The following is a 57,671-nucleotide window of genomic DNA, read 5'->3' on the forward strand; positions in this document are numbered from 1 at the left end:
CTATCTGGCAGGAAACGCGTCGCGCGGTCGAGGCTATCGGCGGCGCCACCGACTTCCTCGAAAAGTACTTTGCGGTGAATGTCGTGTTCGAGCCGATGGTGGCGGACCTGTTCCGCAGCGGTTTCATCATGCAGGTCGCCGCTTCGCAGAACGACTTCCTGACGCCCACGGTCGTGTCCGCAGCGGAGGGGGACTACGAGCGCAATCTGGCCAATGCCGTTGAACTGTTTCACATGCTGGCCAACGATCCGAGGCACGGCGAGGCCAATCGGAAGCTGTTCGGCGAGTGGCTGGAGAAGCACGGTGCGCTTGCTGCTTCGGCCGCGAAGCACCTGCAGCCGATCTGGTCGATTCCGCATGTGAAGACGGCGCAGTTCAATGACTGCCTGAGCAGCTCGATCGAGCGGGCGGAGATGATCGCCAGAGAGATTGGCGTCCACTTTCCGCTGACACTCCAGGCCTGACGGGTTGCTTGCCCAGTTGATCTGACCGGGCAAGCTAACCGCACAACCCAACCGCGAAGAGGAGTACGCAATGTCAGTGCACAACGACAACATTTTCAAGTCGATGAAAGATGTTCGCTTCGAACAGACCATTTCCCATCAGTGCGGCGTCACGATGAACGACAGCGTCGAGGCTCGTGCTATCGCCGAATTGATGACCCATAAGCCCGGCATCACGGTGACCTATCTGCCCGCCATGATCCGGATCGATGGGCAGGGCAAGATCGAATTCAAAATGGGCGAGATCAGCGAAGCACTAGGCCGGGAGATGACCCCGCATCTGTTCGAGATATCCACCTCGACTCACTATGGGCGGATGGTGATGGTCGATGACGAGACCGTCGTGCTGTTCGGCAACATGGACGACGCGATGGCCTACGAGTGATCGTGCAGCCCGCTATCTGATGAGGCGTCCGGCCACTCTGACGGGTGGCCGCCTCTCGCAACAACCACGGAGACACATGCCATGTATCGAACCACGGACGGTGAAGACATTTTCATCATCGACGGACACGTCCATCTATGGGACGGCAGCAAGGCCAACTTGAAGAACGTGCATGGCCAGCAGTTCATCGATTGCTTTTACGCGTATCACTCGAACCTGAGTCCCAAGGAGTATTTGTGGCCGAAGGAGAAGTTCGACAACTACGGCCCGGAAGTCATGTATGACGACCTGTTTGTCAAAGGTTACGACGACATGGCAATCTGCCAGCCGACTTACCTGACGGACTTTTACAAGAACGGATTCAACACGACTGAGAAAAATTATGAGCTGAAGAAAAAGCATCCGCACCGTTTCATCGTCAACGGCGCGTTCGACCCGCGCGACGGCGAGGCCGGACTCGACTATCTGGACGAGCTGTCCGAGACGTATGGGATCAAGGGCGTCAAGCTCTACACGGCGGAGTGGCGCGGTGACAGCAAGGGCTACAAGCTGTCGGACCCGAGCGTGCAGAAGTACCTCGAGCGTTGCGAGAAGCTGGGCATCAAGAATATCCACGTCCATAAGGGGCCGACGATCCTGCCGCTGAATCGCGACGCTTTTGACGTTGCCGATGTCGACGATGTGGCGACCAGCTTCCAGAACCTGAACTTCATTGTTGAGCACTGCGGCCTGCCGCGTCTGGACGATTTCTGCTGGATCGCGACCCAGGAGACGAACGTCTACGGCGGTCTTGCGGTGGTGTTGCCGTTCATTCACACGCGTCCGGAGTACTTCGCGCATGTGATTTCGGAGCTGCTGTTCTGGATCGGCGAAGACAAGATCCTTTACGGCAGCGACTACGGTATCTGGTCGCCCAAGTGGCTGATCGAGAAGTTCATGGCTTTCGAATTGCCGGAGTCCGTCAGCAAGGAAACCGGCGTGCAACTGTCGCTGACGGCGAAAAAGAAGATTCTCGGGCTCAACGCGGCGCGGTTGTACGGTATTGACGTCGAGGCGCAGAAGAAGTTGCTGAAGGATGTCCGGCAACCGGCTGCGGTCGGGGCATGAATACCATGGCCGCCACGAGCGCGAAAGCTGCAACGGCCGCCGTCGATCGGGCCGCCGAGGTGTGGGCGCAACTCGCATCGGTCGCCGATCCCGAACTCGACGAATCGGTGACCGAGCTGGGTTTCGTCACCCGCGTGGAGGTGGACGCCGGCGGCGGCGTGCAGATTGGCTTCCGGCTGCCGACGTACTGGTGCGCCGCCAACTTCGCCTTCCTGATGGCCGACGACATGCGCATTGCTGTCGCGGGCTTACCGTGGGTGACGAAGGTGACGATCGGAGTCGGCGAACATATGTACGCCGACGAGATCAACCGCGGCGTGGCGGCCGGGCGGTCATTCCAGGACACCTTCGGCGCTGAGGCCAGCGGTGAACTCGAGGACATCCGCCGGACCTTCATGGTCAAGGCTTTTCAGCGGCGACAGGAAGCGCTCCTGACGTCGCTGCTCGAACGGGGCCTTGAACCTGCGCGGCTCGTGCGCATGAGCGTGGCGGAACTCGCTGGTTTGCCTGATGATTCCGCAAGCCGGCGACTCGTGGAACGCTACCTGGCGCGGCGCTTCGTCGTCAGAGGCTGTGCCATTGACGCTGCGCAGGCCGACGAAGCAGCTTTCGTCGACAGTCACGGTGCGTTGCTCGATGCGGACGGGCTTGGCGCCTACTTGCGCGCCTTACGGCGGGTCGGCGTCAATGCGGAATTCAACAGTGCGTTGTGTCGCGGCTTGCTGGCGGCGCGGTACGGCGAGGCGGACGCAGCCGCAGCCGCTCCGCAAGTCGAGATCAAGCCTGTGCATTTCGTGCCGCTCGGCGATTGGAAGAGCGCTGTCAGGCTCGCGTAATTCGGCAACACCGCGGAATCGGTTTGAAATGTAGCAATCCAGAATATTCCAACAGGAGGAGATGAATCATGCCGAATATCATGCTGCACGACGACGAGGCCCGCATGGCGCTCGGCCGCGGTGTCGCCAAACTGGCCAAAGCGGTAAGAGGCACGCTCGGGCCTCGCGGAATGAATGCGATCATCGACCGTCCGATTGGCACGCCGATCATCTCGCGCGATGGTGTGAGCATCGCCAACGAGATCGAGCTGGAAGATCCGTTCGAAAATATCGGCGCGCAGGTGGTGCGCGAAGTCTCGAAGCAGACCAATGAAGTCGCCGGCGACGGCACCACCACGGCCACCGTGCTGGCCGATGCATTGGTCCAGGAGGGTCTCACCAGTCTCGCGGACGGCGCCAACCCCGTTGAACTGGTTCAGGGGCTGGAGATCGCGGTAGACGAGGTGATCGCGGCGCTCAGGCGGGCAGCGACACCGTTGCGCGGGAGCGAAGAGGTGCGCGCCGTGGCGGTGGTCGCCGCCAATGACGAGGTCACCGGCGCGATGGTGGCCGAAGCGCTCGAGCGGGTGGGGCCGGATGGCATCGTCGATGTCGAGTACGGCACGACGGTCGAAACCCGTCTTGAAGTGGTGGATGGGATGGCGTTCGATCGCGGCTACCTCTCTCACCATATGGTCACGGACATCGAACGAATGCAGGTGGTGCTCGACAATCCGCTCATTCTGATGACCGATCAGCGGCTACAGTCGGCAGAGGAAGTGGCGGCGCTACAGGCGCTTGCCGCACACAGCAAACGCCCGCTGCTGATCATTGCGGAGGAGGTCGCCCCCGCCTGTGTCATGGCCCTGCTGGCGTGGCGGGACAATGGCGGGGTGCCGGTGGCGGCGATTCATCCGCCGGAGTACGGGCATTGGCGCAAGGCCATGCTCGAGGATATCGCTATCGTCACAGGCGGGCGGGTGATCGCCCGTGATCTGGGCGGCAAGCTCGAAACCACGGAACTGCGCGATCTTGGCAGCGCACGGCAGGTGCGCATCTCGTCTAACCAGACCATCATTACCGCTGGCGGCGGCGATCCGGCTGCTGTTGCCGCACGCCGTCAGCAGGTCGCGCGTCAGTATGAGATGGCCCCGGAGAATGTCGAACGCGACAAATTTCAGGTGCGCCTCGCCAAGCTGTCCGGCGGTACCGCGATGATCCTCGCCGGCGGCGCCACGCCGGTCGAACAGAAGCGCCGGCTTCACCTGATCGAGGATGCAATCAATGCGGCACGCGCGGCGATTGCCGAGGGCATCGTGCCAGGCGGCGGGATGGCGCTGCTGCGCGTGTCCGCGGAACTCGAAGGCGTGATTGCGCGGACCCACGGCAGTGTGCAACAGGGTGCCAGATTGCTGCAGCGCGTGCTGACGAAACCGCTCTATCACATCGCGACCAATTGCGGCCTTGACGGCGCGGCGATCGTGTCCGAGGCGGTGCGTGCGAAACCGGGCGTGGGTCTCGACGCCCGCACGGGCAAGTTCGTCAACCTGATGGAGGCGGGCATCATCGATCCGGTCAAGGTCAGTTATAGCGCGGTACGCAACGCTGCATCGGTCGCCGGTTTGATCCTGACCACCCAGACACTGGTTGCCAAAAAGCCGGACATGATCGATCCGACCGCTGGACCGGCGCTTGGCGCCGGCGCCGAATTGCTCGGCCGGAAATAGTGCCCCTACAACCGGTCTTCGGGTCGAGGACCGGCAAAAAAACGGCCGCTGTCGGCGTGTTTCGGGCGGCCATCAATAGACACGGAGACAACGATGGGTATTGGCGCGGCTCCCCGATTCAATGTCGTCGCGACGACGGCTCGGTACCTCGGTGCACGGTCCCCGATTCGCCTGCTCAAGCTCGCGTCAGGGTGGACAATCACACTCTGCGGTACATTGATTATTATGTCCGATATGGGCACGGCGGCCGCTCCGCTGTTGCGAGGCATAGTCGGTGCAATCAGCAGTGCGATGCCGTGAATGCCATGCCTGCCCGGTAAATCGGGCACTCCTGTCATTTTCGTGAGCAAGGAGCCACAGCTTGGACGATCGCGTTCGTAAGGCAGCCAGACCGGCGACGAGAACCGAGCGCACAACGCTTGCGGTAAGAGAGGTATTGGATGGCCGCCGCCGCGGCGCGCTGATGCTTCTGCCGTTTGCAGGACCGGCAGTGGTGGTCTCTGTTGCCTATATGGATCCGGGCAACTTTGCGACGAATATTCAGGCGGGCGCCAGATACGGTTACGCGTTGCTCTGGGTGGTGCTGTTGGCAAACCTTGTGGCGATGCTGTTTCAGGCGCTCTCGGCGAAGCTCGGCATCGTCACGGGGCGAAACCTCGCGGAGCTATGTCGCGAACGGTTTCCGAAACCCGTCTTGCTGATCATGTGGGGTGTAAGCGAAATTGCCGCGATGGCAACCGATCTGGCCGAATTTCTCGGCGGCGCGATCGGACTCTCGTTACTGTTTCATATGCCCTTGCTCGCCGGTATGGCGGTCACGGCGGTAGTGACTTACGGCCTGCTGTTGTTCGAGAGCGCCGGTTTCCGTCCTCTTGAACTGGCGATCGGAGCGCTCGTCGGCATCATTGGGTTGTCCTACCTTGCCGAATTGTTCATCACGCCGATCGCGTGGCCGAGTGTTCTGGCCCATACGTTTTCCCCTCAATTGCCCGACGCGAATGCGCTCACGATTGCGGTCGGAATCGTGGGTGCAACGGTGATGCCGCACGCGCTTTTCCTGCACTCCGGACTAACGCAACGGCGAGCACCCGCGAGAACGGAGCGCGAGCGGGAAAAGTTGCTGAAATTCTCGAATATCGAGGTCGTCATTGCATTGGCCATCGCCGGTCTCATCAATATGGCGATGGTAATCATGGCCGCAGGTGCATTTCATCACGGGCATCCCGAGGTGGCGGAGATCGAAACGGCCTATCACACGCTGGCGCCGCTATTAGGCATTGGGGCGGCAGGGATTTTTCTGTTGTCGCTGATCGCTTCGGGCATATCGAGTTCCGTGGTCGGCACGATGGCGGGTCAGATGATCATGCAAGGCTTCGTGGGTTTTCGCATTCCGTTATGGTTGCGCCGGGCCGTCACGATGGTGCCGAGTTTCGTCGTGGTGGCGCTTGGGGTCAATGCGACCCAGGCGCTCGTCCTCAGTCAGGTTGTATTAAGCCTCGCGTTGCCGCTGCCGATGGCCGCGTTGCTATGGTTCACCTGCCGCGAGGACGTGATGGGCATCTACAGAAATCGCGCGTTCATCGCGGTGATCGCCACACTGGCGGCATTCGTGGTCTTATTGTTCAATGTCGTGCTGATACTGCAAACGTTCGGCGTTGCGATTCCTGGCTTGCCAGCCTGAATGGATCGCGATGCAGGCATATACTAATCAGCGATCGCGTCGCTGGGTTTGACTGGCAGTCGAGCAAAAAAGCACGCCGCGACATATTTGCGAGTCACGCCGAAGCCAGCCGCAGAGCAGGTTCCGAGCTGACCCATCGCATAGGAGGAGAGTTGTGACGAGACAGCAGCTCAGCACCATGTCGGGTCTTGGCAATCAGGCCGCTCTGCGCCGGGTAGTGGCTAACGCGCAGCGTGCGAACGACCGTCACTCAGACCGGGTCACGATGCTCGCATGGGAGCGTTTTCTCGCGGGCGAGCCGTCCACGTCCGCGCCTTCGGCGCTGATCGACTCCTGGCGACGCAGTCTGCAATCCGGGGTCAATCCCACTGCGGGATCGGCACCGTTCGCGGTTCACGGCGACGCAGTCGAGGCGCTGCGCTGGCGGCACCGGGAGTTGCTGGCGGCGTCTGATCGTCTTTTCACGGTGACCGCAGATCTCTTTGCGGATTCGCATTCGATCCTGCTGCTCACCAATCAGGATGGTGTGATTCTCAAGGCCGCAGGAGACTTGCGTACCTTGGCGGCCGGCGAAAAAATTCATTTGACGATGGGTGGCGACTGGCGTGAAGGCCAGGCCGGCACCAACGGCATCGGCACCACGCTCGCCACCGGCCAGCCCAGCTATATCCACGGCTCCGAGCACTTCTGCGAAGGGATCAAGTCGTGGAGTTGCGCGGCGGCGCCGATTTGCGAACCTGGCACCGGCAAGATTCTCGGCGTGCTCGACATTTCCGGGCCGCCTTCCACCTATCAGATCAACAACCTCACCTTGGCGGTAACGGCCGCGCGTCAGATTGAAATGGTGCTGGCCGAACAGGCGGCTCGCGAGCATATGCGCCTGCTGGCGTTCTGTCTGCAGCGCCTGTCGTCATCCGATGCCACCGGGATGATCGCGATCGATCGGGCCGGGCGGCTTGTGCATACCACCGGCAGGGTGCCATTGCCGGTCAGCATCGGAGAACGCTTCCCCGGTATGGATGAGACTTCCGCGGTGGAGGACTGGGCGCAACATCTGCCCAAAGGTTTGCATGCCGACTGGCTCAATCCGGTTGTGGTCGATGGCAACACGATCGGTGCCATGCTCGTTGTTCCTGTGCGATCGCAGCCCATCAACGCCCGGATCGCCGAGCGCAGTGGCGAGGCCGATCCGCAGCGCAGCTGCTTCGCGCAGATCCAGGGACAAAGTGCAGCAATGCTGGCCGCCATCAACCGCGGTCGTCAGCTTGCCCGCAGGCGTGTTCCGGTTCTGATCGAGGGCGAAACCGGGGTCGGCAAGGAACTCTTCGCGCGCGCCATCCATGGCGAAGAAGGAGGAGGTGGGCCTTTCGTCGCGTACAACTGCGGAGCCGCGTCGAAAGAACTGATCGCCAGCGAGTTGTTCGGCCACGTGCGTGGTGCCTTTACGGGCGCGACTGCCGAAGGGCGGCCCGGCCGATTCGAACTGGCTCACGGCGGCACGCTATGTCTCGACGAAATCGGAGAGATGCCGCTCGAACTTCAACCGGTCCTGTTGCGCGCCCTGGAGGAGGGCGTCATTTACCGGCTAGGGGACACTCAGCCGCGGCGCGTCGACGTGCGCCTGCTGGCAATGACCAATCGCAATCTGCGCGAAGAGGTCGACTCGGGACACTTCCGACGTGATCTCTACTACCGCATCAGCGTGACGCGTATCCGCATTCCGCCGCTGCGCGAACGGGACATCGATATCGATCTCCTCGTCGCGTTTTTCAACCGGCGACTCGCGCAACGCCACGCGGTGCCCGAGCGGCGACTAAGCGACGACATCATGACGGTGCTACGCGCTTATTCATGGCCCGGTAATGTCAGGGAGATGCGCAACGTCATCGAAAATCTGCTCCTGACGTCCAACGAAGAGGCGGTGACGCTCGACGAGCTGCCTGCTGAACTGCTCGACGAAACCGGTACCGCCGGCGTTGTACTGCCTGCGCACAAGCAATCGGGCAGTCTGGAGGAAACGGAGCGCTTGGCCATCGTCCGGGCAGTGCAGGATGCGCATGGCAATCTCGCCCAGGCGGCCCGCTCATTGGGTGTCTCGCGCAGCACGCTATATCGCAAGCTGGAACTCTATCAACTGGACGCCATTGCCAAACCGGCTGGCGAATGAGCGCTTGCCGCAGACCTGCTGCCGATTGAATTGCCCCGGAATTGCCGCGGGAATCGTGGAGGCGGGTTGGTTTAAGTTGATAGCGGCACAGCAGCGCCAGCTCGTGCGCAACACATAACTTTTATCTATCGGGCCTTTTGATTAATTTGATGCCGGCAACGCTGAATAATCGTCCGCGGTGAGCCGTTATACACGGATGCTCTCGGGATCCACCGCGCGCAATCGCAGGAAACGCAAAAATAATGAAAAACATGACGATTGTTCGCTGGCTCGCTATGACACTCGGTGGCGCGTTGCTCGCGCTGGCGGTGGTTAGCGGCTACGGATTAATGCAACTTCGCGCGTCCTATCAGCGTATCGAAGGGCTGGAGACGCGCACGGTGCCGAGCCTGAAATCGATATCGGCCGCGCTTGATAACGTTGCCGCAATGCGGCTTGCCGTTTACCGCTATGTGGTCGACGGCGTCGACGATGCCAGCCGCTCGGGCATGAAACGGGAAATTGCCGAATCAGACCGTCAGTTTGACGACGTGATTGCTCGCGCGTTGGCTCACGAAGTCTCCGACGACGCCGATCGAAAACTGTTCGAAGCGGATCGTACCCGCATGACCGCGTATCGCGACGCCCGTCAAGCGTTCTTCGAGAAGATGCAGGTGGGCGAGCGCGATGGCGCCCTCGCAATGCTTCACGACGGCGGCGCCGTTCATAACGCTGCGCTGGCGCTGAACGATGGGTTGCACGAGCATCTGAGCGAGGACATCGCTCGCGGTAACCTCGTGCGCGAAGAAAACGCGAATGCGTACCGATTTGCATTCGGCCTGATGCTCGCCGTTGCAGGCGCGGCACTCGTGGTGACCGGGGTGCTGGGGAGCCGCCTCTATGCGCTTATCAGCCTGGGTATGCGTCAGATGCAGGAAACGCTTCAGCGGGTCAGCCAGTCACTGGATCTTTCGCAGCGCGCAAGCGTTGTGCGAATGGACGAGATCGGTCACACGGCAACGGCATTGAACAGCCTGCTTGAGCAGATGGCCGGCGTTGTCGCCGAGGTGCGTTCATCGAGCGATGCGGTCGGTGTGGCGTCGAAACAGATTGCCGCCGGCAACCTCGATTTGTCTTCGCGTACCGAACAGCAGGCCGCGTCGCTGCAACAAACGGCCAGCAATCTCGGCGAGCTCACGGCAACAGTGCAGCAAAACGCCGACGCCGCGCGGCAGGCCAACGCGCTTGCTATCAGCACGACGCGAATTTCTGATGAAGGAAATAGGGCGGTTGAACGGATGGTCGACACGATGAATGAAATCGCGTCGAGCTCCTCACGGATCGCGGAAATCATATCGATGATCGAAGGAGTCGCCTTCCAGACCAACATTCTCGCGCTGAATGCGGCGGTTGAGGCGGCGCGTGCGGGCGAACAAGGGCGGGGCTTCGCGGTTGTCGCGGCGGAGGTGCGCAGTCTTGCGCAACGTTCTTCGTCTGCAGCGAAGGAGATTAAGGATCTAATCGAGCAATCAGTAGCAACGATTCAAGCGGGCTCGCAACAGGCGCAAGAGGCGGGGCGCGCTACCGCAGAGGTGCAGCAGGCGATACGCCGGGTCGCAGGCATAGTCGAGGAGATCGCTGCGGCGTCGGATTTGCAGGGTCATGGCATCGAGGAAGTTAACGTTGCCATCGGTCAGATCGATCAGGTTACACAGCAGAATGCGGCGCTGGTCGAAGAGGCGGCGGCCGCTGCGCAATCGCTCGACGAACAGGCGACGCGCCTCGACGAGACTGTTTCCATCTTTAGAGTAAGCTCCCAAGTGTAATTTTGGCGTGTGCCATCCTGGCACCCACTGCCGATCCGGACGATGGCGGACGTGTTACGAATGCTCTTCGAGCTGGCGCCTGGTCGCGGATGAAGAAATGATGGCCGAAGCTGACAACAGGGCCGAGAGCGCAAACCCGCTTATTGCAGCACTTGGGATCAGCGAAAGAAAAAATGCCGACATGTCGCCGACATTGGTGCCCCACCATCTGATGGCGGCGACAGCCACCCAGTAGCTTGTGGCACCGAACTTCATTAGGCGTGCTCTCGCAATCAAGATCAGAAGCAGTACTAGCGTTGCGATTGACGCGGATATCGGGACGCCAATCCTGACTGAATTGAAGGAGTGGCCAATTGCGTCCGCAGTTACTGTTCCAAGGGTTCCCGCGATCAGCATGGTCAGCCAATAAAAGCCGTCTGTTTGCAATGCGCCCTTTGTTTGTTCGAGTGTCGATCGACGTCGTAGCATCACAATTCCGATGAAGATGACCACCAAGGTGGTAACAACGTCGAAGTAGGTGAGATGCGCATGGTCTATCGAATAGTCCGCAATATTGGTTGCTGCCGCTCGCACAAGGAGTATGGCGATCCAGTAAAAGGCTTCGCTGCCTTTGGCGCTTGCACGCTCAACAAGCACCAATATTGCAAACATAAGCGCTAGCACGATCAGGCCTTTGGCCGGTGCCAGCTTGAGGACGTCGGGAATGATGTCACCCAGGTTCGTTCCGCAGATGCTCGCAAGCATGATCGCCGCCCAGTATCTGGCGCTGACGTTTGGAGTGACCTTCAAACGCATAGAGATTTCCTGTTGATTGTTTGAGGAAGCGGCGACGATTTCGGCCGGCACGGGACCCGGTCAACCTTCAGTCCGCATCAAGTCGAAGCAGCATTGGCCTAAGGTCGTCGGACTGACTAATAGAACACGCTTAGGCGAGACGCGGCCAGCGGGCCGCGTTCAGCAATCCCATACTTGCCCAGCAGGACTTACCCAACACTGACAAAGTAAAAAGATTTTTCTACGGTCGAGTAGCCTTCCCGATGTCGCGATGTCGCGATCATGCACTCGAAGCTGGCCGGGACGAGATGCTTTCGTACCAGCGCCTAAACGATTGGTGAGATTCGGGAATTGGCATTTTCAGAGCATTTGCCGCGAAATCGACGGTAACGAGGGTCGTAATGTCTGCAGCTGAGAATTCGTCACCAGCGACAAACGGGGCACTATCGAGTCGTGCATTGAAATCTGCGAAGAAGTTCGACACGCGCTGCTTGCTACGCTCTACCAATGCAGGAATCTGCTCGTAATCGTGCGGCCCCGACAATGCTCGTCCCTTCAATCCGGGCAGAGCATTTCGGACCGCTTCCATGACCGGGGCGAAGCCATCCAGCTCCGCGCGTCGCTCCCACATGGTGACGAGTGCCTTGTCCTTGGATGTCGTACCAAGAAGCGGCTTGTGTGGATAGGCTTCCTCAAGATAGCGCCAGATAGCAAGCACTTCCGTGATAACTGTTCCATCGGCGAGTTGCAGCGCAGGAACCTGCATTCGTGGATTCACGGCCTTGAAGGCGTCTGAAAATTGCTCCCTGCTACCAAGATCAATCGCTCTTCGTGCAATTTCAATACCCTTCTCGGCGATAAAGACACGAACACGGCGAGCATTTGGTGAACCTTTGGATTCGTACAGGAGGGGCGTTTCGATTGGCATTTTGTTAATCCATTGTGACTGCGCGCGGTTGGAAGAAGGGAGCAGGCTTAAGGATCAGATTTTCCATATCGACAAGTGTGTCTTCCTCTAGGGCGACGCGCCGGTATGCTTGCCAGTCCGGATCTGCTTCCATGGCGTCGCGGCGTTGCTCGCGATCCGCCAAACTATCGTATTGCCAGAGATGAACAACCCGGCTAAGCGGTCCGATATGGGTCACAAAGAAACCATAGGGTTCACCAAGATATTTTCGCTGAAGCGGCAACGCCAGGCGCTCGTAGGTCTCCAGAAATCGGGCGAGCCGGTTCGGCTTGATGGTGTAAGTACGGTGATCGAAGATCATTCTCTAGTTCCAGGTGCTCTGGCCAATGTCACGCTCGGGTCGCTCTCGAGTTTCTGATCCAGGTGCGTCGGCCTCGCTGGCTGCGAGCTTACGAAAGCCGGCGCATCTGGTCTCCTTGGTCAATCTTTGGCCTCGTATATAGGGTAATCGGCGTATCCTTTTTTCCCACCGTAGTAAAACGTGTCGCGGTCGTAGGGATTGAGGAGGAGATCGCGCTTCATCCGCTCCGGAAGATCCGGATTTGCGAGGAAGTGCCTGCCGAACGCGACAAGGTCCGCGTCGGCCGCTCTGATGATTGCTTCAGCACCGGTTGCGTCAAACCCACCAGCGGCGATCACCGGACCACCGAATAGAGGTCGGAGTTGCCCGGCCGCCACGGGGCTCTGCGAATCGTCTGAGACGTTTCCCGTGACCCGCGGTTCGATGACATGAAGATAAGCCAAACCGTATGCCGATAGCGCTCGGGCAACGTAGGGGAAAGTCACTGCTGGCGAGCTGTCGCCCATGCCACCGAACTTATTGCTTGGTCCAATGCGAACACCGACGCGATCAGCGCCCCAGACGCTTGCCACGGCGTCGACAACTTCGAGGAGGAAGCGGGCGCGATTCTCTACAGAGCCACCGTATGCATCTGTACGTAAGTTGGAGTTGTCCTGAAGAAACTGGTCGATGAGATAGCCATTCGCGGCGTGTAGTTCCACACCGTCGAAACCGGCCTCCTTCGCTCGTCGGGCCGCTTGGCGATAGTCGTCAACAAGTCCCGGTATTTCGGAGAGTTCGATTGCTCTCGGGGCAGACGCGGCACTGGGGCCACTCGCTAGAAGCGCCCGAACTTCGGCATTGGTTACGGACGGCGCAATCGGCGCCTGGCCGTTTGGCTGAAGGTCGACATGCGATTGTCGCCCGACGTGCCAAAGTTGCAGGAAGATCCGTCCACCCTTCGCGTGCACTGCGTCGACAATTCTCTGCCATCCTGCCACCTGTTCGTCGGTATAGATTCCAGGTGATCCATAACCCCCATTCCCGGCTGGCGTGATGAAAGCAGCCTCCGCTATCAGAAGCCCTCCTTGAGATGCACGCTGTTCGTAGTATGTGACCATCAGGTCGCCCGGCACGTTACCGGGGACGCCCGCCCGCATTCTCGTGAGCGGCGCAAGCACCACACGGTGCGACAGTTCGATTGCGCCGATGCGGATCGGTGAGAAAAGCTTTGACATACAGGTTCCTGTAAATAACGTGGACAGCGGCGCTTTCCAGGCGCGTCAAAATCGAATCGACTATCTTCAACTCGCCGTCTTGCCGCCGTTTACTCTGATGATTTGTCCGGTGATAAAGGCTGCCTTGTCTGATGCGACAAAGACGACGGCATCGGCGATTTCCTCAGGCGTGGCGCCGCGTTTGAGCGGTACCGCGGAGTAGAACGCCGCGCGCTTGTCGGTTGAGCCAGTGAGGCGGTCCAGCATTGCTGTCTCGGTCGGTCCAGGCGCCACCGCATTCACGCGGACACCGTAAGCAGCGGCCTCGATCGCCGCGGACTTCGTGATCCCTTCGACAGCGTGCTTACTGCCCGCGTAGAGCGAGAGATTGGCGCCGCCGCGCTCTCCGAGCGTCGATGAGATGTTGATGACGTTCCCGCTGCCCTGCGGCTGCATGACGCGTAAAGCGTGTTTCAGTCCCCACAGCGTTCCCAGCACGTTGGTGTCGAACAAGGCTGTGTAGGCGTCGGCAGATACATCGGTAACGGGGCCTGGCTTGCCCTCGACACCCGCATTGTTGACGACGACGTCGAGCCGGCCGAAGCGCGTCATCGCCTTGTCCACCAGGGCACTCACGTCGTCTTCGCGACGTACGTCAGCAATAACGAACTCGGCCTCGGCACCGAGGCGGCGCAATTCCTCTTCCAACGTTTTGCCCTCGGCCGCCCTGCGACCAGAAACCACCACCCGTGCGCCGTCGTTCGCAAAAGCGAACGCCGCGGCTCGGCCGATTCCCGTCAGGGCGCCGGTAATTAAAACAACACGATTCGTCACGTTAAGTCCTTGGAGGTATGGGTTAGCCGTTGCTGCTCGGGTTCGCATGGCGTCACCCGGCTAAATTCGCGATCAATTCCGGGTTGAAACTCAAATTAGGCTTAAGCGTAGAATGTTTCGGCGGCCCGGAATAAGACTTTGTATATCTGGAGCCATATTCGGCAGGCATGGGGAGAGAGCAATGGAGCTTCGACATCTTCGCTACTTTGTCGCTGTTGCGGAGACGGGTAGCTTCACGACGGCGGCCGAACAGCGGCTGCATACGGCCCAGCCCTCCCTCAGCCGTCAGATCCGCGATCTTGAAGAGGAGGTGGGCGTTGATTTGCTGATACGCGGCGCCCGCGGAGTTGAATTGACAGCGGCAGGTCAGGCGTTCCTCGAGCACGCTCGTGGAACGTTAGCGCAAGCGCAATCCGCCATTGAAGCGGCTCGACGGGCGGCGCATCGTTTAAAGCCCGTATTCGCGCTTGGATTCCTTACTGGGCAGGAGATCGAGTGGTTGCCGGAGGCGATGCGGGTTCTCCGCGACGAACTCCCAAAAATTGAGGTTACGGTCTCCAGCCAATACTCGCCGTCGCTTCGCGATGCCCTGGTGAAAGGCGAGCTCGACCTCGCATTCATGCGGCCGGAGCCGAACGTGCCGGACCTGGAGTACCGGCTTGTTGTCAAGGAGCCATTGGTGGTGGTTTTGCCAAGTGATCACCCTCTCGCGGCTTGCGAAAAGATCGCTCTTCAGCAGTTCGTTGGCGAGACGTTCATCACCGTTTCGCACACTGCCCCTACTGTGCGGACCGTCATCGACGAGTTTGTCCTGCAATCAGGTCTGGACATTCGTGCAAGCTACGAAGTGGATAACCTCGCGATGGCGGTGTCAATGGTGGCATCGACACGCGGTCTCGCGTTGCTTCCGTGTTACGCGAGGAATTTCCTTCCCGCGTCGGTGACAAGCCGTCCACTTGATGTTAAACCGCCGACTATCGACCTGGTCATCGGCTATAGCAAGGCCAACACTTCGCCGATATTGAGTTTGTTTCTTTCCAGAATCGACCATCTACTCGCCCGCTGCAGATCGATAGCGGCCGAAAAACAAGCATCCGTAGCGTAGCTGCCACGAAGCAGCGACGCTCGGTCATACGCATTTTCGTTTGGTCTTGTAGTGGTGGCGATGACGGCTTCAGTTCCTCCTCTTCCAGCAAAAAGGATTTCGAGTCTCTCCATTTGCGGGATCTTTAACGGAGAGCCAACTGCGTTAGCTCATCAACTCTCCGTTGCGTCCGCTCGGACGTTGAGCTTCTTCAAATCCATACACCGAACGTGCCCACGGTTTCAGGCATTCATCCCACCATCAACCGTAAGATTCGTCCCAGTAACGTACGAGGCCTCCGGCCCGGCAACGAACGCTACCATTGCGGCAATCTCCTCAGCGCGACCATAGCGATCGAGCGCTGTGGCGGCCTTCTGCGGCACCGCCCAGTCGCCTGAGGCGGGATTCAGGTCTGTATCGATCGGTCCTGGCTGGACGTTGTTGACCGTAATCCCCCGGCCTCCCAACTCTCTGGACAGCGCCTGGGTGAACATCCTGACGGCCGCTTTCGTGGCTGCGTAGGGCACGAGCCCTGGCGCAATAGCACGCTCGCCCACCGCCGAACCGATCATGATGATGCGGCCACCATCATTCAGACGCTTCAGCGCAGCCTTGGTGGTAGCGAATACGCCGCGGATGTTGATGTCGATTACTCTATCCATCTCCTCCAGCGTCGTGTCTTCGAACGGTTTCGGAATGGCCGTGCCGGCATTGTTCACCAGCACATCCAGCCGGCCGAAGGTCGCAAAAGTTTTTTCGACCGCGGCTTCGACAGCTTTGACGTCAGCAGCGTCCGCCTGGATTGCAATAGCCTTTCCGCCATTGAGTTCGATCTCTTTGACCACTGCCGACGCCGCGCTTGCGTTCTTCGAGTATGTAAAGGCCACACTCGCTCCATCCGCGGCCAGACGTTTTGCGATTGCCGCACCGATGCCGCGTGAGCCACCGGTAACGAGTGCCACTTTTTTGGCTAATTCAGACATTTGATTTCCCAGGGTATGCGTGAGCGATTCACCGCGTCACAGAATCAGAAAATAGATTTGCAGTACAAACGTTCGATCTATGGTGCTGCAACGATTGTAGGTTTCCGTGACGGGTGCGACAAAGACCTTATAAGCAAGGGCGGCATGCGTTTTGGGCATAGCAGGGGAGGACATGCTTGCATGCTCCTCGTTCCGATTTCTTGCTTGACAAAGTAACAGACCTGTCCGTAATATAAAAATTAGTTACAGGTCAGTAACTTTATTGTGAGCAGGTCATGGATCAGTTGAACAAGCAGCGCTATCTGGAAGATTTTGCAGTGGGGCAGACGTTCGGCTCTGGGCGGCTGCGCATCGACAAGGAGCGGGTGCTCGCGTTCGCTGCCGAGTTCGATCCGCAGCCCTTCCATCTCGATGAGGCGGCGGCGCGCCACTCGATTTTCGGTGGTCTGGCCGCCAGCGGTTGGCACACCGCCGCCGTGACGATGCGGTTGATGATCGAGACCGAACTCAAGCCGGCTGGCGGCTTCATTGGCGCCGGCCTCGACGAGTGCCGCTGGCCCCGGCCCGTGCGCCCCGGTGACGAGTTGCGGGTCGAGTGCGAGGTGATCGAGGTGCGACCGTCAAAGTCTCGTCCGGAGCAGGGCCTGATCAAGCTCCGAACGACCACGCTGAACCAGGACGACGAGCCCGTGCTCGTGCATGTCGTGAACATGGTCGTGCCGCGCCGGACACACCATTCGTCTTGATACCGGAAGGCGGGATATTCATGGACATCGGTTTCATTGGCTTAGGCATCATGGGACAGCCCATGGCGCTCAATCTGGCCCGCGCAGGAACACAACTCATTGTCTGGAATCGCTCTGCTGACAGATGCGAATCTTTGCGAGCCGCGGGCGCAACCGTCGCGACGAGTCCTGCCGAAATATTTAAACGAAGCCGCGTGGTATTCCTGATGCTGGTCGATGGCGACGCAATCGACGCTGTCCTCGGTCGCGGTACATCGCAGTTCGGCGCGAACGTTGCGCACCACGCGATCGTCCATATGGGGACGACCTCGCCCGACTACTCGCGCGGACTCGACACCGACATTCGCAAAGCCGGCGGCAGCTACGTGGAAGCGCCCGTCTCGGGCTCGCGCAAGCCCGCCGAAGCGGGGCAGCTCCTGGCGATGCTGGCAGGCGAAGACGCGGCCATCGAAAGCGTCCGCCTTCTGCTCGAGCCAATGTGCCAGCAGACGATGATGTGCGGCCCGGTTCCGAACGGGCTTCTCATGAAGCTCGCGGTCAACCTGTTTCTAATGACCACGGTCACCGGCCTTGCGGAAGCGGCGCATTTTGCGGAACGATATGGCCTCGACATGCAGCAGTTCCGCACTATCGTCGACGCTGGTCAGATGGCGAGCGGCATCTCGCGCGTAAAAATACACAAGCTGGTGACACGCGATTTCGAAGAAGTGCAGGCGTCGATCGTCAATGTGCTGGAGAACAATCGCTTGATTGCGGATGCAGCCAGAGCAGGCGGAGTCGCGTCACCGCTATTGGATGTCTGCTACGCGCTATTCGGCGAGACCCTGGCGTTGGGGCACGGGCAATCCGACATGGCGGCCGTCGTCCACGCATTCGAGGCAAGAACCGATTCCAGCAAGTAATCGCGTTCGACTAGGCCAACAGCTTCGTGGCGGCATCAATGAGGTCGCCCTTCAGATTGCCCGACTCCGCTATCGAACCAGTGACATACGCGCCGTTGATGACCAGCGCTATCTGAGACGCGGTGCGGTTGGGATCACTAACGCCCAGCTTGGCGACGATCGCTGCGAGCCTCGCCTGCATTTCCTCTTTGTTGTCTCGAGCGATAACCCGGCCAGGATGCTTGTCGTCAGGAAACTCTGCCATCAGATTAAGAAAGGGGCAGCCACGAAAGGCGGGGTGCGCAATCCGTTTCGCGATTCCAGATAGCAGTGCCTCCAACAAAGCGCGCGGGTCATCGGCGTGCTTCTTTTCAACGTCATCCCACCACGCCCAGAACAACCGATCTTTCTCGGCGGCGAAAGCGCAGATCAAAGCGTCCTTGGAGTCGAATACCCGATAGAGGCTCGTCTTCGACACCCCGGATTGCTCGACGACCGTGTCGACGCCGATGGCACGTATGCCCTCGCGGTAAAACAGATCGCTTGCCGTCGCGAGGATCTTCTCTCGCGCGCTCACTTCGCCCTTGGGCGGGGCTCCCCGCCGGGGTCGGGCTCCTGCCTTCATATCCGCAAACTCCTTTGATTCAGATTTTCTGATTGACAAAGTAACAGATGGGTACCTAGTATGAAAGTTACAGGTCTGTTACTTTATAGGATATACCCATGCGTGTGATCGAAGCGGAAACCTTTTCGGGCTATGACGGGTTGCGGCAGATTGAATTGCCCAAGCCGCAACCGGCGAAGGGCAGGGTGCTGGTTCGTGTGACGGCTGCCGGTGTCACTCCCCTCGACTACACGCTCCTGTCGGGTGGACACCCTCGAGCCAAGGCGCCGCTTGTGCTCGGCAATGAGGGCGCCGGTGTCATCGAGGACGCAGGCGACTCCGGGTTCGCGGCGGGAAGCCGCGTGATGTTCACCGGGCCCTACGGCGTTGGCGAGAACGGTACATGGCAGGAATGGCTGCTGGTGAGACCGGAACATCTGGCGCTGTCTGACGCGATCGGCGACGTCGTCGCGGCCAGCATTCCGGTGGCTTATCTGACCGCACAGATCAGCCTCACAGACGCCGGGTTCAAGCCGGGCATGACAGTGCTGGCGCCGGGAATCGGCGGGTCGGTCGGCAACGCGACCTATCAGCTCGCACGGGCGCAGGGCGCCGGCAAGGTGATCTCCACGGCTGGCAGCGCGGCGAAAGCCGCAAGAGCGCGCGAGCTTGGCTTGGAGGACGTGATTGACCTCACCGAGGAAGGTCTCGCTGACGGCGTTCGTCGAATAACGGCCGGCAAGGGCGTCGATATTGTCATCGAGAGCATTGGCGGCGCTGTGACGAGTGAGGCGTTGAGCAGCCTGGGGCACGGCGGTGTCCTGATCACGTTGGGCTACTCCGCTGGCCGCAAAACCACGATCGATGTCACGGACCTCATCTGGAAGCGCGCGCGGATGGCCGGCTTCTCGCTGTTCGCCCAGTCACCGGCCGCGATCGCCGCTGCGTGGCAGCACATCATTCCGTTAGTCGTAAGCGGATCAGTCAAGCCGATCGTCGAGCGGGTCTACCCGCTCGCTGAAGCGCGTGAAGCCTTGCGTCACCTGATAGAGGATCGGCCGTTTGGCAAAGTCATTTTGACGATGTGACCGACATGACGTCCGGTGATTTTTTGGCAACTGGCCGTCAGCCCAGAGGTGCCAACCGGTATTCGCAATCAACGGAGTAGTTGCTATGGATAAGTTGCAGGGAAAGGTGGCTGTCATCACCGGCGGCTCGTCAGGCATAGGCCTCGCCGCCGCGAAGCTCTTTGTCGCCGAGGGCGCCTACGTCTTCATTACCGGCCGTCGCCAGAGGGAGCTTGACGAAGCCGTGAGGGCCATCGGGGGCAATGTGACCGGCATCCGTGGAGACGTCGCCAATCTGGATGATCTTGATCGTCTTTATAAGAGCGTCAACGCGACAGGGCGAAGAATCGACATCGTCTTCGCCAACGCTGGCATCGCTGAGTTCGCCACGTTGGACGATATTACTGAAGCGCATTTCGACAAACTGTTCAATACCAACGTGAAGGGCGTGCTCTTCACCGTCCAAAAGGCTCTGCCGCTCTTGAACAACGGTGCATCGATCATTCTCACGGGCTCCGTCGCGAGCGCCAAGGGGACGCATGCCTTCTGGGTATACGGCGCGACCAAGGCCGCTATCCGCAATTTCGTACGAGGATGGACTGTGGAGTTGAAGGACCGTGGCATCCGTTCAAACGTACTGAGTCCGGGGCCAATTGATACGCCGATCATTGGTCAGCAGCCTGCGGACGCTATTGCGAGGATTTTATCTACCATCCCGATGGGACGCATGGGGCAAGCCGACGAAGTTGCCAAAGCGGCTTTGTTTCTCGCTTCAGACGATTCGAGTTTCGTCACGGGCATCGAACTCTTCGTCGACGGGGGGAGAGCGCAGATCTGAGCGTCGTTTGTTAGCGGAACGCAAGGGAACTATGGGCAACAAAAACCCCCGTGAAGCGCTAAGGCTTAACGGGGTGCTTTGTTTCTCTTGAAGAGGGGGCGCCAGGAAAGGACTCGAATGGTTGGCGTAAGTATGTGAAGAGCCGACTGCTTCGCCAACTGCACCTCCGAGAGCCGACTTCCCGGCGGGAGCACGCCTTCCACGATCGCTTCCCGCTCAGCAGGCACCGCCAGGGCGTCGCTGAGCGAGTCGCTGGATGCATCGACCGTGCGCATCCGCGCGTGATATTTGCGGCCGATGGCATCGAGCACTTGGTCCAGCCCTTCGACGGTTTCTCCCGCCGGCGTGCCTTTCGTTGCAGCGGCCATTGACATTCTGTTATTCGGTGAATACCCTGTATACAATAACTATAAAATAATCATATAGCAGGAGACAACTTGGATAACACATCTTTGCCGCACCCGGTCTCGATCGACCGGGCCGGCTCGGTTCTGACTTTCACACTCAATCATGCCGGCACCGGCGATGCAGTCATCGGGTCGCGGTCGGCGCAATGGCATGGTGAAGCGACCATGCTGGCAGCGCGCGTCTTGCGCATTCCGTATTCGGCGACGCATCTTGCACACATGGCGAACGCGCCGCCAACAACCCAGAACCTATTCACCGCGAAGTCTCGCGCCTGATCAAGTTAAAGCGCTGTCGCTGTGAATGCCGCGGCGGTTGATATGCGTGCGCGGGCGGTTCTCCGCGCCATTGCTTATATCACCAAGTGGGCGATGCCCCGTGCCGGTCGCCCGGAGAGCGAGCGATCCGGCTTGCCGCATTGTTGCGTCGCCGCATTAGCGAGAGCTGCCTATGCCACGCGGTGGCGTTAATCCCAGGCTGGAAGTACGCGATCGGCCAGTGCGCAACTGGCTCTGCCAGCACGTGCATGCTCAGCAATGGTTGAAGAGATATGCAGGAGTCGTGCTGCTCATTGTTGCGGGCATCTACTGGTCCTATCAATATGCCGAGCAACTCGGCATCGAGACTATTCGCCGAGCGGCGGTCCATCGCATCGATATCTACGACACTGCACTAAAGAGCGAATTGGCACGCTATGCCTACTTGCCGTCGCTCGTGAACCTCAATCCCGAAGTGGTGCAACTGTTGCTCGAGCCTAACGATGCCGCGCTCACCGGGCGGGTCGACCAATATTTAGCCGCGGTCAATCGGGGGGCGCACTCGGATACGCTGTACATCATGGATGTACAGGGCAACACGCTGGCGTCGAGTAACTGGGACCAGCCCTACAGTTTCGTCGGAATTAACTACGGCTACAGACCTTATTTTCAGGAAGCGCTCTCGACGGGCAGTGGCACGTTCTACGGCTTAGGGGCCGCAAGCAAGGAAGCTGGCTACTTCTATGCCGAGCGAATCTACGCCAGCGGAAAAGTCGTTGGAATCGCGACCGTCAAGATCAACCTCAGCAAGATCGAGCAAATTTGGCAACGTGCGGGCGATACGGCAACGATCAGCGATATTCACGGCGTTATTTTTCTATCGACTCAGGACCGCTGGAGATTCAAGTCACTCGGCGTCTTATCGGCGCAGGCGCGCGCGGCGATCATTGCCAACCATCAATATGATGCGCCGGGCGCACTGGAACCGGTCGGCTTGATCATGCAAGAGCCGGCAGGGGACACGGCCAATATAGCCAGATTCGCGCCTAAGGCCAATTTGGGCCCGCATGCCCCGGCTTTTCTAACATCCCGTTTTTTGCTGTTGAGCCGCGCGGTGCCTGATACAAGCTGGACGATAAGCACGCTGTCGGACATCACGCCCGCAGAAGTATCAGCAGTGAACGTCGCCCTTGGGGTCGGGTTGGGGATGACGTTGGTGATGGTTTTCATTTTGTATCTTTTGCAGCGGCGGCGGATCGTCGCGCAGGAACTTGCGGCCAAGGAAAACCTGCGCCACATGAATGAGGAACTTGAACGCAAGGTAGCGCGCCGAACCGACGCGTTGAATCGAATGAACAAGACGTTGGAGCTTGAGATTTCGGAGCGCCGGCGCGCAGAAACCGTACTCAAATCGACATTGCAGGAGTTGGTCCAGGCCGGAAAAATGGCAGCGCTCGGGCAGATGTCCGCAAGCATCACACATGAACTGAACCAGCCTTTGGCGGCGCTACGGACGTTGTCTTCGAATGCGTTGATGTTCATGCAGCGGTTTGAATTCGACGAGGCGTGTCAAAACCTGCGAGTCATTTGCGACATGACCGAACGCATGGGAAAAATCACCAGCCAGCTCAAACGCTTTGCGCGCAAATCGCCCACTTACCTCGAACGGGTCCTGATCGGCTCAGCCATTTCCAACGCCATCTTCCTGCTTGATGCCCGGATTCGCAGCGGCAATGTCGAGTTAGTGCGCGAAGAGCCGGAAGAAAGTGTATACGCGATCGCGGAACCTAACCGTCTTGAGCAGGTATTTATCAATCTGATTAGTAATGCACTGGATGCGATGGCCGAAATCGGCATCGACGGCCTGGCTCGAGCGCGCGTGCTGACAATTATCGTCTGTGACGAAGCGGATCACGTTTCGATTGGCGTGCGCGATACCGGCACGGGCATATCGGACGAGGTTCGAAATCACTTGTTCGAGCCGTTTTTTACGACTAAAGACAAGGGCGAAGGGTTGGGATTGGGTTTGACGATTTCGATCGGCATCATCCAGGAGTTCGGAGGCACCCTGGTCGCCAAAAACAGACCAGACGGCACTGAATTCACCGTCAGGCTAAAACGGGCCACACTGTGAGAAGACAATGTCTAATAATCTAAAAGTGCTATTTGTGGAAGATGACGCGGCGGTGCGCCTTGGCGGCACGCAAGCACTTCGTTTGAGCGGCCTGGAGGTCCAGTCCTTCGAGCGGGCCGAACATGCCCTGCGTTATATAGAGTTTGGCTTCCCCGGCATTCTGGTTAGCGATCTCCGGTTGCCTGGCATGAGCGGCCTCGCATTATTGGAGCATACGGTTGGAACTGACGCATCGCTGCCGGTCATCCTCGTGACTGGTCACGGTGACATCCCGATGGCGGTCGACGCGATGCGCCGCGGTGCTTATGATTTTGTCGAGAAACCGTACTCGTCGGAACAACTCGTCGACGTATCGCAGCGCGCGCTCGAAAAACGTCGCCTGACGCTTGAACTCGCAACCGTTCGTCAGGCACTTGCGCATCGGGACAATATAGAAGCAAGGATTCTCGGACGTTCTCCAGCGATCGAACGCCTGCGCCGAATGATCCTGGAACTGGCCGACGCCGACGCAAATGCACTGATCCTCGGCGAAACGGGAACGGGCAAGGAGTTGGTCGCCCGTTCACTGCATGATTACGGGCATCGAAAGGCGAAGAATTTCGCGGCGATCAATTGTGCGGGTATTCCCGAGCTATTGTTCGAAAGTGAAGTGTTCGGCCATGAGGCTGGTTCCTTCACCGGCGCGATCAAGCGGCGTATCGGGAAGATTGAGTATGCCCGGGGAGGCACGCTGTTTCTCGACGAGATTGAAACAATGCAGATGTCGCTGCAAGTAAAACTGTTGCGCTTGCTGCAGGAGAAAAAGTTCGAGCGTGTCGGCTCCAACGATCTGCTTGAGATGGATTGCCGGATCGTCGCGGGATCCAAGGCGGATCTGTTGGCGCTGTCTTCAACAAACCACTTTCGCGATGACTTGTATTACCGGCTAGGCGTCATGGTGCTTGAGATTCCTCCGCTGCGGGAACGCCGCGAGGATATCCCCCTCCTGTTCGAGCACTTTGTCGTACGGGCTGCGGCTGAATACAACAGGCCGATACCGGAAATCTCGCCAGCGCAAAGGCACGATCTGATGTCGAGACCATGGGGGGGAAACGTAAGGGAACTACGTAACGTCGCTGAGCGCTTTACGTTAGGTATGCCGACGCGAGTAGACCCAGCCAGCAGCGACGACAATACCGGGAAACCCTCGCTTGAGACCAAACTTAATCTGTTCGAGCGCCAATTGATCGAAGAGGCGTTGCGCGGATGTTCGGGCCGCGCAGCTGTCGCGTGCGAGCGTTTGGGCGTACCCAAAAAAACTCTGTACGACAAGATGCGTCGCTTGGGCATCAGTACCGAGGAGTTCAAATGAAACGGCCTGGATCAGGGGCAGGAAGACCTTGACCATATTTCCAGCCATCAAATGGCCGTTTTTCTGGTTTTCCGCAATCAGGCCGAATGAACAAACGGCAAACGCACCTTAAATCAATCGCTTAGTGGTCGCACAGACTGGCACGCTGTTTGCGTAATTGTTGATGACAATTACAGTGACAACGGAGGCCCTTGAATGACTGCGTGACTGCGCGTGAGAGCGTATCGACGTAGCCGAATCCCTTGCTTTCCACTGCTTGAATCGCTTGGTCTGCCGATCCGTTTCACCGGGCGCCGCAGCGTCTTGCGTTGGCATTCCTCACAAATTAAATCGGTCTACTAACTGACTGGATTTATGGATTCTTATACCCATAATATCTTGGAGATTTTATGAGACGTCTCGCAATTTCGTGTTTTACCCTGACCATGCTGTCCACGGCTTCTATCGCCCAAGCCCAAAGCAGTGTCACGCTTTACGGCGAGATTGATGACGCCTTGGCGTACTACAACAATGTGGGTCACGCCTCCCTGGTTACGATGCAGGGTGCTGACCTGGCCACCAACCAGTGGGGCATTAAAGGCAAGGAGGACCTGGGTGGCGGTTTTCAGGCGATTTTCAACCTGGAAAACGGCTTTGACATCAACACCGGCAAGTTGAGGCAGGGTGGCCGCGAGTTTGGAAAGAACGCATGGGTGGGTCTGTCGAGCACTACCCTGGGCACGATCACGATCGGTCGTCAGCTGGATCCGACGGTTGATCTGGTTCAACCCTTTACGGCCGACGGTTATGGTCCCGCGTTTACGACCCCGGGAGATGCCGACAACAACGACAATACCTTCCGGGTTGACAATTCAATCAAGTACACGAGCCCGACTTATGGCGGCCTGCAGTATGAATTGATGTACGGTTTGGGCGGCGTGGCGGGCAACATATCTTCGCAGGAACTTTCCTCGGCTGCTGCGTCGTACACCAACGGCGGCCTGGGACTAGCCGTCGGTTATATCTTCACCAAGAACGACGGTCCCGGCGGTTTGGGCACGGCCGATCAGACTCAGAACAACTCCGTCACGCCGCTCTTTGGCAGCGTCGCGTTTGTAGGCTCACGGCTGATCACCCACGTTGCAGCTCAGTATGCTATCGGTCTGTTTACCGTTAACGTGCGATACAGCAATGCGCAGTGGAAACCCTATACAAGCTTCGCGGCATTCAACCGTACCGAAACCTTCAATACCGGAGCCACATCTCTCGACTACCAGGTGACGTCAGCGCTTGCGGTGAACGTCGGCTACACCTATACGAGATCAAGCGGCGCTTCTTCGGCTACGTACAACACTGTTGCGGCAGGCACGGAATACTCCTTGTCCAAGCGTACGACCGTCTACGCAATCGGCGGTTACTCGCATGCACACGGCACCACCTTCAGCGCAGACGGCAATAGCGTCGTGGCCGCTGGCGGTTCGGTGGGTGACCTCGAATCCAGCTCAAGCACGCCAAATCAGGTCGCTTTTATGATGGGCATTACCCACAAGTTCTGACGACGCATGCAGAAGCCACGAGCGTTTTGATAGTCACTGCCGCGGCGTCTCAGACGAAACGCTTGTCTTAAAAAATTATCCGACTGGCAAATGGAACCTGAGATTCACGAACACCTTGCAGGCAACGCGCGAAGGAAGCGGGTTCTTTCGATGCCGCCGCAAGGCACCACTCGTGCAAAAAAATCGGCTGTTAAATCTGAAGCAAGTAATGGCAGTAACACAAAAAGGATCGAGACGATGTCATACAAGCTAAAGTCGCTCGCGCTGCTCGGCAGCGTGTTTTCTTGTGTCCTGACCGGCCATGTCGGCGCCGCTGAACTCAAGATGATTTCCAAAGTGCAGGTTCCGGGCGCACCCCTGGATTCGTTCGACATCAGTTATGTCGACCAGAAGACAAATCGGTATTACCTGGCCGACCGAAGCAACAAGGCCGTTGATATTGTTGACGGAGCCACAGACAAGGTAGTTGGCCAGATCCCCGGTTTTGTCGGCTTCGACAAGGACAACGATACGGCAGGGCCTAACGGCGTCCTGGTCATTGGCAAAGAAGCCTGGGCCGGCGATGGGGATAGCTCGGTCAAGGTCATCGACCTCAAGTCCCAGACAATCGTCGATACGATCAAGACGGGCGGGAAAAACCGCGCTGACGAGATGGCATACGATCCCAGGCACCATATCTTTATCGTCACCAACGATGCGGATGATCCTCCTTTCGTGACGTTGATCTCGACCAGGCCGGGACATAAGATCCTCAAAAAGATCGTCTTCAATGACGCGACCGACGGAATCGAGCAGCCGATCTATTACGCACCGAAAAGCATCTTCCTGATGACGGTTCCAGAGATCAAGGGCGACAAGTCAACGGGCGGAATCGCCATGATCGATCCGCTCAAGGGCGAAGTCACGAATGTCATGAAGGTTTCCGACTGCACACCTGCCGGGCTGGCACGCGGGCCGGGAAAGAATCTGGTGATCGGTTGCAACGCCGGCGGCAAGAAATCGACGCTCAAGCCGGTTACGCTGATCGTCAACGGAGATAGCGGGGCAGTTGTCGCCTCGGTCCTCGATATGGGCGCAGCTGACGAAGTGGCTTATAGCGCCAAAAACGGGCAGTACTACATTAGCGGCCGGCAGATGCCGAATGGTCCGGTTCTGGGCGTGATCGACGCCAGGACCAACACGCTCTTGCAGAGCATCCCGACGGGCGGTAATGCCCACTCGGTTGCCGCGAGCGACGTGAATGGACACGTGTTTGTACCGCTTCCTAAGACAGGTGGTCCGTGCGGTGGTTGCATCGGCGTCTACAGTATTCAATGAGGCTAATCGTGAGGACAGTTCTCGTGAAAGTCAAAACGGGATTTTTAATCGGCGTGCTGCTCGCGGGGGTTCAGCCGGCTCACGCAGCGGATCTGGTAGTTTTTTCGGCGGCCGCGCTGAAGGGCGCTCTTGAGAAACTGCCAGAGCAATACTTGGCGGCGAGTGGCGACCATGTCCGATTGATCTATGGCACCGCAGGCCAGGTACACGATCGGGCAGTGTCGGGCGAAGCTTTCGATCTCGTCATTGTTCCTCCCACGCCGCTCGCCAATCTGGTCGAGCGTCATCTGGTGCAGGAGGGGTCGGAAAAAGACCTCGCTCGCGTGCGACTCGGTATGGCGGTCAAGACCGGCACCGGTGTGCCCTCGATCGGAGATGACCAGGCGTTCGCGCAGGTCTTGCTCGACGCTCCATCGATCGGTATGGCCGACCCGGCAACCGGAGCGACGTCGGGCATCTATCTCGCCAAACTGATTGACCGCCTTGGGATCGGTGACCGGGTAGACGCCAAGATCAAGTACTACGCCGAAGGACAAACGGCTATGGAGGCCATGGCGCGGGGCGAAGTATCCGTCGGACTGGGGCAGATCAGCGAAATCAAGCCCGTTCATGGCGTCACACTCGTCGGGCCTATTCCAGAGGACCTGCAGCTCAAGACGACCTACGCAGTGGGTATCGGCGCCAACAGCGGGTCACCGGCGTTGGCAAAAAAGCTGCTCTCTTATATCACCGGACCGGCAGTGCAGGCGTCATTGAAAGCGAATGGATTCGACGCTGTTTCACAGGCGAACTAGCTGGAAGCTGACCGCGTTGGCCCTACGTTGCCGGGCTTGCCACGCACTGCTATTCAGTTCTACTACTCCAAAGGAACGATCTTGGACAAATCGCGTCGCACTCTCCTTAAAATAGGCACGGGGTTCGCCCTCAGTTCGGCGGTAACCACTTGGGCTGGAGCGACTCCTGCAGCAATCAAGGTTCCCGCGGACTCGGGACTGGCTGGCGATGCGTTGCGGCTGGTGACCTATCAACATGCTGCCGCAGAAGCGCCGCGCCTTGGAGTGGTGACGGCGCAGGGCATGGTAATCGACCTTGGCGCGACTGCTCGTGAGTTGGGTATGACGCTGGCCTTCGACCCGGCGAGCATGGTCTCGTTGATAGCCGCCGGGCCCGATGCCGTCGCGCAGGCGCGTCGATGCGCGGCCTCCGGGCGAGCGCATGCGTCACTTGACGGCGTGCGGCTACTCGCGCCGATCCCGGTGCCTGCCCGCAACGTCTACGCTGTCGGCTGGAACTATCTGGAGCATTTTGGCGAGAGTCTGACCGCGAAGCAGGCAGCTCTGCCGAAGCACCCGGTGTTCTTTACCAAGGGCACGCATACCATCAACGGTCCCTTTGACCCCATCCCCTTTAATCCATCGGTGTCCGTGAAGATCGATTGGGAGGGCGAATTGGCGGTCATTATTGGCAAGCGTGGCCATAACATCGCGGAAGCCGACGCGATGCAGTATGTGTTCGGCTATGCCGTAATCAACGACACGACTGCGCGTGACATGCAGGTCGATCATGGCGGCCAATGGTTCAAGGGCAAGAGCCTGGACGGTCACGGCCCGATTGGCCCCTGGATCATTCCCGCCAGCGACATCGACTACACCAACCTGCAACTGACGACGCGCGTGAACGGTGTGGTGAAGCAGCAAATCAATACCAGCCAGATGTATTTCAAGGTGCCGCGCATCATCGAAGAGCTGTCTCTGGGTCTGACGCTCGAGCCCGGCGACATCATTGCAACGGGGACACCATCAGGCATCGGCGCCGCTCGTAACCCGCCGGAGTTCCTCAAACCTGGCGATGTGATGGAAACCGAAATCGATCGGATCGGCATGATCCGAAATGTGATTCGTCAGGTCACTACCTAGCGGCAGGTGTCGCGCGGGAATAGGGCGAAGCCACTCCCGGGGAAATTGACCTGAGCGGCAGCCTGATCGACGGGCCGGCGTTGGCGTGATGGATCGGAGCGCTGTGTGTCCTGCTCTGTGAGTGTGTCGGTTCGACTTGGCAGTTGATTGCTCATTCCATCAATCGGCAATACCAGAGAACCTTCAATATTGTTGGACAGTCATGGGAAATCAGAATGAATGATATGAACAATGTGACCGAAAAGCAGAACGCCTTGCAGCGACGTCGTTTTTTGCAAGGCGCAGCAGTGACGTTGATCACGACGACTGTGATGCCGGTAAGCGCCAGCGCTGCCACCATGCAGATCATTGCCGAAGATCACTGGGCGCAAAAAGGCGCGGTGAAACTATACCTGTACCGCAAGCGTCTCGCAGACGGCGCAAACGCAGATGCGAGCCCGAAGCCGGTATTGTTCCTGGTGCATGGCTCGTCGTTCTCGGGGCGGGGCGGTTTCGACCTGCAGGTCCCCGGATTGCCGAACTACTCGTTCATGGACGAGTTCGCAAGATACGGCTTTGACGTCTGGACCATGGATCACGAGAATTATGGCCGCTCCTCCAAGACCGAATCGAACTCAGATATCAGATCTGGCGTCGATGATTTGAAAGCCGCGCTGCCGGTTGTCGAGCAAGTTACCGGACAGAAGAAGGTCATGTTCTACGGCCAGTCGTCTGGCTCGATCCGTCTCGGTGTCTTTGCAATGGAAGAGCCGGAGCGGGTCGACCGCATGGTGCTCGATGCGTTCACCTATACCGGCGAGGGCGCGCCCGAGATCATGAAGCGGCGTGCGAACATTGCGAAGCTTACGGCCAGCAACTTCCGGCCGACCTCGCAAGCGAGCTTCGACGCCATTTTTTCGCGCGATGATCCGTCGACAGTCGACCCGGCAATACCGAAAGCCTTGGGTGACTACGAGCTGAAGTTGGTGAAGCGGACGCCGAACGGAACCTATGTCGACATGGCGATCCACATGCCGATGGTCGACCCCAAAAAGCTTCAGTGTTCCGTTTGCATGACGAGAGCCGAACACGATGGCAACGCGACGGATGCTGAATTACTCGATTTCTTCTCGCAACTGCCGAACAAAGACAAACAGTTCTGTGAGATCAAGGGCGTCGCCCACGTTGCGGTGCTTGGCATCAACCGCCACCGTATCTGGCACGCCATGCATGCCTTCTACACGATGCCGCCGCAACGTACCGCCACAAACGGGTGACTTGCACCGTCTGACGGCCGGGCGGTTACCAGGATTGACGCATTTCAATCAATCGCCGATGCCTTAAAGGAGGAGACTGCCGCGGAGAGCGTACGTGTGTGGTCGAGCATCAATGCTGGTTCCACATCGGCACGACTACTAAATCGAGTGCGCGAAAGCTGCGAGACGGGCGCTTCGATTCCGTGCATACGCAAAAATCGTTGATGTCAGTGGAACGCAAGGGATCTGTAGAAAACAAAAAACCCCGTAAGACTTTGATCTTACGGGGTTTCTCGGACTTCTTCGGCTTGAGTTGGGACTAAGCCGGAACAACTGTTGGTGCCCAGGAGAGGACTCGAACCTCCACGGTGTTGCCACCGCTAGGACCTGAACCTAGTGCGTCTACCAATTCCGCCACCTGGGCACGTCTTCAACCTAGACCGCTATTTTAGCGCGCTGATGCAGCGTGTCAATCCCTACATCCAAACTGACTATCGCTTCATCGACCGCCCGGTTGTGTCGTGCAGCGAAGCGAAACTTCACTGCTCAATCACCGCCAACTCACGTTGACGCAACCGTCTTGCCAACCACATGATCCGACCGAAAAACCGGAATCGGACCACATAGCCTCACACAAAAAGTAAAGCCGCCGATGCGAAACATCAGGCGGCTTTACTTTTGAATCTGGTGCCCAAGAGAGGACTCGAACCTCCACAGTGTTGCCACCGCTAGGACCTGAACCTAGTGCGTCTACCAATTTCGCCACCTGGGCAGGTGATGAACAGCAAAGAACGCCATTATAGCGACAGATTCAGGGCTGTCAAGCGTTTCTCAAAAGTCGCTTAAACATCGCCGCAGCGAGCCTGCGTGCGCCTCACAGCGACTATTGACGGGCCGCTTGGCGCACAAGACGGGTGTTAGAATGCCTCGCAGTAGTTCGTTGGCACGGTGCACACGCCCGTCGGACTCAGACTTGAACGAGCCGGACCCGAGCAGTCATTCCAGTGCAATCGCAAGTGCAACTTAAGCGCAAACCCAAGCGCCTCTTAAGCCCAGCCACATCGCCGACCGACGTCCATGCAACGAGAAAAAATCATCGACAAGCCCTTGAGCAAATTCCCGTATCCGATCCCGAGCCGCGAAGAAATCCTGGGCGTCCTGCGCACGAGTGAAGCGCCGCTTGCCGCGAACGACATCGCCGAAGCCCTGTCGATCAAGCGCCAGGAGCGCGAAGGATTTTTCAAGCGCTTAGGCGCCATGGAGCGCGACGGCCAGATTCGGCTCGATCAGCGCAATCTCTATCAGCTGACCCATCCGTCGAACTTCGTCGCGGGCCGCGTCCAGGGCCATCGTGACGGCTACGGTTTTCTCATTCGCGACGACGGTCAGGACGATCTGTTCCTGCCCACCGGCGAAATGCAGAAGGTCATGCACAACGATCGCGTGCTCGCGCGCATTGTCGGCTATGACCGCCGCGGCAGGCCGGAAGGGCATATCGTCGAAGTCACGGACCGCGCCAACAAGCGCGTGATCGGGCGCCTGCTCAACGAGAACGGGGCGCTGATCGTCGCGCCTGAAGACAAGCGCATCGGCCATGACATCCTGATCGCGCAAAACACCAAGAAGGCCAAGGTCGGCCAGGTGGTGGTGGTCGAGCTCACCGATTTCCCGAGCCGTCACTCGCAGCCGCTCGGCCGCGTGGTGGAAGTGCTCGGCGATATCGACGACCCCGGCATGGAAATCGAAATCGCGGTGCGCAAGTACGGCGTGCCGCACGAATTCAGCCAGTCGGCGCTCGACGAAGCCGCGCGGCTCCCCGACGAAGTCCGGCCGGTCGACGCGCGTCATCGCATCGATCTGCGCGACGTGCCGCTCGTGACAATCGACGGTGAAGATGCCCGCGACTTCGACGACGCGGTGTATTGCGAGCCGGTTCAGGTCGGCCGCGGCGAAGGCTTCCGCCTGATCGTCGCGATCGCGGACGTCTCGCACTATGTGCATCCGAAGAGCGGTCTCGACGCCGACGCGCTGGAACGCAGCACCTCGGTGTACTTCCCGCGCCGCGTGATTCCGATGCTGCCGGAAAAGCTGTCGAACGGTTTGTGCTCGCTGAACCCGAACGTCGACCGTTGCGTGCTGGTGTGCGACATGATCGTCACCGCGCGTGGCGAAGTGAAGGCGTATCAGTTCTATCCGGGCGTGATGCACTCGGCGGCGCGGCTGACCTATACGGAAGTGGCCGCGGTGCTGAAAAACACCAAGGGCCCGGAGGCCGCGCGTCGCGCCGCCTTGCTGCCGCAACTGCAGAATCTGTATGGCGTCTACAAGTCGCTGTTCGCCGCGCGCCAGAAGCGCGGTGCGATCGACTTCGATACGACCGAGACGTACATCGTCTGCAATGCGCAGGGCAAGATCGAACAGATCATTCCGCGCACCCGCAACGACGCACACAAGCTAATCGAGGAATGCATGCTGGCGGCGAACGTCTGCGCGGCCGACTTCCTCAAGCGCAACAAGCACCCGGGTCTGTTCCGCGTGCACGCCGGGCCGACCGCCGAGAAGCTTGAGAATCTGCGCACCTTCCTGCGCGGCATGGGCCTTTCGCTCGCTGGCGGCGACAAGCCGCACGCCAGCGATTACGCCGCGCTGATGGCGCAGATCCGCGAACGGCCGGACGCACAGATGTTGCAGACCATGCTGCTGCGTTCGATGCAACAGGCTGTCTACAGTCCGGACAACATCGGTCACTTCGGTCTCGCGTACGAGGCGTATGCGCACTTCACGAGCCCGATTCGCCGCTATCCCGACCTGCTCACGCACCGCGCGATCTACGCGATTCTGCAAGGCCGCAAGTATCAGCCGGAGCCGCCGCAAGGCGTCGAGTTGAACACGGCGCTGTCGCCGCGCGCCCGCGCGATGCAGCAGGCCGACGAGGAAAAACACGGCGTTCGCAACAAGTCGAAAGACGTGGCGATCTGGGAAGAACTCGGTCTGCATTGCTCGGCGAACGAACGCCGCGCGGATGAGGCATCGCGCGATGTGGAAGCCTGGCTCAAGTGCTACTTCATGCGTGACAAGCTCGGTGAAGAGTACGGCGGCATGGTGAACGGCGTGACGTCGTTCGGCATTTTCGTGCAACTCGATTCGCTCTTTATCGAAGGCCTCGTGCACGTCACCGAACTGGGCTCGGACTACTTCCAGTACGACGAGATCAAGAACGAGTTGCGCGGCGAGCGTACCGGTATTCGTTATCGCCTGTCGGATCGGGTGCGGGTGCAGGTGAGCCGCGTCGATCTCGATGCGCGCAAGATCGACTTCCGCCTCGTGCGCGATACGCCGATCAAGCCGCCGGCAAGTCGTCCGGCTCTCGCCGACAAGACATCCGGCGAAAGCGGCGGCGCGCGCGTACGCTCGTTGCCGCCGGTGGATAGCGGTGCAGGTGGCGCGGCAGCGCCGGGTGGCCGGCGCAAGAAGGCAGCGCCGGCGCAAACCGCAGCCGTCAAGGAAGCGCGCGCGGCACGCGGTGCAGCGAAGAAACACGGCGGCGCGCCGGCCAAGTCGGCTTCGAAACCGCAGGCCCGCAAGAAGCGCTGAAGTCGTTTGACGGCTTGAACCGCGCGCATCGGGTACGTAGAAACGTACCGGTTGCGCGCGGTCTTCGTTTCATCGCAATCAAGTCAGGTAGCGAGACACGCTACTCAGGCAGCACAGTAAGCAGGTTCGCATTCATCACAGCAGCGCGCTGTCAGGGCGCGCTCAATCAAAGGTTTGTCAGTCATGTCACGTCTCAAGGTTCTATACGGTTTCCACGCAGTGACCGCACGTATGCGGCACGATGCGTCGACGGTCGAAGAGGTTTACTACGACGCCACGCGCAAAGACCGTCGCATGACCGAGTTCCTGCACGCGGCGAAAGAAGCCGGCGTGCGCTTGATCGCCGCCGACGAAACGCGTCTGTGGGGCCTCTCGCATACCGAGCGGCACCAGGGCGTGGTGGCGCGTGCGGGCGATATGCCGCTTGCGCAGAATCTGGCCGAACTGCTCGACGGCATCAACGGTTCGCCGTTGATTCTCGTGCTGGACGGCGTGACCGATCCGCACAACCTCGGCGCCTGCCTGCGCGTGGCCGATGCGGCCGGCGCGCACGCGGTGATCGCGCCGCGTGACCGCGCAGTGGGTTTGAACGCGACCGCTGCGAAGGTGGCGAGCGGCGCGGCCGACACCGTGCCGTACATCACCGTCACGAATCTGGCGCGCGCGCTGCGTGAGTTGAAGGACGCGGGCGTGTGGGTGGTCGGTACCGCCGGCGAGGCCACCAAGAGCCTCTACGAGACCGAACTCGACGGTCCGGTCGCACTGGTGATGGGCGCCGAAGGCGAGGGCATGCGCCGCCTCACGCGCGATACCTGCGATGTGGTCATGCAGATTCCGATGGCGGGCACGGTCGAAAGCCTGAACGTGTCCGTGGCGAGCGGTGTTTGTCTGTTCGAAGCGGTGCGTCAGCGCTCGGTGAAGAAGTAAACTCCGGTAAACTTGTCGTTTTTACTGCTCGCCTGCATTCCCCATGACCCAAGACGAACTCAAGCAACTGGTCGGCCAGGCCGCCGCTGACTATGTGAACGCCAACGTGCCGGAAGGCTCCGTGATCGGCGTCGGCACCGGCTCCACCGCGAACTGTTTCATCGACGCGCTGGCCGCCAGCAAGACCCGCTATCGTGGCGCGGTGTCGAGCTCGCTCGCCACTACCGCACGTTTGCAATCGCACGGCTTCAAGGTGCTCGATCTGAACGAGATCGAAACGTTGCCGGTGTATGTCGACGGCGCCGACGAGATCGACCGCAGCGGCGCGATGATCAAGGGCGGCGGCGGCGCGCTGACGCGCGAAAAGATCGTCGCGTCGGTGTCGGACGTATTCGTCTGCATCGCCGATGCGAGCAAGCTGGTCGACACGCTCGGTAACTTCCCGCTGCCGATCGAAGTCGTGCCGATGGCGCGTACCGCGATCGGCCGCCGCGTGACGGCGCTCGGCGGCGTGCCGGTCCTGCGCGTGACGAAGGACGGTGCACCGTTTATCACGGACAACGGCAACGAGATCCTCGACATCAAAGGTCTGAAGATCGCCGATCCGCGTGCACTCGAAGCACAGATCAATGCATGGCCGGGCGTCGTGACCGTTGGCCTGTTCGCAGAACGCGGAGCGAATCTGTGTCTGCTCGGCACTGATACAGGCGTAGAGGCGATTCGCTACGCCCTCAGTTAACGCTGCGTATTCAAGGCATCGCACGGCGTCGAGCGCGGTGCGATGCCTTGTCTTATGTCTCCGGCGGCTGTTGCTGCCTCGGTGCCGTGATCCGGCTCCCCCCTCCGAGCGTTCGGGCTCACTACATATTCGCCTGGTGGCGCGAGCGCGCAACCCCAATGTCTCCGCCGCCTGGCGCTGCCTACCTTCCCGGTCGTCGGCCCGTGCTCTCTTGTGCGCGCAGGCCCCCCGATCCGTTTGTTGCCCCCGTTATTTGACGTTCTGGTTGCGGCCCACATGCTGCGCTGGTTTCGCTCGACTGTGACCATGGCGTGCTATCCGGGGCTGCGAACAGTGTCAGACCTTGGCGGCTGATCGACGAGCACGCACTTTTGGCCGTTTCTCGATTGCGGAGTGTGGCCGCGCGCACGCACTGCTGACGACACTCCTTTTAAACTCGGTTTCGTGGAGTTGGACTGCTGCGCGTAGGGCGACATCGTGAAAGTGACGATTGCCGCCGACTGGCTCATGGCGTCAGCAGAAGCAGAAGGCGTGCGCAAACAGATAGTCGAGAAATATCGAAATGCCGATCCATCCGATCGGCTCGACATCTTCAAGCACTGTGCGCCGATCACGCCAAACGGGTTGGATTGATAAAAGTGATTTTGAATTGTTAAAAATTCGTCTTACTAAATAAATTGAGAGATGAGCAATAGCAATTGCCGTTACTTGCGGAGATGGAGTTATGACAGAGCGGCACGGCATCACTGCGGGGGAGTCGCGTTACGGCATGGCTGGATTACCCAACACCGAAAGAATACGATCTTCTCAAAAGGAGAATTCAAAGAATATGAATGCCGATCGCCTTTTGGGCCAGGTCCCTGACATCGCAGAAGCTTGGGCTGCGTTGCAGAGCAAGGTGTCTATCAAACCCATTCGTACCGAGCAGGAATACGAGGAGATGACGCAACTCGCGAATGCCCTGACGAAATATCCCCAGGGTGACACGGGCAATCCGCTGGTGGATCTGCTCGGCGTTCTGTCCGCTCTGATCGACTGCTGGGAAACTCGTCATGTGGTTCTCCCCAGTGCAGAACCACGTGAAGTGCTACGCCACCTGCTGGAAACGCATGGTCTCAAGCAAAAGGACCTGGCGGATATCGCCTCGCCAACGGTGGTCAGCGATATTCTCGCGGGGCGCCGTGCGATTAGCAAGAAAGTGGCAAAGGCGCTAGCTGTGCGTTTTCGAACGGACGTCGGCGCATTTCTATGAGATCTCGCTAAATATAGAGAATCGACGGTGCGAAGTGGGAAATGTGTTTTCGCTATATATAAACAATATTAATTCGCATGACTAATAAAAATAATACTAAGGGATAGTTTACCCGCATCGCCTTTTTTTGGGCGAGCGCCAGGCTTCTGCCACGGCGCTTTGGATTTAAGTCGCCCGCCGGCTTTCATGATGTTACTCATCCAAAATGCGAACTTCGTCTAAACAACCTGATTGGTGTGATGCCGCACGGAATGTATCCGGTCGAGGGCGTAGCGTATTGCTGTGGACTGAAGTACTGCTTATCAAGTGGATAAGACCGTGACGTGAAGCGACACGAAATGCACATCGGACCAAGGTGCAGACTCCCTCCGCGCTGGGCGCGCGTAGACGAGTCGAAACCCTGGGCAGGCTGCCGTTCGCGATCGACACGGTGGCGGTCGAAGAGATATATCGGCGCGGACGACAGAGTGCGTCCCGCCGCTAGCGATGCGGGAGGCGAGATTTCCGTTGCTGGTCCTACGGCCGGTTCGACGGAAATCAGGCAGCCGTGGGCGGCGATGAGTCGGGAGTGATCGTCGCGGGGAACGTTAAGGTCTGGGGTAACAGAAATGTCAGTACTAGTCCATCGATTGACCGACATCGCACTGATCGTACTGGGTGCGTTTGGCGCGCTGCACCTGAACTTGCCGCAAGTGGGTCATCCACACGAGCTTGATCCGTCGCTCGTCGCGTTCGTTGCTGCCCTTGCTCTGTCCGTGTTTCCGGCTTGCGGAACCTACCCTGCGCGGCGTACGCGGGCGGTGTTCGGCCTTGCGAGCCGCACTGCATTCGCGTGGCTCGCTGTCCAGCTCTGCGGCCTTGGGTTGCTCTATGCAATTCATCGTGAGAACCAGTTGCCGTTGCAGTGGTTCCTCTATTGGACGCTCACGACCGGCATATCCCTGCTCGGCTCGCATACGCTCATCTTCGGCGAATTCAAACTTGCCCGTTTCGCGGGACTTCGGCTCGCCGGCACTTCGGGCTTCGATGCCGAAATCGATACGACGCCCCGCGAATATGGCCTGGACAGCGCTGGAGCCGTACGAAAGGTCGTCAAGCGCAGCTTTGACGTCGTGGTCAGTGCGTTGTTGATAGTCGCGCTGCTGCCGGTCCTCGTTTTGCTCGCGGCGGTCGTGTTGAGCGATGGAGGCCCGGCCGTGTTCGGACACGTCCGTGTGGGGCATAAAGGGAAGAAATTTCGTTGCCTAAAGTTCCGTTCGATGGTTGTGAACGCAGACCAGGTGCTCAAGACCTTGATTGAAAACGATCCGCAGGCGCGTGCCGAGTGGGAACGTGATTTCAAGCTCAAGAACGACGTGCGGGTCACCCGTATCGGCCGGTTTCTACGCCGTACCAGTCTGGATGAGTTGCCGCAGTTATGGAACGTGATGCGCGGCGATATGAGCCTGGTCGGACCGCGCCCTATCATCGACCAGGAACTGGAGCGCTATGGAACAAACGTCATGTACTACCTGATGGCCAAACCCGGCATAACAGGCCTGTGGCAGGTCAGCGGCCGCAGTACGACGGACTACGCGACGCGGGTGTCCCTGGATGTCGCCTATGTGAAGAACTGGTCGTTGCTCCGGGACGTCGCCATTCTTTTTAGGACTTTCAAGGTGGTCTTCAAGGGGAGTGGCGCGTACTGAATCGGAGGTGACGGGTTGATCGAAGGCTATAAGGCCGGGCGGCGTGGGGCGGCTGGGTATCGCCAGCAAAAAGTAAGAAAAAATTCTACATAGTGATGTGCGCGTTGCAACGGGGGCATCAGGTTGGACGCGCGACAGAGGGAGTAGCGATGATGTTACGCAACAAGTTGGGTTCGGAAAGGACCACGAACGCGCAAGAGTCAAATGTATTGGTTGAAGAGCGAGCAGACCCGGTGCACGATTCATTCAGGCGAACTCGTGCTGCAAGCTGCCGACAACAGGTCAGGACTGCGGTCACCGGCGCTGCGCTGGCGGTATGCCTGGCAGGGTGTGCATGGTCACCTGGGATGTCATTCAGTCCCCCATCCGGAACGTCTGGTCCGGGACAAGCGGAGGGGGGCAGCGGTCTCGCCAGCAGCAGCGTGCGCGCGACGGCAGACGCTCACCCGGGTAAGGGTGTGGATGCGGTCCCCACGGGCAGCCTGATCGAAATCACCGACGATCTGGTTGAAAAGGAACGCGCCGAACGCTCGAAGGCGGTGCCTGACGAAGTCACGCAATTGTTCGCGAAGCCAGCGCCATACACGTTAGGGGCCGGCGACATATTAAGCATTGTCGTATGGGATCACCCTGAGCTGAATATGCCGGGCTCCTCGCCGTCCGCCGGACCTGAAGCGAACAGCGCAGGTTCGATGACCTCGGGCTATACAGTCGACTCGGGTGGCATGATCCAGTATGCCTATATCGGTCCACTCAAGGTGGCAGCGCTCACCGAAATGGAGGCGCGTGATCTGCTGGCCCAAAAACTCAGCCGTTACGTGCGCCAACCTCAGGTGACGTTGCGGATTGAGACTTATCGGAGCAAGCGGATCTATCTGGACGGCGCAATCAGGAATCCCGGCGTGCAGGTTCTCAACGACATGCCGATGACCTTGCCCGAAGCCATCAATCGTGCCGGAGGATTTACGCCTACCGCGGACAGGTCGATGGTCGCAATTACGCGTGGCGACAAGACCGTGAATGTTGATATCCCCGGCATGATTGCAAAGGGCGTGAACCCCGACAACATCGAACTGCGCAGAGGCGATATGGTGCGCGTCTTCGCGCAGACCGACACGAAAGTGTACGTTTTTGGCGAAGTCCAACGTCCGGGGAGTTTGACGTTCAACAACGGCCGAATGAGTTTGAACGAAGCGCTAGGTGACGCCGGCGGCATCAGTCAAACCTCGGGAGATGCGTCGCAGGTCTTTGTCGTGCGCGGGCGCGACGTGGGTAAGCCGGTGGTCTTTCACCTGAATGCCGGGTCTCCGGCTGCGATGGCAACTGCGGATGGCTTTGAGCTAAAGCCAAATGACGTGGTGTTTGTCGATGCATCTGCACTTGTCAGGTGGAGCCGCGTGATCGGTTTGATTGTGCCAAGTACACAGGCGGCAGCTGCTGGCCGGGCCATCGGTTACTAATGAACCAAAAATCTGTTTGGCCTGGCGGCAGTGCATCCGGCAGAGCGATGGCGAAAGCAGGCGTTGCCGGAACGTTTGGGAATAGGGGAGAAGGCACATGAATTACCATGACCCGTCAATTAATACCATAGATGTAGTCCCCGAACAGGCGGACCATCTTGGTGTCTTTCTGGACGTCCTGTATCAGAACCGCGGCATGATCGCGCTGATCACCGCGTGCTTTCTTTTTATGGGTGCGGCTTATGCACTGCTCGCGGCGCCGGTGTATCAGGCCGATATTCTGATCCAGGTTCAGGAGAATCCGAATGCTGCCAAGGACGCCTTGGGTGACGTGAAGTCGATGTTCGCTGTCAAGACGGCTGCTTCGGCCGAGATCGAGGTGTTGCGCTCCAGACTGGTGATCGCGGGAGCCGTGACCAGTGCGCAACTCAGCCTCAGCGCGACGCCGCGGTATTTTCCGGTAGTCGGCCGGTGGATTGCTGGCCACCTGAGTGATCTGGCCCACTCCGGCATGGGCGGCTATGCATGGGGTTATGAGCGGATCAGCGTTTCGAAATTCGATGTGCCCGATGCACTGCAAGGCGTGACATTTATCCTGACACTGCACAAGAACGGCAACTATTTGCTGAAGTACAAAAGCATCGAGTTGCCCGGGCGCGTCGGTGAACTGTTGCACGCTGAAACGGCCGAAGGGCCAGTTGATCTCCTCGTGGACCAGATCGTCGGAAAGCCGGGCGTCGGTTTTGAACTTGTTCGGACTTCGGAGCTTGCTGCGATTCAGCGTGTGCAATCGGGCTTGTTGATTTCGGAGAAAGGTAAGGAATCTGATGTGATCGGCGTAGCTCTGGAGGGCACCGATCCGAAAAAGATCAGCGCTATTCTCGATGCGATCGGTGCGGCGTATGTTCGGCAAAATGTCTTGCGTACTCAGGAAGAGGCACAGAAGTCGATCACATTTCTCGATGCTCAATTGCCTGAACTGAAGTCCAAACTGGAGGTCGCGGAAAGCGAGTTCAACGCATTTCGGGCGAAGAACGGGACAGTGGATCTTAGCGCGGAAGCAGCCGCGCTTCTGCAACGGTCGACCCAGGCGAAAAGCAAGGTCGCCGACCTTGAGCAGCAGCGAGCGTTGCTTCTCGCGCGGTACACATCGGAAAACCCGGCAGTGATCGCCGTCAACGACCAATTAAGCGAGGCTCAGAGGGAGGTTGGAGGCATTGCTTCCGTGACCAAGCAACTGCCGCCGATGGAGCAGAGCCTGCTGCGGCTGCAGAGAGAGGTTCAGGTGGATACCTCCATCTACACGAACCTCTTGAACACCCGTGAGCAACTGCGTCTTCTCAAAGCGGGGAAGGTGTCGAATGTGCGATTGGTAGATACCGCTATCGTGCCGGATAGTCCGATTCGGCCGAAACGCGTGCTTGCGATTATCGGAGCCTTGATGGCGGGCCTGTTCGCGAGCGTCGTGTTGGTATTGCTCAAGCGAAGGCTCTTTGACGGCGTCACCATTCAGAACGAAATTGAAACCGGCACCGGGCTGTCCGTGTACGCGACGATTCCTCGCAGCAGAGTACAGGAAACGCTGGCCCGTAGTCTTCTACGCAACACCGATTCAAATCTTGTGCTGGCGCACGCAGCGGCGGGCGATGCAGCGATCGAAAGTCTGCGAAGCTTCAGAAGCGCGCTTGAGTTTGCTCTCGTCGACGCACCTAACCGGATTGTCTTGCTCGCCGGGCCGACGCCCATCGTGGGCAAGTCATTCGTCTCGGTTAATCTCGCGGCGTTGATCGGGGCGTCGGGGCAACGTGTGCTGCTGGTCGATGCTGATCTGAGAAGGGGCACGTTGCACCAATATCTTGGAGTTCCATGCAGCCCTGGCATTACCAATATCGTGACGCGTGACAAGACGTTCGAAGATGCTGTACACCGCGGCATTCTGCCAGGTGTCGATTTCATCGCGAACGGAGGATACATACAGAACGCAAGCGAAATTCTCAAGCATCGGAACTTCCTCGCGTTCGCCCAGCAGGTAGACAGCGAATACGACGTGGTCCTGATCGACGCGCCGCCTATTCTGCCGGTTGCCGATTCAGGCATTGTGGCTTCGATTGCGGGAATGGTGTTCGTGATTGCACGACACGGCGTGACAACGGTGGAGGAACTGCGCGAGTCGACGCGCAGGTTCGAGCAGATCGGTGTGCCGATTCGCGGTGTCATTTTCAACGACGCGATGTCGAGACCAGGTCGCTACGGGAAAGCGTACGCCGCCTACGGATATTCCAGCTACACCACCGGAGTACCCGCCAAGGGAACTGAGGCCTGACATTGCAAGGGGGCGCGAGCGCGCAGTATGTGTGTCGGTACGCGATTCAGCAACTAGTGGAGCTGATTCGCGGACGGACGCCGTACGGGGCGATACGCCCGTACACCCGTGGCTCGTCGCTCGAATCGGCAGCCTCGGGATAGCGGTCAGGCGCTGGCGAACGCGTTCAGGTTCCCGGCGTGTCCGCGAGTGTGACTTCGAGCAGAATGACGTGGTCAGGTACGTTCACGGTGAGTTGGCGCAAATCGCGATGGCTGGCGAGCGGCGCCGCCGAAACGAGCGGATCGTACAGGTCAACACGGCTCGCTTTCACGCCGAAGTCAAGTTCGACAGAGGCAGGCGGGCTGGTGAGCGGTGTCCCCGCCGCCCGGTCCCAGATCGGCGTTTCGTTCCATAGCGCCAGTACGAAGCGACCGTCCTTTTTCCGCAGCAGCAAACTGTTCGCCGATACCGGCATTTCGGAGAGTCTATAAGCGAGGGTGCCACGCACCGCGCCGGTTGTGCCGTTCGCGCGCAGTGTCGTGCCAGCGTTCAGTATCGACGTGAGATTGCGAATCGCGTGGGCCACCTGTTTGGGACTATTGTCGTTGCGAAAGAGTCCGTAGTGCATTTCGCCGCTCTTGTTCTGCGGATCGGGTTTCTGGTCGAGCAGTTCGTAGACAAAGGTCCGTTTTACGCCCGCCGCCGCCGCGTCCATGTAGCCGTTGAGAACACCCTTGGCCTGGGTCGGCTCGTCGACGCCGAGCATGTACCAGCCTGCCTGAGGCATCGAGAAGTAGCCGAATTCGGTGATGACGAGCGGCAGCTGAAACTTCTTGACGGCATCAATGGCCGCGCCCATCCACCTGTCGCCGTTCGCGTTATAGGTTGGTTGTTCGCCGTTTTGTGGGTAGACATGCTGATTCGCGTAATCGGCGGAATCTGCGCGCGTCTCGACTGACTTCTCGTCGTAGCCGGTGAGATCGTAGACGTGCACGCCCTTGAGTTCCGGCGTGGCGTGTACACGTGCGTAGATCTCGCGCTGCACGGCGAGCCCGGCAGCGGTGCCCGTGAGGCCGTGATAGGGGATCGGCCAGTTGTTGATCTCGTTGAAACCTTCGATGGCCGTGACACTGCCAGGCACTGTGACGTTCAATTTCGCAGCCTGTCCGATTGACTCCGCAAAGTTCGAGCCCGTCAGGAAGTTGAATTTGACGCCGTGTTGCGCGAGATAGACATAGCTTGAAAACGGCGGACTGCTGCCGGGCGCATAGTCGCGCACGTGATGGATGCCGAGCCATGCCAGATCGTCGGCGACGTTACGTACGTTGACATAGGCGCCATCGGTATAGTTGACGTGGGTAATGACAGCGAGTGTCTCGATGAAGGTGTCGGCAGGCATGGCTCGCACAGCATCGCTGGCTTGCACCGTCGATACGCACGCGAGCACGCAGATGCCTGCTGCGACGCTTTCGGCGGCGCGTGTGCCGAACCACCGGTATGTTTTCGTCCGGTTCGCGGATCGCGAACCGGACGAGACGGCTGTGTTGGCGGGCAGGACACGGGTGGTTGCTACGGGATGCTTCACGGCGGATTCCTTGTGTGAGAGGGCTGCCGGCTCCGTGCGCGTTGCGCGATGCCGGCATCTCGATGGTTTGGCCTCTGTTGGAGACGCATTCAAAGATCATCTTGATACGTTGTTGCGTCCTTCGTGTGTGCGACGGCGAACGGATAGGACGTGACATGCTGCGCGAAGGTGTGGGTCTCCGAGGCAAAGGGATATCCTGGCCCGCCCGGCCCGCCGCGGCGGGCTGCGTTTTTGTACGCGCGGGCGTTCCGGTTCACCTATGCGATTGCCGGCGAACGGGGCCCGGTGTGAAAACTGGCGTTGCATGAGCGACGGCGAACATTTTTCTGGCTGCGGGTCGGTCACACTCTGGGCCATATGACCTGTATGACGCGGTCTGTCGAATCTGGTTGTGTGCCGCGGTGACTTTGCGCACGCGTAACGACGTACCTTGAGCGATGCCCCGGAACCCGCCGATGAAACCCCTGCATACTCCGAATCTGGTAATCAATGGCCGTTTTCTGGGGCGCCGCGCGACGGGCGTCGATCGCTTCGCATTCGAGACCATTCGAGCGCTCGATCAGTTGATCGAACTGGACGATCCGCTCGTCGCCGGACTGAGGACCGAAATCGTCGTACCCGAAGCACTGGCCGGCATGGTCAATCCGTTTCGGCACGTCGGGCTGCGGGGGAGCGGAAAAGGCGGCGGCCTGCGCTGGGAACAACTCGCGTTACCACAGGCGGCATCGGGCCGCCTGTTGCTCAATCTCTGCAACTCCGGGCCGCTGATGTACGGCCGTCAGGTGACGGTGCTGCACGACGCGGCGCCCGCACGCGTGCCCGACAGTTACAGCCGTTCCTTTGTCGCCTGGTACCGCCTGATGGCACCACGCATCGGCCGGGTATCGCAGCGCGTGCTCACCGTGTCGGAATTCTCGCGGCGCGAGTTGTGCGACGCTTACCGGATTCCTGCCGGCAAGATTGGTGTCGTGCCGGAGAGCGGAGAGCACATGTTGCGTGTGCAACAGGATCAAGGCGCAGTGGAGTCCACGCTGAACGGACGTCCATTCGTGCTGGCGGTGGGAAGCCTCAACCGGCACAAAAATTTCCGTCTCGTGGCCGAGGCCGCGCACCTCATCAACGATGCGCAGTTCGACATCGTGGTGGTGGGCGGCGGGGATTCGAGGGTGTACGGAGCGGGCCGGGATGCGTTGCCCGCGTTCGTGAAACACCTCGGTTACGTGAGCGACGGCGAGTTGGCGGCGCTGTACCGGCGCGCGGCGTGTTTCGTGTATCCGTCACGTTATGAGGGCTTCGGGCTGCCGCCGGTCGAGGCGCTGGCTCTCGGCTGTCCTGTCATTGCTTCGAGGTTGCCGGCCGTGCTGGAAGCGTGTGGCGATGCCGTGCTCTACACCTCGCCGGATGATCCCGCGGAACTAGCGCACCTGCTTGAACAGATCACCAGCGACGCCGCGCTGCGTGCGAGTCTGCGCGAGCGGGGCCGTGCGCGTACTGCGGAACTGACCTGGCGTGCCACCGCAGTCAAGCTGATCGAGGAGATATCGCCGTGGCTAATGTAACGCTTGCCGCAACCCTTGCAAACGACACACGTCGCTTCGGCCGGGTAGCCCTCGTGCATGACTGGCTCGCTGCGTATGCGGGTTCGGAAAAGGTGGTGGAACAGATTCTTCAATTGTTTCCCCATGCCGATCTCTACAGTATCGTCGATTTCTTTCCGGAGTCGCAGCGGGGCGTGCTGGGCGGAAAACGCGCCCATACTTCGTTCATTCAACATTTGCCGCGGGCGCGCAAATCGTTCCGCAGCTACCTTCCGCTTATGCCGCTGGCGATCGAGCAGTTCGATCTATCGGCCTACGATCTCGTGATTTCGTCGAGCCATGCTGTGGCCAAAGGCGTGCTGACCGGGCCGCATCAGGTGCACGTGAGCTATGTGCATTCGCCGATTCGCTATGCGTGGGATCTCCAGCATCAATATCTGGCCGAAGCCGGCATGCAGCACGGCATGAAGAGCTGGATCGTGCGTCTGCTGCTTCATTACATGCGTATCTGGGACCATCGCACCGCACATGGTGTGGACGCTTTCGTCGCCAATTCGGCCTTCGTCGGAAGACGCATCCGGAAGGCCTATGGTAGTGACGCCACCGTTGTCTATCCACCTGTCGATGTCGAGCGGTTCGAGCTTGGCACGCAGCATGAGGACTTCTATCTGATTGCCTCGCGCATGGTGCCTTACAAGCGGATTCCGCTCATCGTCGAGGCTTTTGCGGCGATGCCCTCGCGGCGTCTCGTGGTGATCGGTGACGGCCCCGATTTCGCGCGCGCCAAAGCATGCGCGACGCCTAACGTAACGCTGCTCGGTTATCAGCCCGATGCGGTGCTGGTGGACTACATGCAACGCGCGCGCGCCTTCGTCTTCGCCGCGGAAGAGGACTTCGGCATTTCGGTAGTCGAAGCACAGGCCTGCGGCACCCCGGTCATCGCGTTGGGCCGTGGAGGTGTGCGGGAGATCGTCGTCGATTCGGCGGATCCGGAGCGCGGCACGGGGCTTTTCTTCGATGAGCAGAATGTGGCGTCCATCGTCGATGCGGTGGAGCGTTTCGAAGCGCGCCCGCTGTTTCGTGGGGAAGTCTGCCGCCGCAATGCCTTGCGCTTTACGGCGGAACGTTTCAAACACGAATTCATGGATGTCGTGGAACGCGCGATGCATGACAACAAAGGGTTTGCCGATACACCGCCGGCGCTCCAGTACCGACGCTCCGCATGAGACGGCGCAGCAACAAGATCGTTCGCGCATGAGCGTGCGGCGGACGGATAGGGGTTCAAGCAAGTGGAACTGACGATATTCGGGATCATTGTGTTCGTCACCGGAATGGTGGCGCTCTACACGTCGCATCGCGCCGTGATTTACGGAATGGCTGTCTACTCGCTGTTCGGTTGTGCGCTCGCGTTGGGATTGGGCGGTATCGGCATCTTGCCGCCACAACTCTTTCTCGCATTCTTCGCCTTGAGGGCTTTCAATCTTGTCGGCGGGAAGAAGCTTGGCGATGCGTTCTCGATGGACAAGCCGGGTTTCTGGCTGCTCTGCAACTGCCTGTGGGCAAGTGTGGGCGCCATCCTGCTGCCGCGCCTGTTACTCGGTACGACGTTCGTGTTTCCCGTCGATCGCAGTACCGACTTGATACTGCTACAGCCGCTCCGCCCAGTCTCGGGCAATCTGTCTCAGGTGGTGTATTGCATTGGCGATGTCGTGGTGTATTGCTGCATGTATGCATTTCTGAAATGTCGTGGCGCGTACAGGACCTTCGCGAACGCGATCTTCCTGCTCACTCTGCTCGACGTGCTCGCAGGCGTGATCGATGCCGTTTCGCACATTGTCGGCATTGATGTTCTTTCGCTCGTCAAGACAGCACAGTTCGCCGATCTGAGCGGCGAGGAATTGGGTGGACTGGTGCGCATCAGCGGCACGTTCAGCGAGACTTCCGCGTTCTCAACCTTCACGCTGCCGCTCTTTGTCTTTTGCCTGAATCTATGGCTGGTCGGGTGGCGTCCGAAACTGGCCGGCGCACTTGCTGTCGCGACGGGTGCACTGATGCTGCTGTCCACTTCGGGAAGCGCCTATGTCGGGATGGCTGGGTATCTGGTCGTATTGGTGTTCAGCAGGCCGCATCTTGTCGCGCGTGACGCTGCTGTGCGCAAGCATCGCATGTGGATCATCTCTGCTTGCATGGGCGTGCTGGGTGTGCTCTACGTCATACTCTTCCTGCCGGGAGTGGTGGATACGCTCGGGCAATTCGTCGACGCGGCGATATTGAGCAAAGCTGGTAGCTCATCCGGCGTTGAACGAATGAGTTGGAACACTCAGGGCATGACCAATTTCTTCGATACCTATGGGATAGGCGTCGGATTGGGCAGCATTCGCGCATCGAGCTTCCTGGTGGTACTGCTGGGGAGTCTGGGTATCGTGGGTGCGGTCTGCTATGGGATGTTCGTTGGCAAGTCTCTGCTCTCGCCGATGCCAGCCCATTACCCAATCACGGAACGCGCCGTCTGCTACGCGGCTCGGCATAGCATGATCTCGGCATTGATCGTCGCTTCGACTTCGGCTGGGGTGTTTGAGCTGGGTTCGTGTTTCTACCTGTTTGCGGCCGCAGCGGGGGCACTCTCGCCGCTTGCGTCAAGACGCGTATTCAGGCGTCAGGGACGGGTTGCCTCTTCTGCCTATGTCTGGCCCAGTCGTAACGTAGTAGAACCTGTCGACGTAGAGCCTGTTGAATTTGTGACGCAGCCGAAACGCCGCGGGTAGGGTTCTGGCGAAGAGCCGCGTGGGAGAGTGCGCCTGGCCTTTTAACCCCGCGCGGCGGCTTGTGCGGCGCACTCAACAATCACTCGACGATCCGCGGCTGGTACAGGAAGAATGCCGGCTTGCAATCTAACGCTATCGTCTTATGTTCGATAGTTTTCATAACTTTGCCGCTCGTTCAGGTGTCAGCCTTCCTCGTACGAAGTCCCAGAGGCCGATCAGATTGCCGCTCAGACGACCGCGACGATCGACCCAAGGCTCCGGTGCAATACTTCGTACAATATTGCTGGCAACATTTCGCAGAACGTGGTCGAGCGCAACGCGCAAAGGCATCGTTTTCTTTCTCACCAGATAGAGTGGATTGATGACCTGTGAATAGCCTAGCTTGCGCCCAGACACCCTCCCACGCTTGGCTCCCAGGTGCACTCCGAGTGCGGTATTAACGCGAACGACACGACGGCCGAGATTCCATATCTGGCCTCCGAAATCACGATCCTCCTGCCAGCCATAGAGAACAAGGCGCTCATCAAAGCGGAGGCCTGCAATGCTGCGGGCTCGAAACGCCATATTGCACCCGTAGGGAGCACCGGCCGGAGTTGCAATCAATCTTTCCGGGGTTTCACGCGTCCCGGCCAGGATAGCTCGTCCTTCTTCGAACGAATAACCCGGCCCATGGATGCCATCTGCGAGTACCGTTCCGGTAACACAGGCGATAGAGGGATCGCTATCCAGGACCTTGAGGATTTCCGAAATCCAGGTGCTGTGCATCAGGAAATCATCGTCCAGAAAGATCACGACGTCGAAGTCTTCCGGCACATGGTTCAATGCGGTATTGCGTTGCGCGGAACTGCCAGGCTTCCCCTTGATGACGAGCATGCCAGGTTGGCTTGGAAGGTCGCCAATATCCTCATCCGATACGCAAGAGACGATGATCAGATCCGGCTTGACAGTCTGCAGATCGACGAAGGCGATGACATGCTTAAGGAGCTCGGCGCGGCCCCGCGTGGCGAAGATCAGGCAAACTTTTGATTGCTTGCCGGCAGAGGGGCCTCTGTCGTGGCTTATTTTCACGGTTTCCATCCTCAGTGTTTCCGTCCTCAGTGTCTATGCTGGGGCCAACTGCCGTTGTCTGGCCTCTGGCTGAAAGTTGCGGATGCCGCAAGCAATTCCAGCCACCATGTAGAAGGCATGGTATTGGTCTGGCAGACGCAGCACTGCTGCCTACCGCACACGCAAATACACGCATATCGAGCGCTCGCGAATCGTGTCCCGTATGTGCGGTGCGCCACACAGGGTGCGAGAGCGTTTGGGATGTATGCGCTTGCGTGGGGTAGGTAGCAGTGCGCGTATGGCGAGCCGATACCATGTACCAGCAGCCTGAACGGCGCGCTGCGTCGCGCGTCGTCATCGAGCGGATTTGCCGTTGGCCAGGCTCGCAGCCACACGGACATTCGAGGGGAGACATCGATGAGCGTCACATCGCGCAAGCCTGTACAGGCTTATCGGCCGGACATTGATGGATTGCGCGCGGCCGCGGTTATTTCAGTGGTCATTTTCCATGCGTTCCCTGGGACACTGGCGGGTGGCTTCGCCGGCGTGGATATATTCTTTGCGATCTCCGGCTACCTGATTTCGCAGCACATCATCGAGACGCTCGATCAGGGACGCTTCAGCCTCATTGACTTCTACGCGCGGCGTATCAAGCGCATCTACCCGGCTCTCATCACCGTGATGGTCACCAGTCTCGCGGCTGGCATCGTGCTGATGGCGTCGGGTGAACTCAAGCAGCTCGCATCGGATGCACTTGCGAGCGTCGCGTTCGTCGCGAACATCTACTTTTATATGACGCGAGACTACTTTTCGCAGGGGGCATCGACAAGCGCGCTCCTGCATCTGTGGTCGCTCGGCGTGGAGGAGCAGTACTACATCGTCTGGCCGATCGCGCTCTTTCTGCTCTGGCGATTCGTGAGTCGGCGCGTGGCGACAATTGCGATCGCCGCGGGCATCGTGCTGTCACTTGCCAGCAGCATCTTCCTGAGCGGTACGCACGCCATCGCGGCATTTTATCTGCCGGTCACGCGTTTCTGGGAATTGCTGTTTGGCTCCACGCTTGCATGGGTGGAGTTTCATTCCGGCGAACGCCGCACCGCGCTTGCAAGGGATACGGCGTTGGCATGGCGCTTGACGCTGCGCGATTTCGCCTCGTTTGCAGGCGTCGCCCTCATTGCCGTCAGCCTTGCGTTGTTCGATCCGAAGATTGTGTTTCCGGGCTGGCGGGCGGCACTACCCGCCGGCGGCGCCACGCTCATCATTTCCGCAGGCCCGGCGGCCTGGTTCAACCGCCGGGTGCTTGCCCTTAAGCCGTTGGTCTACATCGGACTCATCAGCTACCCGCTTTATCTCTGGCATTGGCCGATACTGGTCTTTCTGCATCTTTTGAGTGGCGGCACGCCAACGGCGACGATGTTGGTCGCCGCCATCGTCGTCGCTTTTGCGTTGTCTTCCATCACACTCAGCTTTATCGAGACGCCCGCGCGCTTCAGCCGCACGGTGCGGTGCCACCCTGTGCGTGCTGCGAGCGTGCTAGTCGCGATGATGACGGGCGTTGGCCTGTCCAGCTACGCGATTTCGAGCGATAACGGCTTGCCGGACCGTTTTCCCGACGCGAGCTTCGGCGCGCATCAGCAACACTGGGTACTCACTGACACATGCAAGAAGACCTTCCCGGGTTCGGAATTCTGCGTCATTCCCGCGCCCAACGAACGTCCCGAGGTGGCGCTGCTCGGCGACAGTCACGCCAATCACTTGTACGAAGGGCTGCGGCCGGCATTGGCATCCAACGGGATTGGGCTGTTTGCGGTCGGTAGCGGCAACTGTCCGCCGTTTTCCGGCGTTGACATTTACCTTGGCGAGCACGTCAAGCATTGCGCGGCGCTGTTCGGCGGCGTGCTCGATTACGTCGTGAAATCGTCCGACATCCGTTCGGTGGTGCTGTCGAGCTACGCCATTTCGTCGATCACGGGCGGCTTCGACTACGGTCAGGGTGGCTATATCCGTCTCGTGGCTGCGGGCGGCGGTCGGGCGAATCCGACGCTGGGCCAGCGTGACGAAGAGAGCAACCTGGACGTCTATCTCGCCGGTCTTGAACGCACCTTGGGCCGGCTTACCGCTGCGGGTAAGCACGTGGTGTTCGTGCTCGACACGCCGGAGCTGGATTTCGATCCCAGCACCTGCGTACGCCGCCCCGTGCAATTTTCCGTGCGCTCGCCCTGCGCGGTCCCACGCGCAAAAGTGGAGAAGCGGCTGAGGGCCGTGCAAACGCGCATCCGAGCGGTGCTGGCCAGGTTTCCCGACGTGAAGGTGTTCAATCCGGTTCCGCTTCTGTGCGACGCGCAGAATTGCTACGCACGGCAGGGCGGGGCGTTTATGTACGCGGACCGGGATCACTTGACGTCCGATGGTTCGCGCTACGTCGTTAGGTGGCTCATGCAGGACATCGAGGGCGGGGGGCAAATCTGAGTGCTCCTGCCACGCATGAGCAGCTTCGATCTCGAACAGGGCGGCATAGCCGGAGTCGCCAACTGAGGTGAGGCCGGTTCGCGCCGGCTCCGATCACCTTTGATTGCCGTCAGTGCCAACCTCTCGCCAAGGTTCGCCAGTCAGCTCGCGTCCTGTTTGACGGGCACGTTGCGGGCCCGGGCTTCATGAGTGGCCATGACCGGCTGGTTCAGTCCTGCGTGGCCTGTTCCACGCAACGGTATCTTCGCTAGCCGCTGCAATAGCCGGCGCGCGTTCTTGTGCAGCGGTCGGTCGACGAACCAGTAGAGTATGCCGCCCACCGCTGTCGCCAGGACAATGATGGCCGCCACGCCGATGGGCGCAGTGACGTCAAAATCATTGATAGCCCTCGGCAGCAGTTTGCGCGCTGCTTCGACGCAGTATGGATGGCTCAGGTAGACGGCATAACTGGCATTGCCAACGAATATCGCGCCACGTGTCAACAGGCCCGACCCCATCTTCGATTCGAGACTCAGACTGCCAATGACCATCAGGAACGCCGGAATGCCGTAATACAGCAACGGGATATTCGCCATTGCGTGCCAGTCCACGAATGCCATCCATGCGTAGGCGCCTGCCACGATACAGCCCGCAAGGACCGGTATGATCCGGACCCCGAGCCTCCAGAGCCAATAACTCGCGAAGCCGAGCGGGAACTCAAATACGCGCTGATAGGAGTAGAACGTGGCAATCGCGCCGTGCGAGCCTGAGGCCTTTAATGCGCAAAAGATTGCGAAGATCAATGCCGACGCGAATAGCAGTCGATGGCGGCGCATCAGTATCAGCGACACTGCCGCAACCACGTAAAACATCATTTCGTAGTTCAGCGTCCAGCCGACGAACAACATCGGGAAAATTTCGCCGCTTTCCTTGCGGTAGGGAATGAAAAGCAGCGACTTGAGCAGGTTTCCGAAGTTGGCCGTCGTTGAATTGAACAAAGACGGGGCGATGAGGGTGCCGGCTAATACGCTGAATGTCAGCAGCCAGTAGAGCGGCACGATTCGGGCAATGCGGTCTGCGAGAAAGCGCCCTACGGTCATACCGGGGCTATCCAGCACGAGTGCGATCACAAATCCGCTGAGCACGAAGAAAATGTCCACGCCGAATTCGCCGAACGTGTGTCCGGTCGGCGCAAGGATGTGAAAAAAGATGACCGTCGTGGCCGCAATTGCGCGCAGCACGGTAAGGGAGTGGAGCTTGCTCATGTCTGGCTCGCAGTCTGCGTGTTCGACAATCCCGACCGGAGCGGACGCTCTGTGTCGGCGCGGTCATTCAGACATCGCGCGGGGAGGGAGTGCCCGTTGCCATGCCGCGTGATCATTGGCTTTGCGCCCACCGTCGCGTGTAGTTGCGCATCGACGCGACCAGCTCGAGCACACGTGCGTAGAACCGAGGTTCGGTGCGTGCGCTCCATGCGAGCGAGACGGCTGTCATACCGAGCCACACCACGATGCTTGGCCATGTGAGTGGAGCGAAGACGAGTGTGCCGACATACGCTGCTGTGACGATCAGCGCCGGCACGGCCAGCATGCGTGTTGGCCGCGCATCCAGACGCGCGGCATGGAGCAACAGCACGCCGTCGAGCAGGTTGCGCGCGCTCCACGCGAGCGCTGCGCCCAGCACGCCAAAGTGTTGCAGCATCCACCACAGCAAGGCAAGGAACGGCAACATTTCATAAGCCTGCAAACGCGCGACGATGCCTGGCCTGCCCGTTGCCTGCAGGTGGCAGGCAGCGATCCATGCGAGGGAGTTGATCCAGATGCCAACCAGAATCGTCTCACCAACCGACGCGGCACGTGAGGCGAATTCCTGGCCCACCCACAGTGAGAGAAAGGGATGCATAAGGAATATGCCGAACACCATCATCGGCGTGAGTGCGGCGGCGAGGCCGCGTATCACGCTGGAGGAGAGCGCCACGCCGCTCGCGGCGTCGAGTGCCGAGAGGCGCGGAAATAGCGTCCGGGCGATGACGGATGGAAAAAGTCGCGCGCGCGCGGCGAGATTGAAGGGCACCTGATAGTAGGTGACTGCCTGCGGCCCGAGCGCGTGGCCGATCATGAGGCGGTCGGCGGTCTCCAGCAGCGGCTGCGCCAGGCTCGTCACGCTGATCCACGCGCCGTAGGAAAACAGTTGGCCGACCAGTTCGCGGCGTGGGCCGCTGGCGAGGCGCAACGGAAAGACGCGCCAGACCGCGAATGCCGTCACCGTCAGCGCCGCTACCCCGGCCACTAGCGTGCCGAACACCAGAAAGCGCAGATTCGGCCCGAAGACGAGCGCCGCCCCGAGCGGCACAAGCTGATACATCAGCGTGACCGGGAGTGTTACCGCGTTGAGCGTGCCAAAGCGCTCGCGCCCCACGAGTGCGCCGTTGAACACGGAAATGAGATTCGAGAGCGGCACGAGACAGGCTACGTAGGGCAATGCGGGCAACAACTCGACGCGCAGGGCCTCCCCCATGTCGAAGTACGCGAGCAGCGCGTGCATGAGCGCATACAGTGCTACGCCGCCCACGAGACCCAGTGCTGCGTTGAGGATCATCGCTGTCCACAGGACTGCTTCGCGCTCGCGCTGTGGCGCATCGCCGAGTTGCGCGATGCGGTTGGACGTCGCCGAAGACAGCCCCAGATCGAGAAAGCCGAAATAACCCTGCACCATCCAGACGATGGCGAGTACCCCGTAGCGCGCCGCACCGATGTGGTGGAGATAAATCGGCGTCGTCACGAGCGCAACGAACATAGGCAGGATCCCGCCCACGAAGTTGAGCGTGGCGCTGCGTGTGAGACTGGGTTTTGCGGTCATGGGGTACTCCAGTGCGCGACTTGCACATTCTGACCGAGGCAGGCGAGAGCGTTTGTGTGTCCGCGTACGGAGAGACGGGGTTTAAAGGTTAAATCTATCGAGGCATGTTTTGCGTGCGGTAGCCAGCAGTGCTGCGTCTGCTACACCAATAGCATGCCCTCTCATATGCTGGCTGGAATGGCTTGCGGCTAGTCAAGTGCTGACGAGAGAGGCCTTGGACATCGGGTTCTGCCGCGCTTGCGACGTTGTCTAACCCTTTGGATTTACAACAATGATCCCTTCTGCCGACGCTCTGCTGACCGTTGATCAAGCCGTCTACAAGACCGCATTCAACAATACACCGTTCAGTTTCAAGCACTGTCTGCATCAGCTGTCGATGTTCCAGCCGGTGGCACTAGCGGAGTTGGCGAAGAAGTATGGTGGGAAACCTGCGGATTATTACGTTTCCAATTCGGCTTCCACGCCAGGGACCCGATTCTTCGATGTCAAATCAAAAACGTCGAAGCCGGATGAGGCGCTTGCTCAGCTTGCCACGGGGCCGACGCGCGTGCTTTTGAAGCGGCCCGAGAATTATGACGCCGGCTTTCGAGAACTATTGGACAAGCTGTTCGAAAAAGTGATCGAACTACGCGGCGGTCTCAATGGTGAAAAGGTCGTGCGGCTCGAATCGGCCATCTTCGTCAGCTCCGCCTCCTCGACCACGCCGTTCCATTTCGATCCGGAAATCAATCACTTCTTCCAGATCGAGGGCGACAAGCACTACCATGTCTATCGTCCCAGTGCCGTTCGGGAAGACGAACTCGAGGATTTCTACGTGCAGGGCATAGTCGAGATCGGCCAGGTGGATCTGGCCACGCGAGACAAGAGCCTCGAACATGTCTTCGACCTTGTGCCCGGTAGTGGTTTTCACCAGCCGCAGGACGCGCCCCATTGGGTTCAAACCGGCGCGGAACGCAGCGTTTCCTATGCGTTCGTCTATGAGACCGACGCGAGCCGGGCCCGTGGCCGCATCCTGGCCGCCAATCACATCCTGCGCAAACTCGGAGTAAATCCTCAGCCGCCCGGTGCGAACGCCGGGACCGACAATGCGAAATCATCGGTGATGAGGGTTGTTGTTCCCGTCCGCAGGCGTATCGTTCGCAATCTGAATCGGGGCCGTTGATCTGGCATTGCAGTCGTCATTTTCTCGTCTGATTCGATGGACTGAACCAACCAGAAGGTGCGCTAGCGCACCGAACCCCTGAAAGCTGGGTTTGATCGGCTTGGCCTCCGGTGTACGATTTCTGCAGATTCCACGCAATTGGGTGGCGTTCGGCTTTGGCACTAACGGATCTCGTTTTCCCAACGGTTATCAGACTATAAGGAGCGATCGCATGGACATCTCCACGGATTCCGCGGTCCCCGAAGTGACATTGCCAGACAAGTGGATCGACGCAGATTCTTCAGTGTTTCGAGAGCGTTTCGACCGGAAGAGCTTCGAGGTTTCCCACCGCCTGGCATCTCATCCACGCTTTGAAGTCCCTCAATTGATAGATTTGGCGGAGCGAACCCTGAGAACGCGCCCATCTGATCTCTACTACGACATGGGTGACGTCGCACCTGGTCAAAAATGGAGAGATACGAATCGTGCGTTCTCACCGCTGAATGCACTAAGGCAGCTGGAAGATTCAAACGCCTGGTTCATCCTCAGAGACGCGCAAAGAGATCCTGCCTACACCGAGCTGTACAGGCATGCGATTGCAGAGGTCAAGGATATGGTTGGCGGCGGCATCGAATCCAAGATCAGAAATGAGGAGATCATCATTTTCATCACGTCACCGAAGCGGGTGACGGCATATCACATAGATCGCGAATGCAATTTTATTCTTCAAATCCATGGGGGAAAGGATTTGTACGTCTTTGACCGGGAAGATCGGCAGGTTCTTCCAGAGGTGGAAATTGAGCGGTTCTGGACGAACGACAACAACGCGGCAAACTATAGACCCGAACTGCAGGACCGAGCGCGGCTGTACAGATTGGTCCCGGGAAATGGCGTTCACGTTCCTGTCAACTGCCCCCACTGGTTGAAGAACGATGACAATATCTCGGTGACTTTGAGCGTAAACTTCCAGTTTATTGACTCTGTGCGAAGGGATATCTATCGCGCCAACTATTACCTCAGGAAGCTTGGAATCAATCCCAGTCCGCCTGGACGAAGCGCGGTGCGGGATCGAGCCAAGGCCATGGCGTTTTCGACGGCGCATGCCGCCGGGCGAGCTATCAAGTCGGCTTTGCAAAGAGGCGGTTAGTCTCAAGCCGGTCGCTTAACCAATTGAAAATTGGCGTCGTCGCGTCGGCCCTGCAGGCTGATTCCCAAGGCCCTCGTGGAGACGAGGGCCTTTTCTTTGAGGGCGTTCATCGGTAAGCGCTGACCAGACAAGGTATCGGCATCAGTTCCGGCGATCAACTTGCCACGAGACTGCGGAAGGCCGGCGTATCGGCTGGAGCTGTCCGGTCAAGTTTTGGGCAAGCGCATGATTGCCCCTGGAAACCGGTAGCGCGCGGGCTTACCCGGTATGCGCGTGTTTGCGTGCGCTTGCGTGCGCTTGCGTGCGTTAGGCAGCAGTGCCGTGTTTGATACACCGATACCCTACCTGTCAGAGAAAACTGCGTTGTCCTGCGTAACGTCGCCAGCGACATCGTGCGCAGTATCGCGCCGGCGCTTTGAGGCGATCGTCTGGACCGTTTGAGCGGCAATCTGATTGGCTTCTGGGACTTTGTGCGAAGAATATTCACGCGTGAGCGTGCGGGAAAGTTATGAAAACGATCGCATCGAAGACGATAGCGTTCAACGGCAAGTTCTTCGGGGC

The 57,671-nt window shown here is 59.2% G+C and carries 48 protein-coding genes and 2 tRNA genes (2 of these 50 running past the window's edge); 36 read left to right on the plus strand and 14 right to left on the minus strand.

The window, feature by feature from the left end; all coding sequences use genetic code 11:
• The 8 genes from BM438_RS01015 to BM438_RS01055 form a co-directional block, all read left to right on the plus strand.
• Positions 1-464: the final stretch of an aromatic/alkene monooxygenase hydroxylase subunit beta gene (locus BM438_RS01015; RefSeq protein ID WP_093632507.1), read on the plus strand. The gene continues 622 nt to the left of window position 1, outside the view; the window shows 464 of its 1,086 coding nt (coding positions 623-1,086); the start codon falls outside the window, past its left edge; it ends in the stop codon at positions 462-464.
• 70 nt (positions 465-534) lie between these two features.
• A complete protein-coding gene (locus tag BM438_RS01020; RefSeq protein ID WP_093632508.1) occupies positions 535-888 on the plus strand; it encodes an MmoB/DmpM family protein in 354 nt (117 codons plus the stop codon).
• An 81-nt stretch (positions 889-969) separates the two neighbouring features.
• The gene (locus BM438_RS01025) at positions 970-1,995 is read left to right on the plus strand and encodes an amidohydrolase family protein (RefSeq protein ID WP_093632509.1); all 1,026 of its coding nucleotides are present in this window, start codon (positions 970-972) and stop codon (positions 1,993-1,995) included.
• On the plus strand, positions 1,992-2,831 hold the full coding sequence (locus BM438_RS01030) for a metal-sulfur cluster assembly factor (protein WP_244179207.1): 840 nt from the start codon (positions 1,992-1,994) through the stop codon (positions 2,829-2,831). Before BM438_RS01025 ends, BM438_RS01030 begins: the two co-directional genes overlap by 4 nt.
• Before the next feature lie 68 nt (positions 2,832-2,899).
• Positions 2,900-4,537: a molecular chaperone GroEL gene (gene groEL, locus BM438_RS01035; RefSeq protein WP_093632510.1), complete on the plus strand. Its 1,638-nt coding sequence runs from the start codon at positions 2,900-2,902 to the stop codon at positions 4,535-4,537.
• Positions 4,538-4,898: 361 nt separating this feature from the next.
• Positions 4,899-6,218: an Nramp family divalent metal transporter gene (locus BM438_RS01045; protein ID WP_093632512.1), complete on the plus strand. Its 1,320-nt coding sequence runs from the start codon at positions 4,899-4,901 to the stop codon at positions 6,216-6,218.
• Between the two features lie 154 nt (positions 6,219-6,372).
• Positions 6,373-8,385, plus strand: coding sequence for a sigma-54-dependent Fis family transcriptional regulator (locus BM438_RS01050; RefSeq protein WP_341865724.1), 2,013 nt, complete (start codon positions 6,373-6,375; stop codon positions 8,383-8,385).
• A gap of 242 nt (positions 8,386-8,627) precedes the next feature.
• On the plus strand, positions 8,628-10,190 hold the full coding sequence (locus BM438_RS01055; RefSeq protein WP_244179208.1) for a methyl-accepting chemotaxis protein: 1,563 nt from the start codon (positions 8,628-8,630) through the stop codon (positions 10,188-10,190).
• A gap of 54 nt (positions 10,191-10,244) precedes the next feature.
• On the opposite strand, the gene BM438_RS01060 is transcribed toward BM438_RS01055, so the two are convergent.
• From BM438_RS01060 to BM438_RS01080, 5 genes are all read right to left on the minus strand, one after another.
• The gene (locus BM438_RS01060; protein ID WP_093632514.1) at positions 10,245-10,985 is read right to left on the minus strand and encodes a COG4705 family protein; all 741 of its coding nucleotides are present in this window, start codon (positions 10,983-10,985) and stop codon (positions 10,245-10,247) included.
• Positions 10,986-11,244: 259 nt separating this feature from the next.
• Positions 11,245-11,892 carry a glutathione S-transferase family protein gene (locus tag BM438_RS01065; RefSeq protein ID WP_208620592.1) on the minus strand — a complete coding sequence of 216 codons (648 nt, stop codon included), beginning with the start codon at positions 11,890-11,892 and terminating at the stop codon, positions 11,245-11,247.
• A 4-nt stretch (positions 11,893-11,896) separates the two neighbouring features.
• The gene (locus BM438_RS01070) at positions 11,897-12,232 is read right to left on the minus strand and encodes an NIPSNAP family protein (protein ID WP_093632515.1); all 336 of its coding nucleotides are present in this window, start codon (positions 12,230-12,232) and stop codon (positions 11,897-11,899) included.
• 119 nt (positions 12,233-12,351) lie between these two features.
• Positions 12,352-13,449 carry an alkene reductase gene (locus BM438_RS01075; RefSeq protein WP_093632516.1) on the minus strand — a complete coding sequence of 366 codons (1,098 nt, stop codon included), beginning with the start codon at positions 13,447-13,449 and terminating at the stop codon, positions 12,352-12,354.
• A 66-nt stretch (positions 13,450-13,515) separates the two neighbouring features.
• Positions 13,516-14,262, minus strand: coding sequence for an SDR family NAD(P)-dependent oxidoreductase (locus tag BM438_RS01080; RefSeq protein ID WP_093632517.1), 747 nt, complete (start codon positions 14,260-14,262; stop codon positions 13,516-13,518).
• A 181-nt stretch (positions 14,263-14,443) separates the two neighbouring features.
• Here BM438_RS01080 and BM438_RS01085 point away from each other — a divergent pair, with 181 nt between their 5' ends.
• Positions 14,444-15,367, plus strand: coding sequence for a LysR family transcriptional regulator (locus BM438_RS01085; RefSeq protein ID WP_093632518.1), 924 nt, complete (start codon positions 14,444-14,446; stop codon positions 15,365-15,367).
• Positions 15,368-15,588: 221 nt separating this feature from the next.
• On the opposite strand, the gene BM438_RS01090 is transcribed toward BM438_RS01085, so the two are convergent.
• Complete coding sequence (locus tag BM438_RS01090; RefSeq protein WP_093632519.1) at positions 15,589-16,329, minus strand: SDR family NAD(P)-dependent oxidoreductase; 741 nt, start codon at positions 16,327-16,329, stop codon at positions 15,589-15,591.
• Between the two features lie 275 nt (positions 16,330-16,604).
• On the opposite strand from BM438_RS01090, the gene BM438_RS01095 reads away from it, so the two are divergent.
• On the plus strand, positions 16,605-17,075 hold the full coding sequence (locus BM438_RS01095; RefSeq protein WP_093632520.1) for a MaoC family dehydratase: 471 nt from the start codon (positions 16,605-16,607) through the stop codon (positions 17,073-17,075).
• Between the two features lie 20 nt (positions 17,076-17,095).
• Positions 17,096-17,977 (plus strand): NAD(P)-dependent oxidoreductase, encoded by an 882-nt coding sequence (locus BM438_RS01100; RefSeq protein WP_093632521.1) that lies wholly within the window; start codon positions 17,096-17,098, stop codon positions 17,975-17,977.
• Between the two features lie 10 nt (positions 17,978-17,987).
• Here the strand turns inward: BM438_RS01100 and BM438_RS01105 are convergent, their stop codons facing one another.
• Positions 17,988-18,581, minus strand: a complete 594-nt coding sequence (locus tag BM438_RS01105) for a TetR/AcrR family transcriptional regulator (RefSeq protein ID WP_093632522.1) — start codon at positions 18,579-18,581, stop codon at positions 17,988-17,990.
• Between the two features lie 98 nt (positions 18,582-18,679).
• Between BM438_RS01105 and BM438_RS01110 the strand changes: the two genes are divergently transcribed.
• The gene (locus tag BM438_RS01110; RefSeq protein ID WP_093632523.1) at positions 18,680-19,648 is read left to right on the plus strand and encodes a quinone oxidoreductase family protein; all 969 of its coding nucleotides are present in this window, start codon (positions 18,680-18,682) and stop codon (positions 19,646-19,648) included.
• Positions 19,649-19,733: 85 nt separating this feature from the next.
• Positions 19,734-20,465, plus strand: coding sequence for an SDR family oxidoreductase (locus BM438_RS01115; protein WP_093632524.1), 732 nt, complete (start codon positions 19,734-19,736; stop codon positions 20,463-20,465).
• A 65-nt stretch (positions 20,466-20,530) separates the two neighbouring features.
• Here the strand turns inward: BM438_RS01115 and BM438_RS01120 are convergent, their stop codons facing one another.
• A complete protein-coding gene (locus tag BM438_RS01120) occupies positions 20,531-20,833 on the minus strand; it encodes a hypothetical protein (protein WP_244179209.1) in 303 nt (100 codons plus the stop codon).
• Positions 20,834-20,902: 69 nt separating this feature from the next.
• Between BM438_RS01120 and BM438_RS01125 the strand changes: the two genes are divergently transcribed.
• From BM438_RS01125 to BM438_RS01160, 8 genes are all read left to right on the plus strand, one after another.
• Positions 20,903-21,148 carry a hypothetical protein gene (locus tag BM438_RS01125; RefSeq protein ID WP_093632525.1) on the plus strand — a complete coding sequence of 82 codons (246 nt, stop codon included), beginning with the start codon at positions 20,903-20,905 and terminating at the stop codon, positions 21,146-21,148.
• 283 nt (positions 21,149-21,431) lie between these two features.
• Positions 21,432-23,261, plus strand: coding sequence for an ATP-binding protein (locus tag BM438_RS01130; RefSeq protein ID WP_167378276.1), 1,830 nt, complete (start codon positions 21,432-21,434; stop codon positions 23,259-23,261).
• Between the two features lie 7 nt (positions 23,262-23,268).
• The gene (locus BM438_RS01135) at positions 23,269-24,612 is read left to right on the plus strand and encodes a sigma-54-dependent transcriptional regulator (protein ID WP_093632527.1); all 1,344 of its coding nucleotides are present in this window, start codon (positions 23,269-23,271) and stop codon (positions 24,610-24,612) included.
• Between the two features lie 389 nt (positions 24,613-25,001).
• Complete coding sequence (locus tag BM438_RS01140; protein ID WP_093632528.1) at positions 25,002-26,147, plus strand: porin; 1,146 nt, start codon at positions 25,002-25,004, stop codon at positions 26,145-26,147.
• Positions 26,148-26,237: 90 nt separating this feature from the next.
• Positions 26,238-27,464: a YncE family protein gene (locus tag BM438_RS01145; RefSeq protein ID WP_143131627.1), complete on the plus strand. Its 1,227-nt coding sequence runs from the start codon at positions 26,238-26,240 to the stop codon at positions 27,462-27,464.
• Positions 27,465-27,487: 23 nt separating this feature from the next.
• A complete protein-coding gene (locus BM438_RS01150; protein ID WP_167378277.1) occupies positions 27,488-28,258 on the plus strand; it encodes a molybdate ABC transporter substrate-binding protein in 771 nt (256 codons plus the stop codon).
• Positions 28,259-28,339: 81 nt separating this feature from the next.
• The gene (locus tag BM438_RS01155; protein WP_093632531.1) at positions 28,340-29,380 is read left to right on the plus strand and encodes a fumarylacetoacetate hydrolase family protein; all 1,041 of its coding nucleotides are present in this window, start codon (positions 28,340-28,342) and stop codon (positions 29,378-29,380) included.
• A 215-nt stretch (positions 29,381-29,595) separates the two neighbouring features.
• The gene (locus BM438_RS01160) at positions 29,596-30,636 is read left to right on the plus strand and encodes an alpha/beta fold hydrolase (RefSeq protein WP_093632532.1); all 1,041 of its coding nucleotides are present in this window, start codon (positions 29,596-29,598) and stop codon (positions 30,634-30,636) included.
• Positions 30,637-30,952: 316 nt separating this feature from the next.
• Here BM438_RS01160 and BM438_RS01165 read toward each other — a convergent pair.
• Together BM438_RS01165 and BM438_RS01170 are read right to left on the minus strand one after the other, a co-directional pair.
• A tRNA-Leu gene (locus BM438_RS01165) sits at positions 30,953-31,039 on the minus strand.
• Between the two features lie 261 nt (positions 31,040-31,300).
• Positions 31,301-31,387 (minus strand) — tRNA-Leu (locus BM438_RS01170).
• A 305-nt stretch (positions 31,388-31,692) separates the two neighbouring features.
• Between BM438_RS01170 and rnr the strand changes: the two genes are divergently transcribed.
• The 8 genes from rnr (at position 31,693) to BM438_RS01205 (ending at position 42,598) form a co-directional block, all read left to right on the plus strand.
• The gene (rnr, locus tag BM438_RS01175) at positions 31,693-34,209 is read left to right on the plus strand and encodes a ribonuclease R (RefSeq protein ID WP_093632533.1); all 2,517 of its coding nucleotides are present in this window, start codon (positions 31,693-31,695) and stop codon (positions 34,207-34,209) included.
• Between the two features lie 183 nt (positions 34,210-34,392).
• Entirely contained in the window at positions 34,393-35,136 is a 744-nt protein-coding gene (gene rlmB, locus BM438_RS01180) for a 23S rRNA (guanosine(2251)-2'-O)-methyltransferase RlmB (protein WP_063496380.1), read from the plus strand.
• 43 nt (positions 35,137-35,179) lie between these two features.
• Complete coding sequence (gene rpiA / locus BM438_RS01185) at positions 35,180-35,875, plus strand: ribose-5-phosphate isomerase RpiA (protein WP_093632534.1); 696 nt, start codon at positions 35,180-35,182, stop codon at positions 35,873-35,875.
• A gap of 477 nt (positions 35,876-36,352) precedes the next feature.
• Complete coding sequence (locus BM438_RS45290; protein WP_167378278.1) at positions 36,353-36,508, plus strand: hypothetical protein; 156 nt, start codon at positions 36,353-36,355, stop codon at positions 36,506-36,508.
• Between the two features lie 196 nt (positions 36,509-36,704).
• The gene (locus BM438_RS01190; RefSeq protein ID WP_093632535.1) at positions 36,705-37,127 is read left to right on the plus strand and encodes a helix-turn-helix domain-containing protein; all 423 of its coding nucleotides are present in this window, start codon (positions 36,705-36,707) and stop codon (positions 37,125-37,127) included.
• 608 nt (positions 37,128-37,735) lie between these two features.
• Complete coding sequence (locus tag BM438_RS01195) at positions 37,736-38,815, plus strand: sugar transferase (protein ID WP_093632536.1); 1,080 nt, start codon at positions 37,736-37,738, stop codon at positions 38,813-38,815.
• Positions 38,816-38,964: 149 nt separating this feature from the next.
• Positions 38,965-40,275 carry a polysaccharide biosynthesis/export family protein gene (locus tag BM438_RS01200; protein WP_244179210.1) on the plus strand — a complete coding sequence of 437 codons (1,311 nt, stop codon included), beginning with the start codon at positions 38,965-38,967 and terminating at the stop codon, positions 40,273-40,275.
• A 97-nt stretch (positions 40,276-40,372) separates the two neighbouring features.
• Positions 40,373-42,598 carry a GNVR domain-containing protein gene (locus BM438_RS01205; RefSeq protein WP_093632537.1) on the plus strand — a complete coding sequence of 742 codons (2,226 nt, stop codon included), beginning with the start codon at positions 40,373-40,375 and terminating at the stop codon, positions 42,596-42,598.
• Positions 42,599-42,764: 166 nt separating this feature from the next.
• Here BM438_RS01205 and BM438_RS01210 read toward each other — a convergent pair whose 3' ends face one another.
• Positions 42,765-44,165: a calcium-binding protein gene (locus BM438_RS01210; protein WP_093632538.1), complete on the minus strand. Its 1,401-nt coding sequence runs from the start codon at positions 44,163-44,165 to the stop codon at positions 42,765-42,767.
• Between the two features lie 455 nt (positions 44,166-44,620).
• Between BM438_RS01210 and BM438_RS01215 the strand changes: the two genes are divergently transcribed.
• The 3 genes from BM438_RS01215 (at position 44,621) to BM438_RS01225 (ending at position 48,468) form a co-directional block, all read left to right on the plus strand.
• Positions 44,621-45,724, plus strand: coding sequence for a glycosyltransferase family 4 protein (locus tag BM438_RS01215; protein ID WP_054034696.1), 1,104 nt, complete (start codon positions 44,621-44,623; stop codon positions 45,722-45,724).
• Entirely contained in the window at positions 45,712-46,929 is a 1,218-nt protein-coding gene (locus BM438_RS01220) for a glycosyltransferase family 4 protein (RefSeq protein WP_093632539.1), read from the plus strand. The genes BM438_RS01215 and BM438_RS01220 overlap by 13 nt, the downstream gene beginning before the upstream one ends.
• A 63-nt stretch (positions 46,930-46,992) precedes the next feature.
• Complete coding sequence (locus BM438_RS01225; RefSeq protein WP_244179211.1) at positions 46,993-48,468, plus strand: hypothetical protein; 1,476 nt, start codon at positions 46,993-46,995, stop codon at positions 48,466-48,468.
• Positions 48,469-48,624: 156 nt separating this feature from the next.
• On the opposite strand, the gene BM438_RS01230 is transcribed toward BM438_RS01225, so the two are convergent.
• Entirely contained in the window at positions 48,625-49,545 is a 921-nt protein-coding gene (locus tag BM438_RS01230) for a glycosyltransferase family 2 protein (protein ID WP_093632540.1), read from the minus strand.
• Between the two features lie 387 nt (positions 49,546-49,932).
• Here BM438_RS01230 and BM438_RS01235 point away from each other — a divergent pair, with 387 nt between their 5' ends.
• Positions 49,933-51,984: an acyltransferase family protein gene (locus BM438_RS01235; RefSeq protein WP_093632541.1), complete on the plus strand. Its 2,052-nt coding sequence runs from the start codon at positions 49,933-49,935 to the stop codon at positions 51,982-51,984.
• 140 nt (positions 51,985-52,124) lie between these two features.
• Here BM438_RS01235 and BM438_RS01240 read toward each other — a convergent pair whose 3' ends face one another.
• Together BM438_RS01240 and BM438_RS01245 are read right to left on the minus strand one after the other, a co-directional pair.
• On the minus strand, positions 52,125-53,228 hold the full coding sequence (locus BM438_RS01240; protein ID WP_093632542.1) for an acyltransferase family protein: 1,104 nt from the start codon (positions 53,226-53,228) through the stop codon (positions 52,125-52,127).
• Between the two features lie 112 nt (positions 53,229-53,340).
• Positions 53,341-54,822 carry a flippase gene (locus tag BM438_RS01245; RefSeq protein ID WP_093632543.1) on the minus strand — a complete coding sequence of 494 codons (1,482 nt, stop codon included), beginning with the start codon at positions 54,820-54,822 and terminating at the stop codon, positions 53,341-53,343.
• A 271-nt stretch (positions 54,823-55,093) separates the two neighbouring features.
• On the opposite strand from BM438_RS01245, the gene BM438_RS01250 reads away from it, so the two are divergent.
• The 3 genes from BM438_RS01250 to BM438_RS01260 form a co-directional block, all read left to right on the plus strand.
• Positions 55,094-55,984 (plus strand): hypothetical protein, encoded by an 891-nt coding sequence (locus BM438_RS01250; protein ID WP_093632544.1) that lies wholly within the window; start codon positions 55,094-55,096, stop codon positions 55,982-55,984.
• Between the two features lie 211 nt (positions 55,985-56,195).
• Positions 56,196-57,110, plus strand: a complete 915-nt coding sequence (locus tag BM438_RS01255) for a transcriptional regulator (protein WP_093632545.1) — start codon at positions 56,196-56,198, stop codon at positions 57,108-57,110.
• Positions 57,111-57,618: 508 nt separating this feature from the next.
• A protein-coding gene (locus tag BM438_RS01260; protein WP_093632546.1) for a glycosyltransferase family 4 protein crosses the window boundary here: on the plus strand, positions 57,619-57,671 show its start. Its footprint extends 1,054 nt past the window's final position; only the first 53 of its 1,107 coding nucleotides appear in the window; the start codon lies at positions 57,619-57,621; its stop codon lies beyond the right edge, outside the window.

Origin of the sequence: Paraburkholderia aspalathi, assembly GCF_900116445.1 — a bacterium.
Taxonomy (GTDB): Bacteria; Pseudomonadota; Gammaproteobacteria; order Burkholderiales; family Burkholderiaceae; genus Paraburkholderia; species Paraburkholderia aspalathi.

Excerpts from the sequence above, each read along its gene's own strand:
- BM438_RS01105 (WP_093632522.1), bottom strand. The coding sequence starts at position 18,581 with ATGAAGGCAGGAGCCCGACCCCGGCGGGGAGCCCCGCCCAAGGGCGAA.
- BM438_RS01135 (WP_093632527.1), top strand. The coding sequence starts at position 23,269 with ATGTCTAATAATCTAAAAGTGCTATTTGTGGAAGATGACGCGGCGGTG.
- BM438_RS01055 (WP_244179208.1), top strand. The coding sequence starts at position 8,628 with ATGAAAAACATGACGATTGTTCGCTGGCTCGCTATGACACTCGGTGGC.
- BM438_RS01090 (WP_093632519.1), bottom strand. The coding sequence starts at position 16,329 with ATGTCTGAATTAGCCAAAAAAGTGGCACTCGTTACCGGTGGCTCACGC.
- rnr (WP_093632533.1), top strand. The coding sequence starts at position 31,693 with ATGCAACGAGAAAAAATCATCGACAAGCCCTTGAGCAAATTCCCGTAT.
- BM438_RS01060 (WP_093632514.1), bottom strand. The coding sequence starts at position 10,985 with ATGCGTTTGAAGGTCACTCCAAACGTCAGCGCCAGATACTGGGCGGCG.
- BM438_RS01160 (WP_093632532.1), top strand. The coding sequence starts at position 29,596 with ATGAATGATATGAACAATGTGACCGAAAAGCAGAACGCCTTGCAGCGA.
- rlmB (WP_063496380.1), top strand. The coding sequence starts at position 34,393 with ATGTCACGTCTCAAGGTTCTATACGGTTTCCACGCAGTGACCGCACGT.
- BM438_RS01240 (WP_093632542.1), bottom strand. The coding sequence starts at position 53,228 with ATGAGCAAGCTCCACTCCCTTACCGTGCTGCGCGCAATTGCGGCCACG.
- BM438_RS01255 (WP_093632545.1), top strand. The coding sequence starts at position 56,196 with ATGGACATCTCCACGGATTCCGCGGTCCCCGAAGTGACATTGCCAGAC.
- BM438_RS01020 (WP_093632508.1), top strand. The coding sequence starts at position 535 with ATGTCAGTGCACAACGACAACATTTTCAAGTCGATGAAAGATGTTCGC.
- BM438_RS01205 (WP_093632537.1), top strand. The coding sequence starts at position 40,373 with ATGAATTACCATGACCCGTCAATTAATACCATAGATGTAGTCCCCGAA.
- BM438_RS01115 (WP_093632524.1), top strand. The coding sequence starts at position 19,734 with ATGGATAAGTTGCAGGGAAAGGTGGCTGTCATCACCGGCGGCTCGTCA.
- BM438_RS01145 (WP_143131627.1), top strand. The coding sequence starts at position 26,238 with ATGGAACCTGAGATTCACGAACACCTTGCAGGCAACGCGCGAAGGAAG.
- BM438_RS01095 (WP_093632520.1), top strand. The coding sequence starts at position 16,605 with ATGGATCAGTTGAACAAGCAGCGCTATCTGGAAGATTTTGCAGTGGGG.
- BM438_RS01120 (WP_244179209.1), bottom strand. The coding sequence starts at position 20,833 with ATGGCCGCTGCAACGAAAGGCACGCCGGCGGGAGAAACCGTCGAAGGG.
- BM438_RS01070 (WP_093632515.1), bottom strand. The coding sequence starts at position 12,232 with ATGATCTTCGATCACCGTACTTACACCATCAAGCCGAACCGGCTCGCC.
- BM438_RS01235 (WP_093632541.1), top strand. The coding sequence starts at position 49,933 with ATGAGCGTCACATCGCGCAAGCCTGTACAGGCTTATCGGCCGGACATT.
- BM438_RS01100 (WP_093632521.1), top strand. The coding sequence starts at position 17,096 with ATGGACATCGGTTTCATTGGCTTAGGCATCATGGGACAGCCCATGGCG.
- BM438_RS01075 (WP_093632516.1), bottom strand. The coding sequence starts at position 13,449 with ATGTCAAAGCTTTTCTCACCGATCCGCATCGGCGCAATCGAACTGTCG.
- BM438_RS01110 (WP_093632523.1), top strand. The coding sequence starts at position 18,680 with ATGCGTGTGATCGAAGCGGAAACCTTTTCGGGCTATGACGGGTTGCGG.
- BM438_RS01030 (WP_244179207.1), top strand. The coding sequence starts at position 1,992 with ATGAATACCATGGCCGCCACGAGCGCGAAAGCTGCAACGGCCGCCGTC.
- BM438_RS01065 (WP_208620592.1), bottom strand. The coding sequence starts at position 11,892 with ATGCCAATCGAAACGCCCCTCCTGTACGAATCCAAAGGTTCACCAAAT.
- BM438_RS01085 (WP_093632518.1), top strand. The coding sequence starts at position 14,444 with ATGGAGCTTCGACATCTTCGCTACTTTGTCGCTGTTGCGGAGACGGGT.
- BM438_RS01230 (WP_093632540.1), bottom strand. The coding sequence starts at position 49,545 with ATGGAAACCGTGAAAATAAGCCACGACAGAGGCCCCTCTGCCGGCAAG.
- rpiA (WP_093632534.1), top strand. The coding sequence starts at position 35,180 with ATGACCCAAGACGAACTCAAGCAACTGGTCGGCCAGGCCGCCGCTGAC.
- BM438_RS01245 (WP_093632543.1), bottom strand. The coding sequence starts at position 54,822 with ATGACCGCAAAACCCAGTCTCACACGCAGCGCCACGCTCAACTTCGTG.
- groEL (WP_093632510.1), top strand. The coding sequence starts at position 2,900 with ATGCCGAATATCATGCTGCACGACGACGAGGCCCGCATGGCGCTCGGC.
- BM438_RS01190 (WP_093632535.1), top strand. The coding sequence starts at position 36,705 with ATGAATGCCGATCGCCTTTTGGGCCAGGTCCCTGACATCGCAGAAGCT.
- BM438_RS01140 (WP_093632528.1), top strand. The coding sequence starts at position 25,002 with ATGAGACGTCTCGCAATTTCGTGTTTTACCCTGACCATGCTGTCCACG.
- BM438_RS01025 (WP_093632509.1), top strand. The coding sequence starts at position 970 with ATGTATCGAACCACGGACGGTGAAGACATTTTCATCATCGACGGACAC.
- BM438_RS01200 (WP_244179210.1), top strand. The coding sequence starts at position 38,965 with ATGATGTTACGCAACAAGTTGGGTTCGGAAAGGACCACGAACGCGCAA.
- BM438_RS01250 (WP_093632544.1), top strand. The coding sequence starts at position 55,094 with ATGATCCCTTCTGCCGACGCTCTGCTGACCGTTGATCAAGCCGTCTAC.
- BM438_RS01215 (WP_054034696.1), top strand. The coding sequence starts at position 44,621 with ATGAAACCCCTGCATACTCCGAATCTGGTAATCAATGGCCGTTTTCTG.
- BM438_RS01195 (WP_093632536.1), top strand. The coding sequence starts at position 37,736 with ATGTCAGTACTAGTCCATCGATTGACCGACATCGCACTGATCGTACTG.